Here is a 53,699-nt window from a genome sequence, read left to right on the forward strand (position 1 = left end):
TTGCGCACCGTGCGGATCAGTTCGGGGCGTTTGCTGTCCGGCTCGATCTTGCGCCGCAGGCGGCTGACCTGCACGTCGATGCTGCGGTCGAACGCCTCATGGCCCTGGCCGTGGGCCAGGTCGATCAACTGCTCGCGGGTGAGGATGCGCTGGGGGTGTTCGAGAAACACCACCAGCAAGTCGAACTCGCCACCGGACAAGGGCACCATCACGCCCTCGGAGGAGCGCAATTCGCGGCAGGTGATATCCAGGTGCCAACCTGCAAAGTGGATGACCGGCCGTGTCGGTTCGCCTGCCGGGAGGTTTGGCTGGCCGATGCGTCGCTGCAGCGCGCGAACCCGGGCGAGCAACTCGCGCGGTGCAAAGGGTTTGGTCAGGTAGTCGTCCGCACCGAGCTCCAGGCCCACGATGCGATCGCTCAGCTCGGCCATGGCGGTGAGCATGATGATCGGAATACCGGTCTGGGCATGGACCTTCTGGCACAGGCTCAGGCCGTTTTCCCCGGGCAGCATCAGGTCGAGGATCACGGTGTCGGGCCGCTGCGCCGCAATCGCCGCCCACATGGCCTCGCCGTCGGCTGCGACGTCCACCTCATAGGCGTGCTGAACGAAGAATTTCTTCAGCAGGGTCAGGATTTCCACGTCGTCGTCGACGATCAGCAATCGGCTCACGTTCACAGGGTCCAGGGCTAGAAAGGGCGGTATCTAAAACCATTCTGCTGCTTGGGTCATTTATTTCAATCGAGCAACATTCCTTCAGGCCTGACATCAAGCGGACATCCTCTGGCAAAACGCCTTGGGTACTTTGCACGCCTTCGTTTTTGGGGGCTTGCATGAAGGATTTGAGCAACAGGTACACCACCGATCAGGGCGCGGCTGCACGCCCGTTGATCCTGGCCCAACGCACCACCGCGCCAGGGCAGGATGCACCGATTCTGTTCCAGCAGTCCTGCCTGGGCGTGGCCGAGGATCAAGAGCGCATCGTCCTGCGTCGCTATTTCGAGCGCTACAGCCCGGACAGCGGACATTGGGTGCAATACGTCCACTCGATCCCCACGGCCGATTTCATCCACTGGATCATGACCCATGGCCAGTTGCACATCGAATGCTCGGACAACACCCCGGATACCCACGGCCACGCCTGAGCGGCGCCGGCCATCGAGCAGAACAAGGACCTTTGATTGATGAAAAAGCATCGCTCGCTGCCGCTGGTGCTGGCGGCCACCCTGAGCTTGTCGGCATGCAGCAGCAAGACCGTCAGCCCCAAGATGTACACAGGGTTTCTGAAGGACTACAGCCAGTTGGCGCCGCACCAATCACCCTCGGGCCAGCAGGTGTCGAGCTGGGTCAGCCCGGCGCTCAAGACCGGTCGCTACAAACAGGTGTACCTGGAACCGAGCCAGTTCTATCCGCGGCCTGAGCCGACCGAGCGGATCCCCCGCAGCACTTTGATCAACGTCACCGGCTACTACGATGCGGCGCTGAGGCTGGAGTTGGGAAAAGTCGTCCCCCTGGCCTCCAAGCCTGGCCCGGACACGTTGGTCGTCAGGCCCGCCATCACCCGGATCGCCACCTCCACCCAAGGCCTGCGCTTCTATGAGTGGCTGCCGGTCACGCTGGTGGCCGCTGGCGTGAGTGCGGCGACGGGGATACGCGACCAAGACAGCGAGATCGCCACCGAGGTGTCCTTCGAGGACGGCGAAACCGGCGCGGTCGTCGCCGAGCTGGTGCGCAAGGGCACGGGTGTACCGCTGGACAATGACAAGCAGGTCTTGACCGCGCACAACGTCAAGGCAGTGCTCGATGGCTGGGCGGGTGACCTGCGTACGGCCTATTCGGCGCGTCTTCAGTAGAAACTCTTGCGCGGGATGAACGAAAGGGCTGCGTAACAGCCCTTTGTTTTTGCATCGGTAGACGTTTGCCGTGGCTCAGTCCCAGATCGGCGCCAGGCCGTCAGGGCTGACCTCGCGTCCGTTGCGCTCGAGCTTGGCGATGCGCGCCATGTCCTCGTCGTCCAGGCGCAGGTCTCGGGCAAGCAGGTTGCTGGCCAGGTTCTCGGGCTTGGTGGAGGAGGGGATGACCGCATAGCCCAGCTGCATCGCCCAGGCCAGCGCGACTTGTGCGACGGTCGCCTTGTGCTTGGCGGCGATGTCGGCCAGCACAGGGTCCTTGAGCACCTTGCCGTAGGCCAGGGTCATGTAGGACGTGACGGTGATGCCTTGCTCCTTGAGGAATGCTGCGAGCTTGGTGTTCTGCAGGTACGGGCTGAGTTCGATCTGGTTGGTGGCGATCTCGCCCTTGCCGACCACCTCGATGGCCTGGCGGGTCAGTTCGATGTTGAAGTTGGAGACGCCGATCTGACGCGTCAGGCCTTGCTTCTTGGCGTCGGCCAGGGCGGTCATGTATTCGCGCAGTTCGACGCCGTTGCCGGGGGCTGGCCAGTGGATCAGCAGCAGGTCGACATGATCGGTGCGCAGCTTCGCCAGGCTCTCGCGCAGGCTCGGGATCAGCTTGTCGGCGGCATAGTTGTCGACCCAGATCTTGGTGGTGATGAACAGCTCGTCACGCGGTACGCCGCTCTCGAAGATCGCCTGGCCCACGTCGGCTTCGTTGCCGTAGATCTGCGCGGTATCGATGACGCGGTAGCCCAGCTCGAGGGCGGACTTGACCGAGTCGATGACGGCTTGACCGGTGAGGCGGAAGGTGCCGAGGCCGAAAGAGGGAATGCTCATTGATCTGCTCCTGGTAAGTGTGGCAAGGATCGAACCCAGAGATAGTGTGGCCCGGAATCGATCGAGTGAGACCAGTGTGCGGATTTACCGAAGATTGATTAAGACGCCGGTGAACCAAGGTCATTTGACTTCAAATCATCAATGGCCGGTGGCGCGTGCGTGAGGCAGGGGCAATGGGCGAAAACGACACGGCCCGCCAAAGGGCGGGCCGGTCGGTGCTGGCTGTGACGATCAACGGCGGCGGAACAGCGGCAGCGGCTCGTCGGTGGCGCCCTGGTAGGTCACCGAGAAGTCCTTCAGGCTCTGCAGCGCGTCTTCTGGGTCCTTGTCCGCGCGGATGGCGAAGGCGTCGAAACCGCAGCGGGCCATATAGAACAGCTGGTCGCGCAGCACGTCGCCAATGGCGCGCAGCTCGCCTTTGAACTTGTAGCGGTCCCGTAGCAGGCGCGCGTTGGAGTAGTTGCGCCCGTCGGTGAAGGCCGGGAAGTTCAAGGCGATGACCTGGAAGGCATCCACGTCTTCGCCGATCTCTTCGGCTTCTTCGTCGCTGTCCAGCCATACACCCAGGCCGCCGTCGCGTGCCTTGAGGGCATGGGCGTGGTCACGCCACATTTGCAGCGGGACGATGTAGTCGTCGCAGTTGGTCAGCTCGTCGAACGAGGTGCCTTTGGGCAGCAGGTGCCAGGTTTCGTCGACCAGTTGGTTGTTTTTAATGATTCGCTGCATAGACGCGTTCCTTGAAGGGGTCGATGCCAATACGCTGGTAGGTGTCGATGAAGCGCTCGTCTTCGGTACGCTGTTCCACGTACACGTCGATCAGCTTCTCGATCACATCGGCCATTTCGTCCTGGGCGAAGGAGGGACCGAGGATCTTGCCCAGGCTCGCATCGCGCGCGGCGTTGCCACCCAGGGAGACCTGGTAGAACTCTTCGCCTTTCTTGTCCACACCGAGGATGCCGATGTGGCCAACGTGGTGGTGACCACAGGCGTTCATGCAACCGGAGATGTTCAGGTCGATCTCGCCGATGTCGAACAGGTAGTCCAGGTCGTCGAAGCGGCGCTGGATGGATTCGGCGATCGGGATCGACTTGGCGTTGGCCAGCGAGCAGTAGTCGCCGCCCGGGCAGCAGATGATGTCGGTCAAAAGGCCGACGTTCGGCGTGGCGAAGCCCTGTTCGCGCAGCTCCAGCCAGAGGGCGTGCAGTTGGCGCTGCTCGACGTCGGCCAGGATGATGTTCTGCTCGTGGGAGGTGCGCAGGAAGCCGAAGCTGTAACGCTCGGCAAGGTCGGCCACGGCGTCGAGCTGCTTGTCGCTGATATCGCCCGGGGCAACGCCGGTGGGCTTGAGTGACAGGGTGACAGCGACATAGCCGGGCTTCTTGTGGGCGCGGGTGTTGCGTGAGCGCCAGCGGGCGAAGCCTGGGTATTGCTCGTCCAGCGAGGCGTAGTCGACGTTGTCCAGGGCCAGGTAGGCCGGGTCGACGAAGTGGCGCGACACGCGCTGCAACTCGGCTTCGGTCAGGGTGGTCGGGCCGCCACGCAGGTGGGCCATCTCGGCCTCGACCTTCTCGGCGAACACTTCCGGGGTCAGGGCCTTGACCAGGATCTTGATCCGCGCCTTGTACTTGTTGTCACGGCGGCCGTAACGGTTGTACACGCGCAGGATGGCGTCCAGGTAGCTGATCAGGTCTTGCCAGGGCAGGAATTCATTGATGAACGAGCCGACCACAGGAGTACGGCCCAGGCCGCCGCCGACCAGTACACGGAAGCCCAGCTCACCGGCCTCGTTGTACACCGGCTCCAGGCCGATATCGTGGACTTCGATGGCGGCGCGGTCTTCCTTCGAGCCGTTGATGGCGATCTTGAACTTGCGCGGCAGGTAGGCGAATTCCGGATGGAAGGTGGTCCACTGGCGTACGATTTCGCACCACGGGCGTGGGTCGATCACTTCATCGGCGGCGACGCCGGCGAATTGGTCGGTGGTGGTGTTGCGCAGGCAGTTGCCGCTGGTCTGGATCGCGTGCATCTGCACGGTGGCCAGCTCTGCCAGGATGTCCGGAATGTCCTCGAGTGCCGGCCAGTTGTACTGGACGTTCTGGCGGGTACTGATGTGGGCGTAGCCCTTGTCGTAGTCACGGGCGATCTTCGCCAGTACGCGGACTTGGCGTGCGTTCAGCTGGCCATAGGGCACTGCGACACGCAGCATGGGCGCAAAACGTTGGATATACAGGCCGTTCTGCAGGCGCAGAGGGCGGAATTCTTCTTCGCTCAGCTCACCGGCCAGGTAGCGGCGGGTCTGATCCCGGAACTGCTTGACGCGGTCCTCGATGATCCGCTGGTCGTACTCGTCGTATACGTACATATAAGTCCTGTCTCAGGCTGCAGGCAGCTATTCGCGCGCACGGCCGCGCACTCCGCTTCGGAGCCGGAGCACGATATCAGGTTGTGTTTATGCGCTAAAGTGATGTTTTTGCATATGAAAAGAACCAATAGGACTAAGTGAGATCCACTGGCATTTGCCCGCCTTCAGGCCCCGTCCGTTTATACTCGCGCGTTTGTTTCGCAACGGATGTCATCGAATGCTCAAGGCCTTGTGCCAGGCCCTGTCGCTGAGCTTGCTCCTGGCAGCAGCGAACGCGCAGGCCGCCTCCGTGGTGTTCCTCAACCCGGGCTTTTCCCATGAGGCTTTCTGGGTCGGCTACTCGCGCTTCATGCAGGCGGCCGCGCAGGAGCTGGGCATGGACTTGCGCATCGAATACAGCGAGCGGCGCACGGACCTGGCGCTGGCCCAGGCCCGCGCGGTGCTGACCGGGCCCCAGCGCCCGGACTACCTGGTCTTGGTCAACGAGCAATACCTGGCCCCGGAAATCATCCGCCTGGCACAGGGGCTTGGCGTCAAGTTGTTCCTGGTCAACAACGGCCTGACCGAAACCCAGGCGCGCAGCATTCAGGCTCAGCCGGACCGCTATGCGCAGGTGCTGGGCACCCTGACTGCCAACGACGAGCAGGCGGGCTACCAGATGCTGCGGCAGATGGTTGCCATGCTGCCGCCAGGTCCGGGACCGGTGGACCTGGTGGCGTTCGCCGGGGTCAAGACCACCCCGGCCTCCCAATTGCGCGAGCAAGGCATGCGCCAAGCCCTGGCGGACTTCCCCCAGGTGCGCCTGCGCCAGGTGGTCTATGGCGGCTGGAGTCGCAAGCGCGCCTATGAACAGGCCCAGTTGCTGGCAGAGCGCTATCCGGATACGCAGTTGGTGTGGTCTGCCAACGACGAGATGGCTTTCGGTGCCATGCAGGCATTTGAAGAGAAGGGACGCACGCCTGGGCGTGATGTGATCTTCGGCGCCATCAACAGCTCTCCCGAAGCGCTGCGCGCGCGAATCGATGGGCGTCTGAGTGTGCTGATGGGCGGGCATTTCACTTTGGGCGGCTGGGCCATGGTGATGTTGCATGACGATGCCTTGGGGCTGGCGATCAATCGTGATGGTCTGCAAGCGCACACGATGCCGGTGTTGCAGTCCTTCGACCAGGCCAAGGCCCGCCGCTGGCTCAAGTTGCTTGAAAGCTGCGACGACATGGGGGTGGATTTTCTGCGCTACAGCGCAGAAGGGCGACCGGAAGGTTTTCGTTATCCGTTTTTGGCCAAGCCTGTCGACTATTGAAAGACCTTGCTTGAGAGAAGGCCATTGCTGGGCTTAACTGCTGGTTGAAGTGCATTCCCATAACCACTACAAGAGGCAATGCAATGGGAAACTCGACCAAGTTGCGCAAAGCTGACAGCACTGTCGACGCCTGGGCGATCCTCTGCCTGATCGTCCTGGTCGTCGTGGCCGCCGTGTATTGGGTCAGCCACCAATAGCGCCGATCTTCAGACCTTGAGCAAACCGGAACCGCCCGCGGAAGGGATATCCGCGGGCGGCTTGCGTTCTAGCGGGCGGTCAGGTGCATGGCCAATTGCACCAGGCCGATCAGTGCGAGGATGAACACCAGGGTGAACAAGGTGCCCAGTGCGATGAAGTGACTGGCCTTGCCATGGGTGAAGTCGCGCGCGCGGTTCTTGCCGCTCTGCACGCCGAAGGCGGCGGCGAGGATGCTGTGAAGCATCTGCCAGAAGGTGGGCGGTTTGCCGGGGTCGTTGTCATCCATGAAGGGCTCCTGAAAACAGAGACAATCACACGACAGTGTAGACAGGCCTGTGGACGCTGCGCAGGTCTTCGCGGGTAAACCCGCTCCCACAAGGATCACTGTGAACCCTATGGGAGCGGGTTTACCCGCGAGAGTGCCGCAGCGCGGCCGCCTAGCAGATCAGCTCTCGTAACCGAGGTTCGGTGCCAACCAGCGCTCGCTGACGCTGATGTCCTGGCCCTTGCGCGCGCTGTAGCGCTCGATCTGGTCTTTGTCCACCTTGCCCACGGCGAAGTACTGCGCCTGCGGGTGAGCGAAGTACCAGCCGCTGACCGCCGCTGCCGGGAACATGGCGAAGTGTTCGGTAAGGAACACACCGCTCGGCCCGGTCTCGCCGATGGCTGTGCCGTCGAGCAGGCGGAACAGCGTGGCTTTCTCGGTGTGGTCCGGACAGGCCGGATAACCAGGAGCAGGGCGAATACCGCTGTACTGCTCCTTGATCAGCGCTTCGTTGTCCAGGTGTTCGTCCTTGGCATAACCCCAGTACTGCTTGCGGACCTGCTCGTGCAGCCACTCGGCGCAGGCTTCGGCCAGGCGATCGGCCAGGGCCTTGACCATGATCGAGTTGTAGTCGTCGCCTTTGTCCTGGTAGGCCTTGGCCACTTCCTCGGCACCGATACCGGCGGTGGTGATGAAACCGCCGACGTAATCGGTCACGCCACTGTCCTTGGGCGCGACGAAGTCGGCCAGGGAGAAGTTCGGCTTGCCGTCCGGCTTGATGGTCTGCTGACGCAGGTGGTGCAGGGTGGCGAGCTTCTCGCCGTTGTCGCCGTAGACCTCGATGTCGTCATGCTCGACCTGGTTGGCCGGCCAGAAGCCGAAGACCGCACGGGCACTGATGAGCTTTTCGTCGATCAGCTTGTCGAGCATCTCGCGGGCATCGTTGTACAGCGAGGTAGCGGCCTCGCCGACCACTTCGTCGGTGAGGATACGCGGGAATTTGCCGGCCAAGTCCCAGGAAATGAAGAACGGCGTCCAGTCGATGTATTCGGCCAGTACGCGCAGGTCGATGTCCTCGAGCACCTTGACGCCCGTGAAGGAGGGCACCGCTGGGGTGTAGCCGGCCCAGTCATACTGAGGCTTGGCGGCGATGGCCTGGTCGTAGCCCAGGCGCTCGGTGCGGGCGCTGCGGTTGGCGGTGCGCTCACGGACTTCCACGTATTCCTGGCGGGTCTTCTCGACGAAGGCCGGCTTGAGTTCCTTCGACAGTAGCTGAGTGGCCACGCCCACCGCACGCGAGGCGTCGGTGACGTAGACCACCGCGTCGTTGGAGTACTTGGGTTCGATCTTGACCGCCGTATGGGCCTTGGAGGTGGTGGCACCGCCGATCATCAGCGGCAGCTCGAAGCCTTGGCGCTGCATTTCGCGGGCGACGTGGACCATTTCGTCCAGCGACGGGGTGATCAGGCCGGAGAGGCCGATGATGTCGCATTTCTGCTCTCGGGCGGTCTGCAGGATCTTCTCCGCTGGCACCATCACGCCCAGGTCGACGATGTCATAACCGTTGCAGCCAAGCACGACGCCGACGATGTTCTTGCCGATGTCGTGCACGTCGCCCTTGACCGTGGCCATGAGGATCTTGCCCTTGGCCTCGGGGGTATCGCCTTTCTCGGCTTCGATGAACGGGATCAGGTGGGCCACGGCTTGCTTCATCACTCGGGCGGACTTGACCACCTGAGGCAGGAACATCTTGCCGGCACCGAACAGGTCGCCAACTACGTTCATGCCGCTCATCAGCGGCCCTTCGATGACCTCGATGGGGCGCGCGCACTGTTGGCGGCACTCCTCGGTATCCTCGACGATGAAGGCGGTGATGCCTTTGACTAGCGCATGCTCCAGGCGTTTTTCCACCGGCAGCGTGCGCCACTGTTCGTTTTCCACTTCCTTGGTCGCGCCGCCGCCCTTGTAGTCGTCGGCAATCGCCAGCAGTGCGTCGGTGCCGTGCGGGGTGCGGTTGAGCACCACGTCCTCGACCTTCTCGCGCAGCGCCGCCGGGATCTCGTCGTAGATTTCCAGTTGGCCGGCGTTGACGATGCCCATGGTCAGGCCGTTCTTGATGGCGTGGTAGAGGAATACCGAGTGGATCGCCTCGCGCACCGGGTTGTTGCCGCGGAAGGAGAACGACACGTTGGACACGCCGCCGCTCGACAGGGCGAATGGCAGATGGTCGCGGATGTAGGCGCAGGCTTCGATGAAGTCCACGGCATAGTTGTTGTGTTCCTCGATGCCGGTGGCCACGGCAAAGATGTTCGGGTCGAAGATGATGTCTTCCGGCGGGAAGCCCACTTCATTGACCAGGATGTCGTAGCTGCGCTGGCAGATTTCCTTCTTGCGCGCGGCGGTGTCGGCCTGGCCGACCTCGTCGAAGGCCATCACCACCACGGCGGCGCCGTAGCGCTTGCACAGGCGGGCATGGTGCTTGAACTGCTCGACGCCTTCTTTCATGGAGATCGAGTTGACGATGCCCTTGCCTTGGATGCACTTGAGGCCCGCTTCGATCACCTCCCATTTGGAGGAGTCGATCATGATCGGCACCCGGGAGATATCCGGCTCGCCCGCGATCAGGTTGAGGAAGCGGACCATGGCAGCCTTCGAATCGAGCATGCCTTCGTCCATGTTGATGTCGATCACCTGCGCGCCGGCCTCGACCTGCTGCAGGGCCACTTCCAGTGCTTCGGTGTAGTTCTCCTCGCGGATCAGGCGGGCGAACTTGGCGGAACCTGTGATGTTGGTGCGCTCGCCCACGTTGACGAACAGCGACTGGCGATCGATGGTGAACGGCTCCAAACCCGACAGGCGGCAGGCCTTGGGGATGTCCGGAATTTCGCGTGGTTTGTACTTGGCCACGGCCTCGGCGATGGCCTGGATGTGCGGCGGGGTGGTGCCGCAGCAACCGCCGATGATGTTGAGAAAACCACTGGCAGCGAATTCCTCGACCACCGCGGCCATTTCAGCCGGGGTTTCGTCGTACTCGCCGAAGGCGTTGGGCAGGCCGGCGTTGGGGTGGGCCGAGACGTGGGTGTCGGCCTTGGTGGCCAACTCTTCAAGGTAGGGGCGCAGGTCCTTGGCGCCCAGGGCGCAGTTCAGGCCTACGGAGATTGGCTTGGCGTGGCGCACCGAGTTCCAGAACGCCTCGGTGGTCTGGCCCGACAGGGTACGGCCGGAGGCGTCGGTGATGGTGCCGGAGATCATGATCGGCAATTCGACGCCGTCTTCCTCGAACACTTGCTGCACGGCGAAGATCGCCGCTTTGGCGTTGAGGGTGTCGAAGATGGTCTCGATCAGCAGCAGGTCGGCGCCGCCTTCGATCAGGCCGCGGGTGGCCTCGGTGTAGTTTTCGACCAGCTCGTCGAAGGTGACGTTGCGATAGCCCGGGTCGTTGACGTCCGGGGAGATCGAGCAGGTGCGGCTGGTAGGGCCGAGCACGCCAGCGACGAAGCGAGGCTTGTCCGGGGTTTCCAGTGTCTTGGCGTCGGCCACCTGGCGGGCGATGCGCGCGCCTTCGACGTTGAGCTCGTACACCAGCGCTTCCATGCCGTAGTCGGCCTGGGAAATCTGCGTGGCGTTGAAGGTGTTGGTCTCGAGGATGTCGGCGCCGGCGTCGAGGTAGGCTTTCTCGATCGAGGCGATGACATCGGGGCGGGTGAGCAGCAGTAAATCGTTGTTGCCCTTGACGTCGCTTGGCCAATCGGCGAAGCGCGTGCCACGATAGTCGTGTTCCTCGAGGCGGTAGCTTTGGATCATAGTACCCATGCCGCCGTCGAGGATCAGTATGCGCTCCTTGAGTGCTTGCTGGAGTGCTTGGAAACGAGCGCTGCGGTCGGACATAGGAACTACCTGGTCGGGCGAATTTCGGAAGGTGCTGAATAATAACAAAGCTGCACGGATTTTAGGCGTGCCGGCCATTTGCATGAATTTCCTTCATGTTGGTGAGCGCGCCAAAGCACCCAAGGACCGGTCAGGCAATCGTGATGGCTTTCAGGAATCAGGACATTCGGCACATGGTGCATCGTTTACTTGCTGGCGCTTTCGCCCTGCTCATCAGCGGCGTGGCGTTCGGGCAAGCCCCTCAATCGAGCCCGGCGATTTCGTACACCCGGGACATTCAACCGATCTTCACTGAGAAGTGCGTGGCCTGCCATGCATGCAACGACGCGGCCTGCCAGCTCAAGCTGGAAAGCCCAGAAGGTGCAGTGCGCGGTGCTTCCAAGACGCCGGTGTACCAGGGGGAGCGCAGCAAGGCGGTGCCCACCACGCGGCTGTTCTATGACGCCCACGACGAGCAGGCCTGGCGCAAGATGGGCTTTTATTCGGTGCTCGACAACCAGGGCAGCCAGGCCGCGTTGATGGCACGTATGCTCGAGCTGGGTCACAAAACGCCGCTGACGCCCAACGCCAAGCTGCCCGAGGAGATCGTCTTGGGGCTCAACCGTAACAACATGTGCCCATTGCCCCATGAGTTCGACGCCTACGCCGGTGCCCACCCCAAGGAGGGGATGCCGCTAGCTGTCACCGGGCTCACCGATGCCGAGTACCAGACCCTGCAGCGCTGGCTGGCGGCCGGTGCGCCGGTCGAATACCAGCCGATCCAGCCCAGCGCCATCGAGTCCCGGCAGATCGCCGAATGGGAAGAGCTGCTCAACCGTCCGGGTTCCACCGAGGCCCTGGTGGGCCGCTGGCTGTACGAGCATCTGTTCCTGGCGCATGTCTATTTCACCGGGGGCGAGCCGGGGCACTTCTTCCAGTGGGTGCGTTCGCGCACCCCAAGCGGCAAGCCGGTGGACATCATCGCCACCCGCAGGCCCAACGACCCGCCCGGCACTGACTTCTATTACCGCCTGATCCCGGTACAGGGTGTGATCGTGCACAAGACCCACATCACCTACCCGATGGGCCCGCAGAAGCTCAAGCGCGTCAAGCAACTGTTCTACAGCGGCGACTGGCACGCCACGTCACTGCCGGGGTACGGCCCGCGCCACCGCTCCAACCCGTTCGAGACCTTCGAGGCGATCCCGGCGGTGGCGCGCTACCAGTTCATGCTGGACAACGCCGAATACTTCGTGCGCACCTTCATCCGTGGCCCGGTGTGTCGTGGGCAGATCGCCACCGATGTGATTCGCGACAACTTCTGGGCGCTGTTCCAGGAGCCGGCCCATGACCGCTACATCACCGATGCCGAGTACCGCGGCAAGGCGACACCGCTGCTGGCGATGCCTGGGCAGATCGACGACGTGGGCAGTGTGCTGAGTCTGTGGCATGCCTATCGCGACAAGCGCAACGAGTACGAGAAGCTGCGTCGCGAAGCTTATGCCCAGATGCCTGCACCGAGCTGGTCGACCCTGTGGGCGGGCAATGACAATGCGCTGCTGACCATCTTCCGCCACTTCGACAGCGCGTCGGTGAGCAAGGGCCTGATCGGCGACGTGCCGCTGACCACCTGGTTGTTCGACTACCCGCTGTTCGAGCGCACCTACTATCAATTGGCGGTGAACTTCGATGTATTCGGCAACGTCTCGCACCAGTTGCAGACCCGCCTGTACTTCGACCTGATCCGCAATGGTGCCGAGATCAACTTCCTGCGCCTGATGCCGGCCGACCAGCGCGGCGCGATCCTGAGCGACTGGTACCAGAACAGCGGCAAGGTAAAGATGTGGCTCGACTACGAGGACATCGACACCAGTACACCAAGTGCGCTGAAGCTGGACGAGGCAAATCCCAAGCGTGATTTCGGCCTCAAATTGCTGCAACGCACTGGTAGCCTCAACGCGGCGCCCGATCCGATCAACCGCTGCACTGGTGCCCATTGCTCGCGTCCGCAGATGAGCGCCGAGTTCCAAGATGCCGAGCAGAGTCTTAGCCGCCTGGTCTCGCGCCCGGCTGCCGGGCTCAAGGTGATCAACCAGTTGCCCGAGGCGACCCTGCTGCGCATCGAAGGGCAGGGCGGCCAGCGCCAGGTCTACAGCCTGTTGCGCAACCGCGCCCACAGCAACGTCGCCTTCCTGCTCGGCGAGGCCTATCGCTACCAGCCAGGCCTGGACACGCTGACCCTGTACCCGGGCGTGCTCAGCAGCTACCCGAACTTCATCTTCAACATCCCGACCCAGGATGTACCGGAGTTCGTCGAGGACATGGAGGCTGCCCGCGACGATACGGCCAAGTTCGAGCGGATCGTCATGCGCTGGGGCGTGCGCCGCAGCCACCCTGAGTTCTGGCGCTACTTCCATGACCTGAACACGTTCATCAAGGAGACCGAGCCTGTGGAAGCGGGTGTGCTGGACATGAACCGCTACGAGAACCTTTGATCGGGTCGGGCTGACCTTTTCGGATACGTTGCGGTCGGACCTGCCGGGTGGTCCTGATCCATCGCGGGGGCTGCGTGGCAGCCCTTGGCGGGTAAACCCGCTCCCACGGTTTCGCCGCAAGCCGTGCGCAAGCGGGTTTAGCTTCGACGAGCGCGCAGTGCGCGCCGCTGCGTTCGATCGGGGCCTCAATGCACCGAAAACCGCAGGAACCGGCATGCTGTATTCGCTTCAGGCTCTCCGGGCATTCGCCGCCTGGGTGGTGGTCTGCCACCACTTCATGCAGATCTTCTTCGACTTCCACGCTACCGGGCCGATCGGCCGACTGCTCGCCGAACGAGGCGCCGTGGGCGTGGATATCTTCTTCGTCATCAGCGGGCTGGTGATATACCTCTCGACCCGCGACAAACCTATCGCGCCCGGGCAGTTCCTGCTCAATCGGGTGCTGCGCATCGTTCCTGCCTATTGGTTCTACACATTGCTGATGGCCTTGCTGTTGCTGGTGGCCAGTCGCTGGATGCCGCACCAAGTGTTCGACGGGCAGCATCTGCTGCTGTCACTGTTGTTCATCCCGGCGGAGAACCCCGGCGGCTACGGCTTGTATCCGACACTCAACGTCGGCTGGACGCTGAACTTCGAGATGTTCTTCTACCTGTTGTTCGGCCTGGCCTTCCTGGTGCGACGGCGACACCATCTGTTGCTGGTGAGCGCAGCTCTGTTGATGGTCAGTGAGGTGCTTGGACGCATGGGCGTACTGAGCCGCTTCTACAGCAACGGCATCATCTACGAGTTCTTGCTGGGCATCGGCATTGGCGTGCTGTACCGCCGCGGGCTGGTGCGCGAAGGGCTGTGGTTGCCGCTGATGGTACTGGGGTTGGCGGGGTATGCCTTGTATCAGCTGGATGCCTCCGTGCGCCTGCTGCACTGGGGCGTGCCGAGTGCGTTGGTAGTGTTGGCGTTTGTCGCACTGGAGCCGTATTTCCATGGCAACCGGGTGCTCAAGGCACTGGGCGACTGCTCCTATTCGGTGTACTTGATTCACGTGCTGGTGCTCTATGGCGGCTGGTTCGCCAGTCAGCGCCTGGGCTTGAATCCCTATGCGGTGTTTGCCGTCTGCGTGCTGTCCATTGGACTAATGTCGTGGCTCAGCTTCCACTGGCTGGAGCGCGGCCTGTACCGGCGTATGCAGGCCTGGTTGCGTGAAGACAGGGAGCCAGCCCAGGTGCTGGCGCTTTCCCGAGTCAAATACTAGGACTTTGTTCGGGGGCCAGGTTGGCGTACACTTGCCGACAAGTCTGTGAGGAACTTCCATGAGCGCTATAACCATTACCGACGCCGCCCATGATTACCTGGCCGATCTGCTGTCCAAGCAGAACACCCCGGGCATCGGCATCCGCATTTTCATCACCCAGCCGGGTACCCAGTACGCTGAAACCTGCATTGCCTACTGCAAACCAGGCGAGGAGAAGCCCGACGACACGGCCGTGGGCCTGAAGAGCTTCACCGCGTACATCGATGCGGTCAGCGAGCCGTTCCTGGAGGACGCGCTGGTCGACTACGCCACCGATCGCATGGGTGGTCAGCTCACCATCAAGGCACCCAACGCCAAGGTGCCGATGGTCAACGAGGACAGCCCGCTCAACGAGCGCATCAACTATTACCTGCAGACCGAGATCAACCCGGGACTGGCCAGCCACGGCGGCGCCGTGAGCCTGGTGGATGTGGTCGATGACGGCATCGCCGTGTTGCAGTTCGGCGGCGGCTGCCAAGGCTGCGGCCAGGCCGACGTCACCCTCAAGGACGGCATCGAGCGCACCCTGCTCGAGCGTATCCCGGAGCTCAAGGGTGTGCGTGACGTGACCGACCACAGCAACAAGGAAAACGCCTACTACTGATCCATGCTGCCTGGCGTGGGTTCATCCAGCGTTCTCTTTGCAAGATGTTGCACTTAGCAACAAAGTGTTACGGAATCAAGCCCTGCGACAACAGGCCGCAGCCCGGATTTCAAGGGCTGCAGGCCGATCCCTCCTTCGTCGGGTGGATGCCCCTGGGGTGTCATGCCAGAATGCCTCGGTTTTTTCGTCGGCCCATCCCAGGGGCCGGCACCTTCCCTATAAAGGATGGTTCCATGACTGATTTACTGACCCGGCGTGCTGTCGTCGCCGGGATGGGCGTTCTGGGGCTTGGCCTGCTGGCCGGTTGCAACCCGGCCCGGGGGCTCGAGTTCAAGTACGGCAAGAACATGAGCAACGAAATCCTCGGGCGCAAATTCCGCCTGAAGGACACCCAAGGGAACGAGCGCACCCTGTCGAGCTTCTATGGCTCCATGCCGATGATCTTCTTCGGCTTCACCCAGTGCCCGGCTGTCTGCCCGACCGCCATGGCGCGCGCGGCGCAAATCAGGAAGTTGCTCAGGGGCCGCGACCGCGACCTGTTCCAGGTGGTGCTCATCACCCTGGACCCGGAGCGTGATACCCCAGAAGTGCTCGATGCCTACGTCAAGGCCTTCGACCCGTCGTTCACCGCCCTGACCGGCACCCCCGAGGAAATCGCCGAGGTGGCCAAGGAATTCAAGGTGTTCTACGAGAAGGTCCCCGCCGGCGATACCTACACCGTCTCTCATTCGTCCACCAGCTACGTCTATGACACGCGTGGCACTCTGCGCTTGAGTCTTGGCCATTCCCTGACCGCCAAGGAATGCGCCGAAGACCTGGTCACCCTGATGGAGATTTGCTAATGGCTGTTTCACTGCAACCTGCCAAACGTGCGCTGGCCGTTCTGGCCATGATGGGCCTGGCCTTGCCGGCCCTGGCCCAGACCACCGTGAGTGATGCCTGGGTTCGCGCCAGCGTGCCGCACCAGCAGTCCACTGGCGCGTTCATGACGCTGACTGCCGACACCGACAGCAAGCTGCTCAGCGTGGCCTCGCCGGTCGCCAAGACCGTACAGATCCACGAGATGAGCATGAAGGGCGACGTGATGAGCATGGGGGAGGTCAAGGCCGTCGACCTGCCCGCCGGTAAAGCGGTCTCCCTCGATCCTAACGGCTACCACGTGATGCTCATGGGCCTGACCCAGCAGGTCAAGGAAGGCGAGCAGGTGCCGCTGACCCTGACCATCGAAGATGCCAAGGGAACAAAGCAGACCCTGGAAATCCAGGCACCGGTTCGCCCGCTGGGGGCTGAAGCCGGGCATGATCACGCGCACATGCACTGATCGGTGGCATGGGCTGCCGCGCAGCCCAACGCGACACAAGGCCGCTCCCACCGTGTGGGCGCGGCCTTGCTACATAAAAGGGGCGCCAAAGCGCCCCGATCGACATTACAAATACTGCTCAGCTACGAAACCTCGGCAACGGTCGCTCGATGGTCAGCGAGGTCAAGGTCTTGCGTACCTGGGCGTCTTCGGCCTCCAGTGCCTTGAGGCTGGCGCGGATCTTGCCAGCCGCGGGCACATCGCCCTGCCGGTCGATCCAGTCGGCAATCTCCTTGCAGGCACTGCTCAGACAGGCTTGGCGCTGGTTCATCAGCGTCAGGAGGGTGGTGAGCTCTCTATCGGACATGGCAGGTTCCTCCGTTCAGCCCTTTCAGTGTAGCAGGGGGTGGGGCTCCTGCCTGATGTGGGGGCTAGGTACTCACTGCGCATCACCCTCACGTCTCGCGCGATGCACAACGACTGCATTATCCATTGAATGGCATATATACACGGCTTGGGTAAGACGGTCTTCATCCTCTCTATATGGGTCTTGTTCGGAGTGCGAGGCGTCTGTAGGAAGTGGTGTGGGGCAGATGTTGTTTACAATGTTTTGAGCGCGTGGTTCTCCTCGGAGGCGGCGGTTGGCTACGTTTTCTCGCTGCTGGCCACGGGTACCGTGCTGGGCGGCCTGCTCTACACCAGGGTTCAATCGACACACCTCGGTGCGTCTTGTGTTGCGCTATTGGGGGGCGACGCAAGGCATTGACCCGCCTGCAATTGGAGCTGCCTTTTTGAACTGTGTGACCGGGTGCTAAACGAACCGACACGCCTGCCGATACGCCCCCGGCGTCACGCCATAGGCCTGCTTGAATTGCCTGCTGAGGTGGCTCTGGTCGGCAAAACCCAGGGCGAAGGCGACTTCTGAGGCGGGGAGGCCGCTCTTGAGCAGCTCTCGGGCGCGGGACAGGCGGCGCTGCTTGAGCCAAGCGTGGGGTGGCAGGCCGGTGGCCTGGCGGAACACCCGGGCGAAGTGGAAGGGGGAGAGGTTGACCGCTGCGGCCAAGGCTTCGAGCGACGGTGGGTCGGCCAGCTGGCTTTCGAGCAGTTCGCGGGCGCGGGCCACAGCGCGCGGTTCGTTGCCGGGGGCGGGCGCCTCGGCGCCGTGGCCATGGCGTTGTACCAGCGCCAGGACTGCCTGGCGCCAGGCGGTCTGTTGTTCCAAGGCGCTTGCGTCGGACTCCGACAGCCGATGCAACTCGCTGAACAGGGCGGCCAAGGCGGGGTCCTGGATCACGCTGTCCTTGAAGTGCGGCATGCCATGGCGACCCAGCTCCAGCTCGTCGAGCACGCCGGTGACCCGTTCGTGCTCGGGGTAGAAGCCACGATAGCGCCAGCCTGCCTCGTGTGCCGTGGCGCCGGTGTGCAACTCGTCCGGGTTGATCAGCACCATGCTGCCCACCGGTGCCAGGTGCTCGCTGCCACGATGCCAGAATCGTTGGGCGCCGGACTCGATCACAGTGAACACGTAGCCTTCATGCACATGGGGGGCGAAGCGTTGCTGGAAATACCGCGCGTGCAGCATTTCCACATCGCCCAGTGCCGGGGCTTGCCAGAGGTGGGTCTGTTCGCGCGGGGGCGTGTTCATGCCAGCCAGCTGCGCAGGAGGAAGAAGATCAACATGCTCACCAGCATGCTCAGCAACACACTGCGGGTCAACAGCACCAGGGCGATGGCCACCAGTGAGCCGAGCAGGTAGGGGTTGGTGAGGCTCAGGTCCAGTTGATGCCCAGGCAGGAAGATGATCGGCCCGCAGATGGCCGTCAGCATGCCAGGTACGGCGAAGCCCAAGAATTGCCGGGCATTGGAGCTCAGGCGCAGGGGCAGGCGCGGTTCCAGGAAAGCGTAGCGGTTAAGAAACACCACAAGGCCCATGGCGAAGATCAGCAGCCAGGTCATGAGCGGCCTCCGGTGAGTTTCTGGCAAGCGAAGCCGGCGCTCATGCCCAGCAGGCCGGCGGCGACCAGAGCGGTCTCCCAATGCCAGTGGCTGAACAGCACCGAACACAACAGCGACACCGCCACGCACACCACTGTCGGCAGGTTGCGCACCAGCGGTGCGATCAACGCGACGAACGTGGCGACGATGGAAAAGTCCAGGCCCAGCTGGTCCAGGTGTGGAATGTTCTGGCCTAGCAGGATGCCGGCCAGGGTGAACAGATTCCAGGCCACATAGAACGTCAGGCCGACGCCCAGGGCGTACCAGCGGTTGAACTGCTGTTGGTCGTAGCGGCTGGTCAGGGCAAAGAATTCATCGGTGAGCAGAAAGCCCAGCCCCAGGCGCCAGCGCAGCGGCTGGCCGGACAGCACCGGACGCATGCTCAGGCCGTAGAGCAAATGTTGGGAAGTCAGCAACAAGGTTGTGAGCAGGATCGAGAACAGGTTGGCACCGCCCTTGAGCATGCCGATCGCTACCAATTGCGCGGCCCCTGCGAAAACGATGGCCGACAGCCCTTGGCCCTCCCAGGCGCTGAGGTTGGCCTCGATGGCCATGGAACCGGCGAGCAGGCCCCAGGGGGCTACGGCCAGGGATAAGGGCATGATGGCGATGGCGCCATGGAGGAATGCTTGGCGGGCGACAGGTGGGCTGCAGGGCATGGTGGTGACTTGAATCGGCAAGGCAGTCCAGCATGCCAGAGCGGATGGGGCATGGCTTGAACATTCTTGCTGCCTGCCCCTTGCTAAGCGAGTCTAGCGTTTGCTGGTCAGGTGTCGTTGGGCTGCGGCGCAGCCATTGATGTCCACTGCCTTTTGCAGCAAGGTCTGGCGTTGTTGAGGATCGAGGTCGCCGAGCAGACGATACACCTCCGCCTGGTAGTCCCGCTGGCGCCCCCACTGCATTTCCAGGCCTTGGGGTTGACTGCGGTTGCAGGCCAGCCGTATCGCAGGCTGAGGGTAATAGGCGGCATAACGGGTGGCCATGCTGGGGATCGCTTCCAGCGCCTGACGGTAGGCGGGGCTTGCGTGGTAAGGCGGGCACCAGGTCGCGATCGCCGGGGCGGGTGGCGCGAATCCTTGTTGCAGGCTGGCTTCGAGCAGCGGGCAGGCCGCATCCGGAATTTGCGCCGTCGGCAGGTAGGTCATGTAGTACAGCGCCAGGCGGTACTGGGCGACCGGATGGTTGAGTGCCACCGATTTTTTCAGCAAGGCCACGGCGGTGGGTAGGGTTCGCGCCAGGGCCTGGCCTTGGCGGCTGAGTTCCGGGTCGCTGCCAATCGAGGTGCGCAGTGGGCTGGGGCTGTCGTCCTGGAGGTCGGCCTGCTCCAAGAGGGGCAGGGCCTGGCGGTAGAGCAGATCGGCATGGGGGTCGATCTGTACTTCCAGCGCTTGGGCGTCGAGCGCCAGCACGGCCATGAACAACGGCGACCAGAAGAAGGCGCGGTTCACAGGTAGGCCTCGCAGGCGGACTGGCCAGGGTGGGCCAGATACGGCAGGACGGCTTCGATCATCATGGCAGTTACGCATGTACCTCAAGCGAATCAAGAGCGACGACGCCGTATTCTAGCCACCCAACGCTGCCTGCCGAAAGGCCAATCCTGTTTTGTCAGACTAGCCTGACGGGCGGTGGTCGATAATTGGCGTGCTTTTCCTGGGCCAGCCCGAGCTTGGCGGTGATCACCTTGGCCAGTGCACTGTTGCCCAAGTCGTTGAAATGCAGGCGGTCGACGAACAACGGTTGGTCGAACATCGCGCAACTGCTGAGCATGCAGTTCATGTCATAGCAGGGCACCTGCGCGGCCTGTTGCTTGATGCGTCGAAAGAAGTCCGTGTGCAACTGGCTGTCGAAGACGTCGGCCAGCAGGCGGTCGAAGTTCGTCGGCTGGCGTTGCAGGTGCTGCAGCATGAGCTGCTCGCCCTGTGGAATGGCCTCCCGGCACCAGGGCAACAGGGGCTGAAGGATGAAGGTGAGGGTGGCATAGCCACCGCCCAGCAGGCGGTCCCACTGCTGCAGGCTGCGGCCGATGGTGTCGGCGGCGCGTGCCAGGCGTTTGTCGGGGGGCGACAGCTTCCAGGCGGGGGCCGGCGATTGTCTGCGAGGCGCCAGGGCTTGGCCCAGGCGGCGCCAGAGCGACTCGCCGGGTGGTGGATGGGCGGTGTGCACGCCTTCGTTGAAGCTGTTGAGCAGGTCCTGGTAAGCCAGGGCGTGCCCTTGTTCGTGATCGCCCGCCAGCACTTCGCCCAACGCCTCGTGTGCCAAGGTGTTCAGGCCGCTGAGTACGACTACGTGGCCGACCTCTGTGAAGCGATGTTGGTGGGTCAGGAACATCAGCAGTTCCTGAGTGGCATTGAGGCCGCAGCCGGCCAGGCTCAGCCAGACCTCGCCGGTCAGCGCCGACAGGTAGGAGGCGATCGTGTGTTTGTCGGAGCTGGCGCCGATGCCCAGGGTGGTCGAACCACCTACCAGCAGATTGACCCGCTTGACGCCGCTGTGCTCGGTCACCGAGCAGCGTCTGTCGGCACAATGGCTGTAGCGCATGCCATGGCTGTCGGTGTTGATGGTGCCGGAGCGATAGCCTCGTTCATGCATGTAAAGGGTATGCGGTGCGCGACGGCTGCCCAGTAGCAGGAAGCGCTGATAGTCCTGCTGCAGGGGAAGAGGGCTGCCCTGGACGTTCGTGTCATGGTCGATCGGTCTCATGGGCGCTCCTTTGGCACGCGAGGTCGAGGGTGGCGCGGTTCAGCCGGCCAGCTCCTTGATGTTGTAGGCCAGTCCGGCAAGGGCGATCAGCAACAGGGCAATGCCCGAGGCAAGTGTGATGATGCGGTTGCTGCGTTGCGAGGCGATCTTGCCGATGGCGAATATGTACAGGCTGAGCACGGCGAAATCGATGGCAATCCACAATAGCGACAGCACCACCATGCTCTTGCCGAACGATTCGGTGATCTGGATGAACTGCGGGAAGAAGGAAATGAAAAAGATGATGTCCTTGGGGTTGGAGATGCCCACCATGAACCCCTGGAGCAGCCCGCCGCGTCCAGGCTGTTCAGGGGCCTGCGCTGGCACGTCGAGGGCTGGCGCTTGCAGCGCTTCCCGAAGGGTAGTGATGGCGATGTAGGCGATGAACAGGCAGCCCAGCAGGCTCATGCCGCTGAGCCAGGTCTTGTCGACCGCAGCGCTGGTCATGATGATCCAGGCAGCGGCGGCGATCAGGACAAGCGAAGCCCAATTGGTGCCGATGGCGGTCGACAGCGCCTTGCGCGAGCCTGAGGTAGCCGCGGTATTGACGATCAGTGCCACCACTGGGCCAGGGGTGGCGATCAGCAGCAGCACGGTGAGGGCATAGGTGGCGGTGAGTGCGGTGTTCACGGTCAGTTCTCGATCAGGGTTTCAGGTGTTGCATGCGCATGGAATGGGCAGCGCGAAGGGTTGAGCGAGCCCGGTTCCTGGAGTTGATACTGGCGCCATTCGAAATTGTCCTCCTGGCCGAAGAAGCCCAGGGTATCGGGTACGACGCCATCGTTGTAATGGCGTACCCGCTCGCGAATGCGTGCACGGATGCGACGGCCGCTTTCGGTGGCGGCGCTGGCGACCTCGTCGAAGCTCTCCCGCGGGTTGATGACGAAGGCGATGTGCGCGCCCAGGTTGCGGCTTTTCATTTGCCGGTGGGCCGGGAAATTCATGTTGATGAACAGCGCCATGCCAGCGAAGCAGAACGACCAGCCGCTGTCATGAGGGTCTGTGGGTAGCGTCCGAGGCCAGGGTTGCGGGTCCAGTTCATGGACTTGTTGCAGCACCGACCAGGCCAGCGCCTGCTGTTCGGCCAGCGTGCTGTCTGGCTCGGTTTCGAGAAACACCAGTAAGGGGTTGCCGATGCGCTGCCTGAGCGGGATGGGTTCGAGGATGCTCACGTAATCGGCGAGCCCTCGGGCAATGTCTGTCGCCAGTTGCGTCGCGCGCGCGAAGACAAGATGGCAGGTGCCGGCGGCGACCGCCTTGCGGCCGAACAGGCAGGGAAAGTCGGGATGGCCGAGCAAAGTACGAAACTGTGCGAGGGTTTGATACGCCCAATGTTGGCATTTTTGGATATGTTCAGCGGCCAGCTCTAGCGCATCCAGGCGATAGCAATTTCCATAACCCGTAAACATGGTGTCCCCAGAGATTCAGTGACATCTAAGCAAGATGTATGCGGTTTCCATTGTAAATTTGTGATTTAACAGCATTTTCTGAGAACCCTCCGACGTTGTAAAACGTGTGGAACTATGACCTACTATTAGTCTCACTCATGCTTTGGGCAGGACCATGTCAGAACGGATTCAAGCACTCCACGCCTTACGCGCCTTCGAAGTGGCCTCGCGCTACGGCTCCTTCACCCGAGCAGCCCAGGAGTTGGCCTTGACCCAGGGAGCGGTAAGCCATCACGTCAAGACCCTAGAGGCCATGTTCGGCTGCGACCTGTTCGAGCGGCGCGGACCCAAGCTGCGCCTGACCGAGCATGGCCGGTTGCTGGCCCAGGAGCTCAAGGTGGGTTTCAAGATCATCGAAAACGCCTGCGCCTTACTGCGTCAGGACCGCTACGGCCTTCGTCTGAAGGCGCCTTCGACGCTCACTGTGCGCTGGTTGCTCAAGGCGCTGGATGGCTTCAAGAAAATCGACAATAGCTGCACTGTGCAGTTGTCGAGCGTCTGGATGGACATCGACACGGTGGACTTCTATTCCGAGCCCTACGACTGCGCCATCCTGTTGGGCAATGGACGCTTCGCCGCGGATGTCGAGAGCCTGAAACTGTTCGACGAGTGGCTGATCCCGGTGTGCCATCCTGAGTATCTTCAAGGCGCTGAGCCGGGGCTATCTGCGCTGCAGCATTGCGACCTGTTGCACCCCTCGCCGGATCGGCGCGACTGGCGGCGCTGGCTGGCGCGGATGGACGCCCAGGACATCAGCATCGACCAGGGGCAGGTTTTCGACACTCTCGACCAAGGTATTTCGGCGGCCCAGCAGGGCCTGGGCATCTCGGTGGTCGACCTGGTGCTGGTCAGCGCCGACCTGGCCGCGGGCCGTCTGGTGACGCCGTTCAAGCACGCGGTGGCCACAGGTGATGGCTATTACATGACGTGGCTCAAGTCCAGCCCCAAGGCGCGCCACATGCAGCGCCTGCGGGACTACTTGCTCAGCCAGGTGCCGCCACTGGCTCACAAGGACATCGATTACCTCTACGGCTGATGACAAGCCCAGCGCACGGATCGGGCGCGCCCTGGATTGAATGGCCCCATGCAATCAAGACAGTCGCTCCCGTCCCGGCGCGGTAGAATGACGCTTTGCCAACGAACATGATCGAGGTCGACGCGGTGCAGTTGCAGCAGGGCTTTGTCCTCACCCGCCATTGGCATGACACGCCCGAGGGCACCTGCGTGGAGTTCTGGCTGGCCACCGACCAGGGCCCACGGCAGTTGCGTCTGGCGCCGCAGGTGTCGGTGGCGTTCATCGCAGCCGGGCAAGGCGAGCACGCGCGGCTGTTGCTGGGGAACGAGCAAGGGGTCGAGCTGCGCCCGCTTGGCTTGCGCGACTTCGAACAGCGTCCGGTATTGGGCCTGTATTGCCGGCAGCACCGTCAATTGATGCAACTTGAGCAGCGCCTGCGCAGCGCCGGCATCGAGGTTTTCGAGGCTGACATCCGCCCACCGGAGCGCTACCTGATGGAGCGTTTCATCACCGCGCCGGTGCTGTTCAGCGGTCAAGCCGATGCCCAGGGCGTGATCTGCGATGCCCATCTCAAACCAAACCCTGACTACCGCCCTGCGTTGCGCCTGGTGTCGTTGGACATCGAGACCAGCGAGCGCGGCGAACTCTACAGTATCGCCCTGGAAGGCTGCGGCCAGCGGCAGGTCTATATGCTGGGGCCGGCCAACGGCGATACCCGCGAAGTGGATTTCGACCTCGAATACTGCGAGGACCGCGCCCAGTTGCTTGAGCGCCTCAACCAGTGGTTCGCACGCCATGACCCGGACGCGATCATCGGGTGGAGCCTGGTGCAATTCGACCTACGCCTGCTGCATGAGCATGCCGCGCGTCTGCAGGTGCCACTGACCCTGGGACGCAACGGTGCGCCGCTGACTTTGCGCGCCCATGGCAGCCGCAACCACGTGTTCGCCGATGCCCCAGGCCGGCTGTTGATCGACGGCATCGAATCACTGCGCTCGGCCACCTGGAGCTTTCCGTCGTTCAGTCTCGAGAGTGTCGCCCAGACCCTGCTGGGCGAGGGCAAGGCCATCGACTCGCCCTACCAGCGCATGGACGAAATCAACCGCATGTTCGCCGAGGACAAGCCTGCGCTGGCGCGCTACAACCTCAAGGACTGCGAACTGGTCACGCGCATTTTCGCCCATACCCGTCTGCTGGAGTTTCTCCTGGAACGCGCCACAGTCACGGGCCTGCCGGTCGATCGCAGCGGTGGTTCGGTGGCAGCGTTCTGTCATTTGTACATCCCGCCCATGCACCGGCTGGGGTATGTCGCGCCGAACCTGGGCAGCCGCCCGGACGAAGCCAGCCCCGGCGGCTTTGTCATGGATTCGCGCCCTGGGTTGTACGATTCGGTGCTGGTGCTCGATTACAAGAGTCTGTATCCCTCGATCATTCGTACCTTCCTGATCGATCCGGTGGGGCTGGTCGAAGGCCTGGCCCAGCCGGACGATGCGCATTCGGTGGAGGGATTTCGCGGGGCCCGGTTCTCCCGTACCCGGCACAGCCTGCCGGCGATCGTCGAGCGGGTCTGGCAGGGCAGGGAGGCGGCCAAGCGCGCAGGCAATGCGCCGTTGTCCCAAGCACTGAAGATCATCATGAACGCCTTCTATGGCGTGCTGGGTTCCAGTGGCTGCCGGTTCTTCGACCCCCGGTTGGCATCGTCGATCACCATGCGCGGTCATCAGATCATGCGTCAGACCCGGGCGCTGATCGAAGCCCGTGGCTTCGATGTGATCTATGGCGACACCGACTCCACATTCGTCTGGCTCAAAGGGGCGCACAGCGAAGAGGCCGCCGCGCGTATTGGCCGTGAGCTGGTAAACGAGGTCAACCAGTGGTGGCGCCAGCACCTTGAGACAACCATGGGCCTGGACAGCGCCTTGGAGCTGCAGTTCGAAACCCACTATCGACGCTTTCTCATGCCGACCATCCGCGGTACCGACGAGGGCAGCAAGAAGCGCTACGCCGGCCTGGTCCGCCGCGCCGAGGGCCAGGAGGAGATGGTCTACAAGGGGCTGGAGTCGGTGCGCACCGACTGGTCACCGCTGGCCCGGCAGTTCCAGCAGGAGCTGTATGGACGTATTTTCCGCGGCCAGCCCTATCGGGACTATGTGTGCGATTTCGTGCGACGCACTTTGGCCGGTGAGCAGGATGACTTGTTGGTCTATCGCAAGCGCCTGAGGCGTCCTCTGGCCGACTACCAACGCAACGTGCCCCCGCATGTGCGCGCCGCGCGCTTGGCCGATGAGTACAACAGCCGCCTGGGGCGAGCGCAGCAGTACCAGAACGGCGGCTGGATCAGCTACGTCATCACCACGGCCGGTCCCGAGCCGTTGGAAAACCAGCAGTCTCCGATCGATCACGAGCATTACCTGTCGCGTCAGTTGCAGCCAGTGGCCGACGCGATCCTGCCTTTCGTCGGTGATGACTTCGGCACATTGACCGGTCGGCAACTGCAGTTGTTTTGAGGTGGTAGCTATCTAGCGTTCCTTCGCCAAGCCAGGCGCCTAGCCTCGTCGCTCCAGTCAACCAGGAGATGGACATGGGCGGCGAGCGCAATGAACCGCAAGTGAACGAAGCAACGCAGCTGGCAGCGGAGCGTGCCTATCAGGATGGCTTCATCGCCGAACGCCTGCCGCTGTGGATGAAGTCGGCGACGCCGCAGCAACGGGCTCGGTTTGCAGATGCGATGGACGAAAGCGTGGTGCTGCGTTCGCATCTCAAACACGTGCTGGGGCGCATCGAGGCGCTGGACGGCTTTATCAAATCCAAGCTGCAGGCTGCATTGCGAGCGCGCTATTCGGCTCAGTTCAATCTTCATCAGTGGAGCTTTATCGGCGGGTACCCGGAGCCTGTGATCAATGCCCAGCCCGTTGGCGTCCACCTGACCAAGCAGCAGTACGACCAGCGTTCGCTTCTGGAGGTGGCAGTACGCAACTTCACCGCTGAGGAAGCCGTAGCGGGCGGGCAACCGCGCGGCAATCGCTTGTCCAGCGCCAGGCAGGGCAGGATCAAGGCGCCGTCTGCAACCGAGTTTGCCAAGCTGTGTCGTGAACTCGATCTTGGCAGCGCGTACCAAGCGCATCTGGCCGAGGTTTTGAGCGGACCTGTGACAGACGACAAACCGGCATGGACCGTCCCATGCTTGCTGGCTGACTGGAGCCGCCATGCCATGCTGTTTGATGCCTACCAGGCCCGTGACCGCGCTGGACTGAGCGAGCGTGAGCTCGAGACGATTGCCGAACTCTGCGCGAAAGAGGGCGCGCAAAACAAGGCTTCGACCGTGACAGCGCAACGTCTGCGTCTGCTGGACTGCGACCTGCAGCAGATCGTAGTCATCGATGAGTCGCACAACGACGGAAGGTTGCTGCTCTATGTGCCTGGCGATCCAAACGGGGCCTGGAGCGCGTTCTCCAGCCTTCGCAAGCTCGCCAACGAACTGGGTAGGCGCCTACGCAGCCAGGCGTACCAGACATTCTTTCGCCGCTTCGTGCGCAGACGCGACAGTCATGCGTTCTATTCAATCGTGATCCCCGCGTACAAAGACTTGGTCATCTGGGCCAACATCAGCCTGGATGAAAGCCTCATGCCCTATGGCACGCCGTTTTTTCAACGCCTGGCCCATGCGCGTATCGAGCAGATAAAAGATGACGCGAAGGTGCTCGTGGCGCCGGTTGAAGAACTGGACCGCACCCTGCAGCGCGAATACGACGAGCGCCTCGCTGCCGATGGCCAGGCATTGTTGTCCGCCGCAGGCCTATTTGTGCCGGTGCTTGGCGAGGTGCTTTTGGCCGTCAGCGCCTGGGAAACGCTCACTGAGGTCTACCACGGCATCGAGGCCTGGCAAGACAACCACACCCGCCAGGCATGCAAGCACCTACTCAATGTCGTTACCGCGGTGTCGGTGGCCGGCGCCACCACCGCGGCGGTCGCTGGGGTAGAGGCCCTCTCGGCGCGCTCGAGCATCATGGACAACCTGCTGCCGGCCTATCTGGAAGACGGTTCGGCAAAGCTGTGGGCTGCGGACGTCAAGGCCTTTCGCAGTGACGTGCCACCGTCTGGCGCGACGAGCGATACAGCCGGGGTCTTCCGGTTGGGGGAGCAGGCCTGGATCGAGATGGACGGACACTACTACCGCGTGCGTCAGCGAACCCAGGACGGGCAATGGCAACTGCTGCCGCAGGCTGGGCATGGGCCGTTGTTGAGACACAACGGTGCGGGTGCCTGGCGGTTGTGGTTCGAGCAGCCGGCCCAGTGGGAAGACGTCCATTACTTGTTCCGTCGATTGGGTGGGCACTTTCGCGAGCTGGATGACGAGCGGATCGATCTGGTCCTGAGTTTCCACGGGCTAAAGGCGGATGATCTGCGGGGGTTGCACGTGTATGGTCGCGCGCCGGCTTCCGGGTTGCTGGACAGCACGGTCCGTGCCCACCTGGACTTGCGCATCCGCGACATGGTCGAGCGCTTGCGCTCGGGCAAACAGGTGGAGGATGCCTTCGCATTGCAAGGCGCCCAACGTCTTCCCGGAGCTGGCGGGCTGCCTGACCAGGCATTGGCCGAGGTGGCATGGAAGGCTCGGCGCGAGTTGCTGCAGGATCTCTACGAACACATGCCCAACGGCGAGAACCTCGCCAGCACGATGTTGCGTCGGGTGTTTCCCAGTCTGCATTGGCGTGCTGCGCAGGGGTTGGTGGACGCGGCGACGACTACGGACCGGCAACGCTTACTCGACAGTGGACGGGTGCCGCTGCAATTGGCGGAATCGTCCAGAGCGTATGTACAAAACATGCGTGTGACACGCGTGTATGAAGCGCTGCACCTGGACACGCCGCAAAACGCTGATGTGGCCCGGGTCGCCATCGGCATGCTGCGCTATTTGCCCGGTGCTGCCACGGGTATCCGCTGGCGTTTGTTCGAGGGCAGTGCGAGCGGCCTCTTGCTCGTTGCGAGCGAGCAGGGGGCCACCGCCTGCGATCTGATACACGTCGAGGGTAAGTTCCTGGTCGTCGATCCCAAAACGAACCTGTTAAGTGAGCCGCATGAGTTGTTCGACGCGATGGCCACCGCCTATAAAGGCCAGCAAGCGGCCATGGGCATTGCCGATCCCTTTGCCCACAACCTGCGCGTGCTGCTGGCCCGCCAGGCGATCGAACGCCCCAGCGAGGTCGGGGAGCTGTTGAACAAAGGGCAAGGCAAGGACCGCTGGCTGGCCCCGCTGCGCCAGGACGATGGCCGGCTCGGTTATCCCTTGAGTGGGCGCCTGTCCGGTAGCAGCCGGAGCCGAGGAGGGCCCTGGATGATCCAGGCGGAACTGCGGCGGATCTATCCCACTTACTCCGACGCCCAGGTCAGCGCCTGGCAAGTGAAAATGCAGCGTACCGGCAGGGACATGGCGCAGGAACTGCGTCAGCTTCGTCACGAACTCAAGACCCTGGAACAATCGCTCAATACTTGGCTCACAGCCACCACTGCGCTGTTGGAAAGGTCAGACCGCAGGCGGGTCACGGGACAATTGCTGGCGTGCTGGCAGCGAGTCATCGACGAGCCTTCGCAGCTCAATTCGTTGGCGATCGACTATCGCTTGGAACTTAACGGCCTGAGACCAGGATTCTTGCCCCCTCTGCCTACCCGCAGCTTCTCCCATGTTTCTGAGCTGGCGATTCTGGATATGGACTTGGCGCATGTGCCGGACTATTTCCTGCAGGCGTTTCCCAACCTCCGGACGCTGCGGGTCAGCGGCAACCGACTGTCTCGACTGCCGGCACGCCTGCATCAACTGCCGCGCCTGCGTGAACTGAACCTGTACGACAACCAAATCGTCCTGGATGACAGCCAAGCCTCTGAGCTGACTCGCTGCTCACGCCTGGAATACATCAATCTTTCGCACAACCCTCTGGGGCTGGTGTTTTCCGTCAGCGGATTTTCCAGGCTCAGGCGACTGCTGCTGCGCAACACTTTCATCGATGTGCTGCCTCCGGGATTGCTAGAGTGCACGGAGCTGGACTATGCGGACCTGAGCGACAATCGAATCACCCGGATACCGCCGATGTTCCATCAGGCCCCCTTGTGGCTCAGGCATCGCGTGCTGTTGATGGGCAATCCGCTGGCCGAGGACGATGTACAGGCCTTGCGCGTGGCGTTCCAGTCCGTCAGGGGAGCCAATACCCATGCCATAGCCTGGAGCAATGCCGTTGCGAGCGCTGACCGGGACCGGCTGCTCGAACTGTGGCACTCGATCGAGGCGGTCGAGGGCTCGGCTGGGCTCATGACACTTCTGCGCAGGTTGCTCGATACCGCGGATTTCCAGAAACAACCGCAGATATTGGCCCAGCGTGTGCTGACCATGCTGAAAAACATGCACGAGCAGACTGATTTGCTTACAGAGTTGTTTACCCATGCTGACGATGACCTGACTTGCCAGGACAGTGTGGCGTTGCGGTTTCACAATCTGGAGGTGCGGATGTTGGCGGTCCAGGCCAAGGCCCAGGCCGGCACTGAGCAGGGCGCTACGACGCAGGCATTGCTTAGGCTCGGACGGCGCCTGTGGCGCCTGGCGCAGGTCCAGGATCATATCTTGAGCTTCCTACGTGCCCAGGCTGAAGCCGGCACCCCCCTAGATGAGGTCGAGGTAATGCTGGGCTATCAGCTGGCATTGCGTGGATCACTCGATTTACCCATCGAGGCGGGCGAAATGGCGTTTCCCGAGTATGCCCATCTGGATCCGGCCCGGGTCGACCGGATCCGTACACAGGTTCGCGCCGCAGAACAGCATGAAGCGCTGGCCAGCTGGATGGTGGATCAGGATTTCTGGCGTGAGCATCTGTTGGCGGAAAACCCAGGACACTTCGACCAAGGCAACGCACGGCATCACCGACAGCTTGAGCAATTGACGGCGCAGCGGGATGCGTTGACGCAGGGCGACACCCAGGCGCAGGCCTTATCGGCCCAGGTTCTGCAACAGGTGGAAAACATCGAAGATCAGATGAAACAAATCCAGAAGCTGCAAAAAGCTGATGAGCGATACGAGATGCGTGTATTGACCAACCGGGTGCTGGGGACGGCCCCGGCCGGTGCCGGCATCGATGTCCGTTGATGCAAGTATTGCCTGCAGGTGCCGCGCTGGCTGGAGGGCTTTGGACTATGCTCAGTTCGGGGGCCCGCGGTTTCTGCAGAGGTCGCAAGCCTGGTTCGACGCGCTGCTGGTAATGGCCAGTTACCTTTCGCCTTATCACCTGACTTGTCAGGTGGTTTAGGCTCGCACGTCGGATCTTTCTCAATGATCTGTAGTCTTTGAGTTATCGAGAAATAAGGAGATGCGCATGCTCGTCCGGTCACTGACCCTCGCCACTCTGCTTGCCCTCGCAAGCCCTGTGTTCGCTGCGGACAGCGATGCTCCGCTGGCCAAAGAACTGGGCAAGGCAAGGCCCTTGGTCATCATCGCACCCAGCAGCGCCGACCCGACCTTGCGCGGGTTGAACGAGGCACTCCAGGACCCCGCTACCCAAGCCGCCTTCAAAGAGCGCAGCCTGGTGCTGTACAGCGTTGCCAACATGATGGGCAAGCGCGAGGACAAGAACCTCGAACAGCAGACCACCATGGCGTTGATTCGCGAACTCAAGCTCGGCGCCAGCAAGGGCACCAAGGTGATCCTGGTGGGCAAGGATGGCGAGCGGCATGTGCTCAAGGACGACGACAGCGGCGAGAAGATCGATCCGCAGGTGATCATCAAGGCCGTGGACGAACTACCTGCCAGCGAGAAGGCTGTGAGCGCGCCGGAGCCGGTGGCGGCTTCCGCGCCTGCTGAGCCCAAGTCCAAGGGCAAGGACAGCAAGCCTGCCAAGCCGGCAAAACCGGCGGCACCGCCAAAGCCGCTCGAGGACTGATCGATACAAGCGAGGCGCCGGTTGGCCTGGCGCCTTGCCTGCGTGAGCAGATGCCCCTACGCTTCGGCTTGCTTGGGCTGCGTCGAAGCTTGCTGTTTCTTCGCAGGCTTCAGGCGTGTCACGCCGTACAACACCAGCGCCAGACCCGCCAACTGATACCCCGAGATCTGCTCGCTGAGGATCGCCCACGACGCGAGCATCGTCAGCACCGGACCCAGATTGCCCACCGCTGCGGTATGGGTGGGGCCCAGGCGCTGGATCGCCAGGGCCACCCAGTAGATCGGCAACACCGTGGAAAACACCGCCATCAGCCCCGCATGTATCCAGATCGCCAGTGGCTGCTGCCACAGCTGGCCGATGTCCGCCACCAGCAGGTAGTGCGCCAGCACCATCAATGACGAGGCGATGCCGCAGAGCCCAGCCAGACGCATCGAGCTCATGCGCTTGAGCATGATGCCGGTACCCGAGTAATAGAGCGCGTAGCTCACCGCACTGGCCACCACCCACAACGATCCCAGCACCACTTGCTCGCCGACCCCGGCCACACTGACATCGTGTACGAAGGCGATGCCCAGGCCCAGGTAACACAGGCCCATGGCCGTCAGGGTCCGCAGGGTAGGGCGCTCGCGCAGGGCGATGGCCTGGAACACCAGCACGAGCGTGGGATAAGTGAACAGGATCAGCCGCTCGAGGCCGGCGCTGATGTACTGCAGACCATAGAAGTCGAACAGGCTCGCCAGGTAGTAGCCCAGCAACCCGAGCCCGGCCACGCGCAGGCCGTCCCCAAGCCCCAGCTTCGCAGCGGACTGGCCACGGCTGAGCCAGGTCAGCCAGGCGAACAGCGGCAGTGCCAACCCCATGCGCATGGCCAACAGGGTGATGGCGTCCACCGGACCTGCGGCATAGGCCAGCTTGACGAAGATGGCCTTGAAGCTGAATCCCAAGGCCGCCAGCACGGCATATCCACCGCCGTTGTGGATCGCAGTCTGAAGGCGAAGGTGCAAACGCGTCATGGCAAAGTCCAGGCAATTGAAGGCAGGACTTATTCTGTACAGAACGGGTTGTGGCTAGAATCGCTTTTTCTCGAACATGGCTTTCGCTTTTGGAGAACGCACAAGGATGCACTTCGACTTGCCCGATCTGCGCCTGTTTGCCGCCATTGCCGTTACCGGCAGCCTGAGCAAGGCGGCGGCGACCATTCCGGTGGCGGTGTCCGCCGCCAGCACCCGCCTGCGCCTGTTCGAGTCTCGCTGTGGCTTTGCCCTGTTCGTTCGCAAGGCTGATGGCATGCAACTGACCCCCGCTGGCCGGCTGGTACTGGAGGCGGCCCGTGGTGTGCTGGGGGAGGCGCAAAAGCTGCAGGACACCTTGAAGGAGTTGGCAGGGCAGCGGCGCATCACGCTGCACCTGGCGGCTTCCACCGTCAGCAACAGCACGCTGTTGCCGGCGGTGCTCGGACCGTTTCTGGCCGACTACCCTGAGGTCGACCTGCAACTGGTCGAGCACAAGAGCATCGATGTATTGCGCGTGGTGCTGGCCGGTGAATGCGAGTTAGGGGTGTATGACGGCAACCTGATCGACGAAGGCATCGTCTCGCTGCCGTTTCGCAACGAGCGCCTGGTAATGCTGGTACCAGTGGATCATCCCTTGGCCGGTCGCGAACAATTGCGCTTGGTTGATGCCCTGGGTTACCCGTTTGTGTGTCTGCCGGCAGAGCGGGCGATGCAGCGCTTCGTCGAGGAGCTGGCGATGAATCTGGCCATGCCGTTGAAGGTGCGTGTGCGTGCGCCGAGCTTCGAGGCCATCGCTCAATTGGTGGCCCAGCGCGCGGGTATCGCCATGCTGCCGGAAACCGCCGCTGTGCGCGCCGAGCAGGAGCTGGCGGTTCGCAGGGTGATGCTGGAGGAGCGCTGGGCCACCCTGGAGCTGCGTATCTGTTTTCGTGACTGGGAGCGCCTGAGTTCTCATGGTCGGCAATTGGTCAGCTATCTCTCGACGGCGTGAGCCCACCGGATCGGCGACTGACATGTTGATGTTTCGCCGCCCGCGAGGCGCTTTTGAAAAGACCCTCCAGTCGGTAGCGACCTGCTAAAAGTGCATCCGAACGCTTACAATCCACGCCCTTCAATACGATCGCTCAGGCCTGTCCGCTCATGGCTCTAGACCCCCTCACGATGTTGACCATCAGCATTGCCCTCGCGGCTGCGGCTGCTTTGTACCTGGCGGTCGAGTGGCGCACCGTGCGTGCCACCTCGCTGCTGTTCTGGGCCGCTGGGTTCGCCACCATCAGTGTGGGGTCGACCTTGGCATTGTTGCGCGTCAGTGGGCTGATGCTCGTCGGGGTGTGGTTCGCCAATGGCTTGCTGGTGTTGGCGCATTGGTTCTTTCTCGTGGGTGTGGCGCGGTTTACCGAGATGCGGCTTTCCCGTGGCTGGTACCTGTTGCCCGTTGTCTGGCTGATGCTGTTGCTGCTGCCTGAAAGCCCGCAGTGGTCGAAGGTGATGTTGCTGGCCAACTCGCTGCTGGTGGCCTTGCCCACCCTGTGGGCCTGCGTGCTGCTGCGGCCCCATGGCAAGTCGTTGCGCGTGGGGGCGGTGCAGCTGCGTTATGTGCTGCTGGCCCACGGCATCTTCTACCTGGCCAAGATGATTCCGCCGTTGGTGCCTGGGACGCTGATCGATCTGGCGGCCTTGCGTGGCGCGATCATCCAGGTGTCGCTGGTCGAGGGCACGATGGCGATCATGCTCATCGCCTTGTCCATGACTGGCACCGAGCGCCACCGACGCGAACGGCAGATCGCCCGGCTGGCGGCGCGCGATCCCTTGACCGCCCTGTATAACCGGCGCGCCTTGGAGGCACGCGCCCCGCGTCTGCTGGATGACGTGGCAACGGACCGCCCCGGTGCGCTTTTGCTGATCGACATCGACAACTTCAAGATGGTCAACGACCTGCATGGCCATACTGCCGGTGATCGCCTGCTGGTTGCATTGGGCGAGATGATTCGCGCCTCGACCCCCGCCAGTGGCTTGGCCGCCCGGTTGGGCGGCGATGAGTTCGTCATCCTGCTGGGTAACGCGACCCGTGAAAAAGTCGAAGGGTTGGGGAGCGCTTTGCGCGAGCAGTTCCATCGGATGACCGCGCAGACGTTCCCTACGCCTGCGGCGGTCACCCTCAGCATCGGCGTCAACCTGTTCGATCGGGCGCCTGCCAGCCTGGCGGCACTGATCGAACAGGGTGACGTTGCACTCTACGAATCCAAGCGAGGCGGGCGTGACAGCATCCGCCTGGTCGATCGCACCCAGCCTAAGGCATAGCGAAGGGTCGTCTTGGCATCGGAACCGCATCGGCCCGGCGTTTTTCTTCTTCAGCCCACCCGCAACCAGAGCGCCGATGCGTCGTCGCTCATTTTGAACCGTGGATAACGAACGCAGGCGGCATCGTCGCGCTCGATCTGCCGTAGTCGCAGCGCAAGTTCTGCCAGGCCCTGCTCGCGCAGCTGGGTCATGAAGGTGTGGGGCGTGCAGGCCCGGTAGGTATCGAACAGGGCCGCGAAACCATCGCTCATCAGCACCAGGTCGTCGCCGCGCCTTACCGGTGCGCGGGTGTATACGGTACCAGCCCTGGCCACTTCGGCATCGACGCTGAGCACGGCCTTGGGACGCTCCCGGGCGATGCGCCGATCTGCCTGCACGGCAGGGGTGCGCACGCCATGGGCGCCGGTGCCAGGGCCCAGGGCGAGCGCCTCGGCGCGCTCGGTTTCGCGGTCCGGCTCAGGTGTCAGGAAGGCCATGCCGTGCTCGCTGCGGTGAAGTACGACGCAGTCCGCCAGATGGGCGCAGACTACTTCGTCATCTTCCAGCGCCACCGCCGCAAAGGCCGCGCGGGGCAGCTCCCAGCCGGCGACCGGCTCACGTCGGCGGTCTCGTTCGTAGGCTGCGGCCACGGTAGCGAACACCTGTTCGCACAGGCTCTGCAACGGCCCGCTTGCGCTGACAAAGGCAGCCTGCGCTGCCGCTGCCAACCAGGCCGCGCCCCCTTGTTCACCCAGCAGACCAGGCGGGCCCAGATCGGTTGCGCCGTCGATGACCCAAGCATGACGGCTTGCACAGCCAATACGGTCGTCATTGGGAACATCGGCCTTGCCGGCCAGGTTGAGACTTTGGATCAGGTCGAAATGCATGGTGTGTCGTCTATCTCGTGAATAAAGAAGCTTCGACAAGCGCGGCTACCTTGAGTTGTGCTGCGCCGGCTCGTTGTGCAGCCGATGCTGGTGAAGCAGCGCCAAGCGCTCGAGACTAGGCCAAATACCGTTTCAATTATGTAGGAAACCACCGTGAACCACGCTCTGACTGCGCGACTATCGCCTGGCCCATCCGCAAGCGTCTGCAACCGACGAAGCGCTTGCCCAGGCCATCGCCTGCCAGGGGTGAAGGTCTAGACTCTAACCTTTGCGATGTGATCGTGGAGACTCCAATGCCCAGCAAAAACACCATCTGCCTCTGGTTCGACGAGGATGCCCTGGAGGCGGCGACTTTTTACGCCAAGACCTTCCCCGACAGCGCAGTAGGGGCAGTGCATCACGCACCGGGCGACTACCCGTCGGGCAGGGCCGGCGATGTCATCACTGTCGAGTTCACCGTGGCCGGTATTCCCTGCGTCGGCCTGAACGGGGGGACCGCGTTCAAGCACAGCGAGGCATTTTCGTTCCAGATCTGCACGCAGGATCAGGCCGAGACCGACCGTCTGTGGCAGGCCATCGTCGGCAACGGCGGCCAGGAAAGCGTCTGCGGCTGGTGCAAGGACAAGTGGGGCATCTCGTGGCAGATCTCGCCCCGGGTGCTGCTCGAGGCCATGGACAACCCAGACCGGGCCGCCGCCAAGCGCGCATTCGACGCCATGATGCGGATGGGCAAGATCGACATCGCCGGGATCGAGGCGGCGCTCAAAGGTTAGCGGCATCATGCTTTGCCGTGCCCTGGCAATAGCCCGCTGATCAGCTGGCGCGCGGTTTGGCGCAGGATGCCGGCTTGGTCCGGGTCGCCTTGCAGCAGGGCGCCGGCGAACTTCTTCGCCTGCTCCAGGGTGATGTGCGGCGGCAGCGGCGGGACATCGGGGTCGGTACGAAAATCGATGACCACGGGCACCTCGCTGGCCAAGGCCTGCTCCCAGGCGTCGGCCACGTCCTGCTCGCGTTCGACATACAGGCCCTTCAGACCGATCGAGAGGGCGAACAGGTGGTAGGGCACGTCAGGAATGTCCTGGCTGGCGGCAAACTTGGGGTCTCCCTCCATCACCCGCTGCTCCCAGGTGACCTGGTTGAGATCCTGATTGTTGAACACCGCACAAATCCAACGTCCGTTGCCCCATTGTCGCCAGTACTTGGCCACGGTGATCAGTTCGGCCATGTTGTTCATCTGCATGGCACCGTCGCCTACCAGGGCCACCACGCAGCGCTCGGGGTGAGCGAACTTGGCTGCGATGGCGTAGGGCACTGCCGCGCCCATCGAAGCCAAGCCCCCGGACAACGAACATTCCATACCCGGGCGGATCCGCAGGTCGCGGGCGAACCAGTTGGCGCAGGAGCCCGAGTCGCACGTGATGATGGCGGCGTCCGGCAGGCGAGGCGAGAGTTCATGGACGACCCGCTGCGGATTGATCGGCGCAGCCTTGCTCAGGGCGCGTTGCGTCAGCTTCTTGTCCCACGCCTTGCGCCAACCTTCGACCTTGGTTCGCCAACTGCGGCGGGTCTTATGCTCGATCAGCGGTAGCAGGGCGTCCAGCGTCTGTGCGGCATCGCCCATCAAGTTCACTTCCATGGGATAGCGCAGGCCGAGCATGTCGGCAGCGATGTCGATCTGTACGCCGCGGGCCTGACCTTCCTCTGGTAGGAACTCGGCGTAGGGGAAGCCTGAACCGATTATCAGCAGCGTGTCGCATTCGTTCATCAGCTTCAGGCTGGGTTCGGTACCCAACAGACCGATGCAACCGGTGACCCAAGGCAGGTCATCGGGCAATACGGCCTTGCCCAGCAGGGCCTTGGCGACGCCTGCACCGAGCTTTTCGGCGATTGCGCTCACCTGCTCACGGGCCTGCAGCGCGCCGGCCCCCACCAGGATCGCGACTTTCTTGCCGGCGTTGAGTATCTGCGCAGCCTGCTGCAATGCGTCGGGGTGGGGCACGATCCTCGGTGGGTTGAAGCCTGTGCCCGAATGCAAGGTGCCATGGGCCCGTGCAGGCGACTCGTAGGGCATTTCCTGCAGATCGTTGGGCAGCACCAATGCGGTGACCCGGCGTTCGCCCTGCGCCGTGCGTACGGCGCGATCCAGCAAATGGCGCACTTGGGCCGGGGCCGTGGCCTGCTGGACGAATGCACCGGCCACGTCCTTGAACATCGAGACCAGATCCAGCTCCTGCTGGTAATGCCCACCCAGCGCGGTGCGGGCCTGCTGGCCGACGATGGCCAACACCGGCATGTGGTCCAGGCGGGCGTCATACAGGCCTGTCAGCAAGTGCGAAGCGCCAGGCCCGGACGTTGCGATGCACACGCCAAGCTCACCTGTGAACTTGGCATGGGCGCTGGCCATGAATGCCGCCATTTCTTCATGGCGGCACTGCACGAATTCGATCGTACCGGCCCGACGCAGTGCACCGAACACGCCATTGATGCCATCGCCCGGATAGCCGAATACCCGCTTCACGCCCCATTGGCTCAAACGCTCAACCAGAAAATCGCCTACGGTGCTCGCCATCGTTCCTACCTCCATGCAAACCGTCACAGCAGTGAAACTTCCGACGACCCCCAGGGCCGGATGTTCAGATTCATTTGACAGGCTGAATGAATCCAACTGGTGGCTTGGGGAAAGTTGCGCTAACTATCTAGAGGGCTGACTTCGCTTGCGAGGCCGATCAGGCGCAGGGGCGGCAGACAGATACGCCGCACGAGCCTTGCGCACGACAGGGAGTACACAACGAGGCATCACGTCTCGCAGGAGGAAACATGAACACCACGAAGACGTTGCGATGGGCCTTGGTAGGCCTCACGTGCGGCATGCTCAGTGCCCAGGCCGCCGAGACCAAACGGGTCGACGTACTGCTGGTCGGGGGCGGGATCATGAGTTCGACCCTGGCGGTCTGGCTGAATGAGCTGGAGCCGGGTTGGTCGATGGAAATGGTCGAACGCCTGGACAAAGTCGCCGAGGAAAGCTCCAACGGCTGGAACAACGCAGGCACCGGGCACTCGGCGCTGGCAGAGCTCAACTACACACCGGAGAAGAACGGCAAGATCGACATCGCCAAGGCCATCGAGATCAACGAGTCGTTCCAGATCACCCGGCAGTTCCTCGCCTGGCAGGTCAAGCAGGGCGTGCTCAAGGACCCGCATTCGTTCATCAACACCACACCGCACATGAGTTTCGTGTGGGGTGACGACAACATTCGGTTTCTGAAAAAACGCTACGAGGCCCTGCAGGCCAGCCCCCTGTTCAAGCCCATGCAGTATTCGGAGGACCCGGAACAGATCAAGCAGTGGGTGCCGTTGATGATGGAGGGCCGTGACCCCGCGCAGAAGCTCGCGGTGACCTGGACCCCCATCGGCACCGACGTCAATTTTGGTGAGATCACCCGCCAGTACGTGGGCTACCTGCAAGGCCGACCGAACTTCGACCTGAAGCTCTCGAGCGAAGTCCAGGACATCACCCGCAACGATGACGGCTCCTGGCACGTCGAATACAAGAACCTCAAGGACGGTACCACGTCCGCCACCGACGCCAAGTTCCTGTTCATCGGCGCCGGCGGCGCCGCCTTGCCGCTGCTGCAAAAGTCGGGCATCCCTGAAGCCAAGGACTATGCGGGCTTCCCGGTGGGCGGCTCGTTCCTGGTGACCGACAACCCGGCCATCGCCCAGCGGCACATGGCCAAGGCCTACGGCATCGCCGCGACCGGCGCGCCGCCCATGTCGGTACCCCATCTGGATACCCGCGTGCTCGATGGCAAGCGCATGATCCTGTTCGGCCCATTCGCCACCTTCTCCACGCGTTTTCTAAAAGAGGGCTCGCTGCTGGACCTGTTCGCCAGCATGTCCGTGCACAACACCTGGCCCATGGTGCGCGTCGGGGTACGTGAATTCGACCTGGTGCAGTACCTGATCGGGCAATTGATGCAATCCGACGATGACCGCTTCGAGGCGCTGCAGACCTACTTCCCCCACGCCAAGAAAGAGGACTGGCGCCTGTGGCAGGCGGGGCAGCGGGTGCAGATCATCAAGAAGGACCCGGAGCTGGGCGGGGTCCTCAAGCTCGGCACCGAAGTGGTGATGGCCAAGGACGGCAGCATCGCTGGCTTGCTGGGCGCATCGCCGGGGGCCTCGACCGCGCCGCCGATCATGCTCGACCTGCTGCACAAGGTGTTCAAGGACAAGGCAGCCTCTGTGCCCTGGCAGGAGAAGTTCCGGCAGATCATTCCGTCCTACGGGATTCGCCTGAACGATCATCCTGACAAGCTCGAACAGGAGTGGGCCTACACCAACGAGTTGCTCCAGTTGGCGCCGCCGTCGAGCCACGCAGGGCAGACCGAAATCGCAGCGCCGTAGTGTGCACGATGCCCCGGGTGGCCTTGCGCCTCCCGGCGGCTTCTACTCCACGTGATTGGCCACCTCCCAGACTTTTTGGCGAAACCACCTGCGCAATGGATCGGCGTGCGTGCGCTCGTGCCAGATCTGCATCAATTCGACCCTCGGTAGCGCCAGGGGCAGCGGGTATACCGCAAGCTCCGGGTCCCGTGCCGCCGCATCTTCGGCCAGCGAACGCAGGCAGGTGAGCAGCAGGTCGGTGCCACTGACCAGGCGGGCTGGGGCAAGAAAGCTCGACAACCCCGCAATCACACGTCGTCGATGGCCTTGGGCGCGCAGCGCGCGGTCCACTAGCCCATCGAGGTCACCGGTGAGGGTGGTCAGCACATGCTCGCAGGCCAGAAACGCCTCCAGGTCCAGGCCGTCGGTCAGGTGTGGGTTGCTCCTTGCGGCCAGCACCACCAACTCTTCGCCGAGCAGACGCTGCTGGTGGAAGGTGTCCGGCAGGTCGGTGAAGAATCCGGCGATGGCCAAGTCGCACGTGCCTTTCTCCAGGGCTTCGCGCGGCAACTGGCCACGGGTGTTGTGGGTGACCAGCACCAGGTTGGGGGCCTGGCTGCGCAGTATCGGCAGCAGACGGGGCAGCAGGGTTTGCTCCAGATAGTCGGTGCTATACAGGTGCAGGCGGGCAGGGCGGGTGAGCATGTCCGCGCCGTCGCAACGTTCGTAGAACAGCTCCAGTTGCTCCACCAAGTGCTGAACCTGAGGCGCCAGCTCATGGGCGCGAGGTGTCGGTGTCAGCCCGCGAGGCGCCCGGACGAACAGCGGGTCGCCGAATTGATGGCGCAGCTTGTTCAGCTTGTGGCTCAGCGCCGGCTGGCTGAGCGCCATGCGCTCGGCGGCCAGGGACGCGTTACGTTCCTGATAGAGCATCTGGAAGACCAGCAACAGGTTCAGGTCCTTGTTTGCGATATTCATATTTTGGATCGCTGAAATTAGATCTTTAGAATTATCGAATCATAGCGCAGTCGATAGCATGGCCTCACTGACCGATACCGACCTTGGAGTCCAGTCATGCCTATCAGCATCTTCGCCACTATTTTCCCCAAGCCCGAACACCGCGACGCGGTGGAACAGGCCCTGCGGGTGATGGTGGAGCACTCGCGCGCCGAGCCCGGCAACCTGCGCTATGACCTGTTCGTTCGTGAAGCAGACGAACTGGCCTTCGACCTGTTCGAGCTGTATGTCGACTCGGCGGCCATTGATGCACACCGCAACAGTGCTCATTACCAGGCCTATCGCGCTGCCACCGCTGACTGGGTGGCTGCACCGACCCAGGTCCGCGTTGCCCACCCACTCGACATTGTCCCCTTCGCCTGAACAGGAACCTGACCATGAACAAAATTTCCACCCTGGCGCTCACGGTGGCTGGCGCATTGCTGGCCGGCCAGGCCACTGCCGCGTCCAAAGGCGAGGTGCTGGTCTTGCTGTCGAGCGAGCATCAACTGCAGCTCAAGGACGGCAAACCGTACCCGACCGGCTATTACCTCAACGAGTTCGGCGTGCCGGCCGACCAACTGCTCAAGGCCGGCTACACGCTCGTGCTGGTGACGCCCAAGGGCAATGCGCCGAGCGTCGATGAGCGTTCGGTCGACCCGCAGTATTTCGGTGGCGATGCGGCCGAGATGCAGCGTATTCACAAGGTTGTGCAGAGTCTGCCGGGCATCGACGACACCTTGTCGGTCAAGGAGGTGTTGGCGGGTGACCTGGACCGTTACGCCGGCCTGTTCATCCCCGGTGGCCATGCGCCGCTGATCGATCTTGCCAACAACCCTGACGTCGGGGCATTGCTGCGCCACTTCCATCAGGCAGGCAAACCGACCGCCGCGATCTGCCATGGCCCGATCACCCTGCTGTCGGCCCAGCAGGACCCGGTTGCCTACCGCGCGGCCTTGGCACGCGGCGAGACGCCGGCCGCCAGTGACTGGGTGTACCAGGGCTATCGCATGACGATCTTCTCGGATCCGGAAGAACAAGTGTTCGAAAGTTCGCTCAAAGATCAACGCCTGCAGTTCTACCCGGCCAAGGCCATGGCTGCGGCGGGCGGCGACATGAGCTACGCGAAGGCCTGGGCGCCCCATGTGGTCATCGACCGTGAGCTGATCACCGGACAGAACCCGTTCTCCGACAAGGCGCTGGCCAAGGCATTAGTGGAGAAACTGGACGGTGCCAGGCAGTAAGGGCAAGCCTTCGGTGCCGGCGGTGGCACTTGCCATGCTCGTCTAGACTTAAAGCCCGGGCCTGTTTCGCGCAGGCCCGGCAATCATCCATCCGACCACCGCCTCCCGGCCCGGACGTCGCCGACGGTGGCCTTCTTGCAGAGGAGGGCAGGTCATGGACGAGGCAAGACTTCACGAGTTCATGGGCAAGCTGGTGGGCGACATGGGCGCGGCGGCGACACTGGCCAACGTGATCCTGGGCGATGAGCTGGGGCTGTATCGGGCCATGGCCGATAGCCAACCCGTGACCCCCGAGGTGCTGGCTCAGCGAACCGGCTGTCATCCACGGCTGCTGCGAGAATGGCTCAGCGCCCAGGTAGCAGCCGGCTACATGGTTCACCACGACGGTACGTTCAGTCTTCCCGAAGAGCAGGCTCTGGCCCTGGCCATCGAGGAGTCGCCAGCCTACATGGCCGGCGGCGCGTCGGTGGTAGCGGCACTGTTTCATGACAAAGACAAGCTGATCGCCGCCATGCGTGGCGATGGAGGGCTGCCTTGGGGTGACCATCATCCGTGCATGTTCAGCGGCACCGAGCGTTTCTTCAGGCCCGGTTACCGTACCTTCCTGGTGGCTGAGTGGCTACCGGCGCTGGAGGGGGTGACCGCCAAGCTGCAGGCCGGAGCCAAGGTGGCCGATGTGGGATGCGGCCACGGCGCCTCGACCATCGTCATGGCCCAGGCTTTTCCCGCGTCTCGCTTTATCGGCTACGACTACCATGGGCCCTCGATCACGACCGCCACTGCGCGTGCCGAGGAGGCGGGCGTAGCCGGGCAGGTCAGCTTTGCCCAGGCCTCGGCCAAGGACTATCCGGGGCATGATCATGACCTGGTGTGCTTTTTCGATTGCCTGCACGACATGGGGGATCCGGTCGGTGCGGCCAGGCATGCCTACCACGCGCTCAAGGACGACGGCACGGTGATGCTGGTCGAGCCCTATGCGGAGGATTCGCTGGAAGGCAACCTGAACCCGGTGGGGCGGTTGTTCTACGCGGCCTCGACATTCATTTGCACCCCCAACTCGCTGTCTCAGGAGGTAGGGTTGGGGCTGGGGGCCCAGGCCGGCGAGGCGCGGCTGCGGGCGGTGTTCGAGGAGGCGGGGTTCACGCGGTTCCGGCGGGCGACGCAGACACCATTCAACCTGATCCTGGAGGCGCGCAAGTAGCGGGCGAGCCTGTGAGAGCGTTGCGACTTCAAAAGGAGCACCGTGCGCAGTGGGGCGTCTGTGGGCACTGGCCACACGCAGAAGGGGCGCCATCTGGCGCCCCTTCTGTTTGCTGCTTAGGCTTCAGCGTCCCAAGGACGATCGCCTTTTTCGTCTTTGATGCGGGTCGGCAGGCCCATCACGTCCAGCGCCTTGAGGAACGGCTCGGCCGGCAGCTCCTCGACGTTGACCATGCGCTTGGCATCCCATTCGCCACGGGCGACCAGCAGGGCCGCGGCCACTGGCGGCACACCAGCGGTATAGGAAATACCCTGACTGTCGGTCTCGGCGAACGCCTCTTCGTGGTCGGCCACGTTGTAGATGAACACTTCACGCGGCTGGCCATCCTTGGTGCCCTTGACCAGGTCACCGATGCAGGTCTTGCCGGTGTAGCCCGGAGCCAGCGAGGACGGGTCAGGCAGCACGGCCTTGACCACTTTGAGTGGCACCACTTCCAGGCCTTCGGCGGTCTTGACCGGCTGCTCGGAGAGCAGGCCCAGGTTCTTCAGGACGGTGAACACATTGATGTAATGCTCGCCGAAGCTCATCCAGAAGCGGATGTTCGGCACGTCGAGGTTCTTCGACAGCGAGTGGACTTCATCGTGGCCGGTCAGGTAGAGGTTCTGCGAGCCCACCACCGGCAGGTCGTCGGTGCGCTTGACCTCGAACATTTTGTTGCTGGTCCATTGGCTGTTCTGCCAGCTCCAGACTTGACCTGTGAATTCGCGGAAGTTGATTTCCGGGTCGAAGTTGGTGGCGAAGTACTTGCCATGGGAGCCGGCATTGACGTCGAGAATGTCGATCGAGTCAATGCGGTCGAAATACTGTTGCTGCGCAAGTTTGGCGTAGCTGTTCACCACACCCGGGTCGAAGCCGACGCCGAGAATGGCGGTGATGTTCTTTGCTTGGCACTCTTCGAGGTGTTTCCACTCGTAGTTGCCGTACCAAGGCGGCGTTTCGCAGATCTTGCCCGGCTCTTCGTGGATCGCGGTGTCCAGGTAGGCGGCGCCGGTATCGATGCAGGCACGCAGCACCGACATGTTGAGGAAGGCGGACCCGACGTTGATCACGATCTGCGATTCGGTCTCGCGGATCAGCGCCTTGGTTGCCTCGACATCGAGGGCATTGAGCGAGAAGGCCTGGATGTCGGCGGGTACCTTGAGGCTACCCTTGGCCTTGACGCTGTCGATGATGGCCTGGCATTTGGAGATGTTCCGTGACGCAATCGCAATACGACCGAGCTCGTCGTTATGCTGTGCGCACTTGTGGGCCACCACCTTGGCGACACCTCCTGCACCAATGATAAGAACGTTCTTCTTCAATTTACCTTTTGCTCCTTACTGAAAGGGCCTGCCTCAGGACAGGCTGGAAACGTAGTCTTCGAAACCGAACTCGCGCACCACCTCGACGCTGCCGTCGAGCTGCTTGACCACGATGGCCGGCATTTTCAGACCGTTGAACCAGTTTTTCTTGACCATGGTGTAACCGGCGGCATCGACGAACGACAGGCGGTCACCGATAGCCAGAGGCTTGTCGAACTGATACTCGCCGAAGATATCGCCGGCCAGGCACGACTTGCCGCAGACCATGTAGGTGTGCTCGCCGTTGTTGGGGGCCATCTTGGCGTTGAGGCGATAGATCAACAGGTCGAGCATGTGCGCTTCGATGGAGCTGTCGACCACGGCCAGGTGCTTGCCGTTGTACAGGGTGTCGAGAACGGTGACTTCCAGCGAGGCGCTCTGGGTGATGGCTGCTTCGCCGGGCTCCAGGTAGACCTGCACGCCGTACTTCTCGGAGAAGGCCTTCAGGCGCGCGCAGAATGCGTCCAGGGCATAGCCTTCGCCGGTGAAGTGGATCCCGCCACCGAGGCTGACCCACTGGACCTTGTGCAGCAGGTGACCGAAGCGCTCCTCGATGTGCGAGAGCATCTTGTCGAAGAGGCCGAAATCGCCGTTCTCGCAGTTGTTGTGGAACATGAAGCCGGAGATCTGTTCGATCACCTTCTCGATCTTCTCAGGGTCCCATTCGCCCAGACGGCTGAACGGGCGTGCCGGGTCGGCCAGCAGGTAGTCGGAGCTGCTCACCTGCGGGTTGACGCGCAGACCGCGCACCTTGCCCTGGGACTGTTCGGCATAGCGTTGCAGCTGGCCGATGGAGTTGAAGATGATCTTGTCGCAGTTCTCGAGCATCTCCTCGATCTCGTCGTCGGCCCAGGCCACGCTGTAGGCGTGGGTTTCGCCGGCAAACTTCTGGCGACCTAGCTTGAGCTCGTAGAGCGACGAAGAAGTGGTGCCATCCATGTACTGCTGCATCAGGTCGAACACCGACCAGGTGGCGAAGCACTTGAGTGCCAGCAGGGCCTTGGCCCCGGAGTGTTCGCGCACGTAGGCAATCTTTTCCATGTTGCCCAGCAGCTTTTGTTTATCGATGAGGTAGTACGGCGTCTTGATCATTTAAAGGCCCCCGGCCAGGCCGGCCAAAAAAAGGACACGCATTGTGCCTTCACTTGCCCCGGACCGAAAGGGTCGAAGGCGCATTTCGTCCGAGTTGCACGTGTATTTGTTGTCCCTTTGCCATCAAGGCATCGGTCGCTTCGGTCAGAGGAGCCTCATCAGGGTATCTGCAGCCTCGTGGCAGACCCAGTTGAGCAGATGAATGTGACCGTTGCGGTCACAGGGTTTGCGCCGCCATCTGTCGGAAGGAGGGAGCAGGGCATGTGCCGTGGGGCTCGAACCTTCAGAACTGATCCATGAGGAGAACCCCATGACCAAGCATCACGAAAGCTCCCACGGTTTTGCCGACGACCCACAGAAAGTCCACGATGCCGGCCGCAAGGGCGGCACCAACCAGGATGTGAAGACCGACCGGGCAGAAAAGGCCCGGGTCGGTGGCCAGCACAGCCATGGCGGTACCCCGCGGCGCAGCGATCGCTGAGCGCCGTTCAGCCCTGGGCCGCCAGCCACGCCTGGATCTGCTCCAGCGTGGCGGTGGCCCCGCCGCAGACGATCACCAGGACATTGCGGTACGCCGCCAGGGCCTCGGGTTGGTAGGCCAAGGCCAGTGCCGCGCCGCAGGCCGGCTCGACCAGTACGCGGTGATCCAGTAAAAAACGCTCGCAGGCCTGCAGCGCGGCGCGGTCGCTGACCAGGCAACTTTCGACTGGGTGACGCTGTGCACAGGCCAGCGCCTGTTCTGCGACGCGCTTGGCGCCCAGGGAGGTGGCCACCGAAGTGATGCGTGGCAGTTCCACGGTCTGTCCGGCTTCAAGGGCTGCATGCAACGAGGCCGCACCGTCGGTTTCCACCGCCAGCACCGGCACGTCGTGCCAACCGTTGCGTTCGAGTCCTTCGACCACGCCACTGAGCAGGCCGCCGCCACCCACCGAGAGCACCACGGCATCGGGCTTCATGCCGGCGCGGGCGACTTCGTCGATCATGCTGGCATGACCGGCCCACAACAGTGGATCGTCGAACGGGTGGATGAAGGCATCGTCTGGCCCGACCAATGTCTGCGCCAGTTCGTTGGCCTCCTGCCAGGAGCTGCCGTGCACCACGACCTTGGCGTCTTCCAGGCGCAGCAGCGCCTTGGCGCGTTCGGTGGTGGTTTCTGGCACCACCACGGTCACCGGCACGCCGAGCTTGCGCCCGGCATAGGCCACAGCCAACCCCGCGTTGCCACCGGAGGACGAGACGAAGTGGCGCGCACCGCGGGCATGATGGACCTGGCAGGCATGGCCAACGCCACGCAGCTTGAATGAGCCGCACGGCTGCAGGGCTTCGAGCTTGAGCCAGACCGAGCGGCCGGCGATCAGCGAGAGAGGACGGGATTCGATCAGGGGCGTCTGGATGTGCAGGGACATGTGGGCTCTCCAAAGGGATGCTTCATTGTTCCGGCAGACGCAATCGCGGGGCAAGGGCGTTTTTTCAGGTGTATCGGGCTGTGCCCGTTTGCGCGTTGGCGATGATCGTAGTGGGAGCGGGTTTATCCGCGAAGCAACCGATTCAGTGCTTGCGGATAAACCTGTTTCCAGCCAGGCGTTGGATCAGCCCAGTGGCGGGGTGCGCGGCGGAATCATGCGACGCGAGCCGGTGGCCTCGAAGGCGGCACCGAAGCTCAGCAGTGCATTGTCGCTGTAGGCACGGCCTGCGAAGGTCAGACCGACCGGCATACCGATGTCGGCCATCACGCCCATGGGTACGGTGACAGTGGGCACACCCAGGTGACGGATGGCCAGGTTGCCGTTGGCGACCCAGACGCCGTTGCTCCAGGCGATATCTGCCGATACGGGGTTGACGTCGGCATCGGCCGGGCCCACGTCGGCCACGGTCGGGAACAGCACCGCGTCCAGGCCCAGGTTGTCCATCCAGTCTTCCAGGTCCATCTTGCGGGTCTTTTCCAGCCCACGCAGGCCGTCCGGCAGGGTCTCGATCTGATCCCAGGTCTTCAGGCCGCGCTTGGCCATGTTGACGTACTCATCCATGCCGGCCGCCAGGTCGTCCTCACGGTTGGGCAGGGTGCCCGGGTCGTGGGGGAAGATCTGCGGGCCGTCGACGTCGGCCAGGCGGTTGAGCTTCGGATCATTGTTGGCGCGCAGGAAGTCATCGAAGGCCCAGCCGGACAGTTCCCACAGTTCATCGTGCAGGAATTCCTTGGAGACGATGCCGCGGTTGTACACCGTCGGAGCGCCCGGGCGGTCGCCTTCGCAGTTGGACACCAGCGGGAAGTCCACTTCGATCACTTCGGCACCGGCCGCTTCCAGGGCTTGACGCGCCTGCTTCCACAGGTCGATGACGCTGGCGCGGGTATTGATGCGTTGGCCGGTCGGGCCACCGATGCCAGGTTTTTCCGAGGTGCCGGCGTCAGGGTCGGCATTGATGTACATCTTCGGCACGCCAAAACGCTTGCCCTTGAGGGCGCTGGCGTCGACGGCCAGATCCAGGTAGGAAGCCGGGCGTACCGAGGACGCAGCCGGGATCGGCACCCATGGCTGTAGACGCCACAGGTCGCCACGCTTGTCGGCGTCATCGGCAACGACGACATCGAGGATTTCCAGCAGATCGGCCATGGTGCGGGCGTAGGGCACCACGACGTCCATGGTCGGCGTCAGCGGCCAGTTGCCGCGCACCGAGATGACCCCGCGCGAGGGGGTATAGGCGCACAGACCGTTGTTCGAGGCAGGGCCACGGCCGCTGGACCAGGTTTCTTCTGCCAGGCCGAAAGCCGAATAGCTGGCAGCGGTGGCGGTCCCGGCACCGTTGGACGAGCCGGAGGCGAACGGCGCGGTCAGGTAGGCGGCGTTGTACGGGCTTTCGGCGCGGCCATAGACGCCACGCTGCATGCCGCCGTTGGCCATCGGTGGCATGTTGGTCTTGCCCAGGCAGATGGCACCGGCGGCGCGCAGGCGCTCGATGGTGAAGGCGTCGCGCTGGGCCACCAGGTCCTTGAAAGCCGGGCTGCCGGAAGCGGCGGTCAGGCCTTTGACCAGGTAGCTGTCCTTGGCGGTGTAAGGGATGCCATCGAGCGGGCTCAACGTCTGGCCCTTGGCTCGGCGAGCGTCGGAGGCCTCGGCCTCCTTGAGCGCTTCAGGATTGCGTACCACCACAGCGTTCAGGGCAGTGGCGGTGTCGGCTCCGTCATAGGCGTCGATGCGGGCCAGGTAGGCCTTGACCAGCTCAACCGCCGTCGTGCGGCCGGACTCGAGCGCGTCGCGCAGCTCGGCAATGGAAACCTCAGTTACCTCGATCATGCTGTCACCAGTTATGCAGGTGGAAACTCGTGGCGCGAGTGTAGCAAGAAGCCCTTGCCCGGCGCAGGCATGCAGCGTGGCAATGGTCATTTGCACGGCGGCAGTCTCGTGCGCTGCATGCGTGCGTCAGTGCATGTGTCGAGGTCGAGGCTCAGACCGCCTCGAATGGCGTTTTTTCTGGTTTGCGAAGGCCACTACGCGCCCCGTCCGCAGGCTTCGTCAGCGTCTACAGGTTCCGTAGGCGCTTGCTCGGTGGAAGCTGGCAAGCCTGCGATGGGCTGCAAGGCAGCCCAGGCATTTCACACCAAGTCTGCCGCCGAATGCCGCTCCGGCACCTGGCTTTGCTCATCCCCCCAGGTCCGGTTCACCCGGGTACCTCGCTGCACAGCCGGCCGTTGGGCGATGGCCTCGGCCCAGCGCTGCACATGGGGGTATTCATGCACAGCAAGAAACTCTGCCGCGCCATACAGGTTGCCGCGCACCAACTGGCCATACCAGGGCCATACGGCGATGTCGGCAATGCTGTATTGCTCGCCGCCGAGGTAGTCGCTTTCGGCCAGACGTCGGTCGAGCACATCCAGTTGGCGCTTGGCCTCCATGGTGAAGCGATTGATGGCGTATTCGAACTTCTCGGGTGCATAGACATAGAAGTGACCAAAACCACCGCCCAGGTAAGGCGCCGAGCCCATCTGCCAGAACAGCCAGTTCAGGCACTCGGTCCGGGCAGCTGGGGCCTTGGGCAGGAAAGCGTCGAACTTCTCGGCCAGGTACAACAAGATCGAACCGGACTCGAACACCCGCACGGGCGGCTCGACGCTGCGATCGAGCAGGGCGGGGATCTTCGAGTTGGGGTTGACCTGCACGAACCCGCTGGAAAACTGGTCGCCTTCGCCGATGCGGATCAGCCAGGCGTCGTACTCGGCGCCGGCATGGCCGAGAGCCAACAGCTCCTCCAGCAAGATGGTCACCTTGACCCCGTTGGGCGTGGCCAGTGAGTACAACTGCAGCGGGTGCTTGCCCACCGGCAGCGCCCGCTCGTGGGTGGGGCCGGCGACAGGCCGGTTGATGTTGGCGAACTGACCGCCGGACGGCGCCTCGTGGGTCCAGACCTTGGGCGGGACGTAGGGTTTGCTCATGGGCGAAGTCTCCTGAAGGCTCGAGGTAGGCACATCGTAAGGTGGACCTGCATCTATGCCATGGGTTCGCCGCCGGGGGCAAATGCATTGTGGGGGGGCGTTGGGGGCATCACGCCATGCGCTGAAGGCGTGGCGGTATGGGTGCGGGCCCTCGCTTACAGTGGGCGGTGACGCTGTAAGCGAGGGAATGGGCTAATAGAAAGCGGCGCTCACCACGGCGCGATTACTTTATTGGCTGGCGACAGATGGTGCCTCGGAACCAATGATCAGGCCGCGTCTGGGTCCCCCCGACTGGAAACCCGGCATATTGTGGCGTCAGCATCCAACGCATGCCTGGCCCCGCTGCATCAGGTAGCCAGACCTCATATGTTAGCCAGTTGATTTGCATATAGCCCCATTCTGAGGTCGGGGTGCCCAGGGCGCGAACATTATCGCCTTTTGTCGCTTCGGCTTTTGATACTTGTATAAGTCCCAGGGAACTACAGATTTTCATCGCGTCCTTCCAAGGTTCCATATAGTCGTGCGCCATATGGAACCAGTTACTTACCTTGAAGGTATAACGGTGTGTCACTGCGCTGCCCTTGCGAGCGCCGGTAATCGTTATCGTGCCCGAGTCGGTATCACTGGGTTGCGCAGTGAACTCGAAGTATCCATTGCTTGAGGGCGTTAGCCAACTTGCCGTTGAAGTCCATGTGTAATCCACTGGGTCGGCGCCGTTTGCCAATTCCACCACAAAACTGGCTTCCAAATGAGCGGTAGTCGGGAACCCGGTACTTACAGGAAATCGATGCCGGGGCCGGCCGGCATTCAGCGCTACGATCTCGGTACTCATCAGCTCGATGGGGCGCTTCAATGAGTTCATGTTGATGCCATCCAGGCGTGGGACAACTTCATAACGGCCTACCTTCGGCCCTTGCAGTTGCACCTGATAGCCCTTGGCCGTTGATGTGACTGCGCTTAGCGTGACATCGGACGTGGGCTTTCCAGCGCTGTCCGTCACGAGGAACGAGACCCGATCGAGCAGGTCGGCTATCGATTGATCGAGCTCGTTGCGCACGTCAAATGTAATGGCGGCTTGGTGCACGTCATCGGCGAATATTTTGGAGTTCGACAGCGTGATCGTGGAGTGCGCCTCTGATGGCAGCAACGTCAATACGGTCAACTCCGCTGTCAGGCTATCCATCGAGTCGTTTTCAACGCGAGGAGTGATGGTCAGGTCGCCCGGTATCTTCGTTTTAAGCGTGGTGCGGTAGTTGCCCTCCACGGTTTCCTGCACAGGGTCCAACTTGAAGCCCTCAGGTGGCAGTGGTTGGTTGCTGGCGTCCCGGACGATGAATGTCAGTGCATCGGCCAACCCACTCACCGGCTTGTCGTTGATGTCCTTGGCGGTGAAGTTCAGGGTGGAGAACTCCTTCAAATTGGCCTTGATCGTGTCCGGCTTGATCTGAAACTTCGAGTGGCTTGCAGCTGGCGGCAGAGGCAGCAGCTCGACGTCGGCTTTCAGCGTGCCGAACGGGGCGCCGTTGTAGTGCGGTATGAAGGTGTAGTGGCCTGGGATAGTGCCCTGGAGCGTTGCACGGTACTCACCGGTCTTGGCTTCTGAAATGTCGCCGAGCGTAATGCCCGGGGCCGGGCCGTTGGCCAGTTCGAACTTCAGCTGATCGGCGAGACCTCCCACGGGCTTGTCGTTTGCGTCCCTGGCGGTGAAAGTCAGCGTCGATGGGGCGGTGCCACTTGCCGGGATCTTGGGCGGTGCGGCCTCGAACGTCGAGCGGCCCAGTGCAGGCGGCAAGGCCTTCAGTTGCACGGTGGCACTCAAGCCATTGACCGGCTGGCGCCCGATGGTCGGGACAAAGGTGTAAGTGTCTGCTTGCAGGCCGCGCACTGTGGTGACGTAGATGCCGGTATTGCCGCTCTCCTGGATCGGCTCGAGGGTGAGCTCGTCAGGTGCCGGTGGCAGGCCGCTGCTATTGGTGGCATTCACTGCCAGCCGGTTGCCCAGGCCGGTGACGGGATTACCGTTGATGTCCTTGGCCACGAAGGTCAGTGTCGAGGGATCGGAGCCGTTGGCCGGGATGATGTCTGGCTTGGCCTCCAATTTCGAAGTGGACGGCACGGGCCGCAACGCCTGCAGCTCAACCTCGGCGTTGAGGCGGCCGATGGGCTTACCGCCCAGCTGGGGGGTGACGGTGTAACGGCCGACCAATTTGCCCTTGAACGTCGCGGTGTAGCGGCCTTGGGCGCTTTCCACGATGGGGCTCACCGTCACATCCGGAGGCGACGCGCTGCCCTTGTCGCTGTGCACCGCGAACTTCAGATGCTTGGCGATGCCCTCCACCGGTGCGCCATTGGCGTCCTGAGCGGTGAAGGTGAGTACAGCATGGGTTTTGTCGTCCGCCGGGAGTGAGCTGCGGTCTGCGGCGAAGGCGGATTTGCCGTCGTCCGGCACAGAGCTGACCGTGCTGACCTGCGCTTGCGACAGCGCAGTCCCTTGAACGGACGGGGTCAAGGTAATCGATTGCGGCGCGCTGCCCGCGGTCACCCGTACTTCATAGTCGCCCGCCGAAACACGCTCAGGCTTCGAAACCACGATGCCGCCGGCGCGCGTTTGCGTCTCGGCGACAGCGATCTGAATATCCGCCAAGGCGATGTCCACCGGCTGCTGCTGCTCGTCGCGGATGGCGAGGGTCAGGGTTTGCTGAGTCTTGCCATCGGCCGGCAGCACGGTATGGGCAGGGGTGAAGGTCGAGTGGCGCGCGCTGACCGCGGGAGCGTTGACGGTCACGCGGGTCTCGCTGCGCCCGGAGCGGTTGCCTTTGCTGTCCACGGCCACGCCGTGGAGGGTGTAGACGTTGGTTTGCTGGGTTTGGTAGTCGGGCAGCAGCACGCTGTAGTGGGGGCCGCCGTCGTGCACGAGCCGGCCGCCGGCCTGCAGCAGCGCCGGGGCTGTCCAGTCGATGTGCGACAGCGGGTACTTGCTGTTGACCCACACGCTCAGGGATTTGGTCTCGCCGCCCTGGCCGCTGACGTGGGCGGCGGCGGCCATTTGGATGACCTGCTTCTTGCGGTACTCGAGGACGATGTGGTTGTTGCGTTCGACCAGGTCGTAACGGCTGCCAGCCAGGGTGCGCAGGGCGCCGACGCCGGCGGGGTCGACCTGCTTGGCCCAGGGCTCGCCGATCTGGTAGCTGAACTCGGCACCGACGGTGGTCTCGTTGCCGCCGTTGCCCTTGCGTTGGTCG

Annotated in this window: 44 protein-coding genes and 1 pseudogene (1 of these 45 only partly in view); 21 read left to right on the forward strand and 24 right to left on the reverse strand. The window is 62.8% G+C overall.

Going from position 1 to position 53,699, the window contains the following annotated elements:
* Nucleotides 1-686: the 5' portion of a response regulator gene (locus BLS27_RS11365; RefSeq protein ID WP_043206941.1), read on the reverse strand. The gene continues 40 nt to the left of window position 1, outside the view; the window shows 686 of its 726 coding nt (coding positions 1-686); it begins with the start codon at nucleotides 684-686; its stop codon lies beyond the left edge, outside the window.
* Between the two features lie 146 nt (nucleotides 687-832).
* Here BLS27_RS11365 and BLS27_RS11370 point away from each other — a divergent pair, with 146 nt between their 5' ends.
* A complete protein-coding gene (locus BLS27_RS11370; protein ID WP_090344813.1) occupies nucleotides 833-1,144 on the forward strand; it encodes a hypothetical protein in 312 nt (103 codons plus the stop codon).
* Nucleotides 1,145-1,183: 39 nt separating this feature from the next.
* A complete protein-coding gene (locus BLS27_RS11375) occupies nucleotides 1,184-1,852 on the forward strand; it encodes a DUF3313 domain-containing protein (RefSeq protein WP_043206936.1) in 669 nt (222 codons plus the stop codon).
* A gap of 75 nt (nucleotides 1,853-1,927) precedes the next feature.
* On the opposite strand, the gene dkgB is transcribed toward BLS27_RS11375, so the two are convergent.
* The 3 genes from dkgB to BLS27_RS11390 all read right to left on the reverse strand — a co-directional run bounded on the left by dkgB (nucleotide 1,928) and on the right by BLS27_RS11390 (nucleotide 5,093).
* Entirely contained in the window at nucleotides 1,928-2,731 is an 804-nt protein-coding gene (gene dkgB, locus BLS27_RS11380) for a 2,5-didehydrogluconate reductase DkgB (protein ID WP_043206934.1), read from the reverse strand.
* Between the two features lie 231 nt (nucleotides 2,732-2,962).
* On the reverse strand, nucleotides 2,963-3,457 hold the full coding sequence (locus BLS27_RS11385) for a DUF934 domain-containing protein (protein ID WP_070571600.1): 495 nt from the start codon (nucleotides 3,455-3,457) through the stop codon (nucleotides 2,963-2,965).
* On the reverse strand, nucleotides 3,441-5,093 hold the full coding sequence (locus tag BLS27_RS11390; RefSeq protein ID WP_043206929.1) for a nitrite/sulfite reductase: 1,653 nt from the start codon (nucleotides 5,091-5,093) through the stop codon (nucleotides 3,441-3,443). Before BLS27_RS11390 ends, BLS27_RS11385 begins: the two co-directional genes overlap by 17 nt.
* A 217-nt stretch (nucleotides 5,094-5,310) precedes the next feature.
* Here BLS27_RS11390 and BLS27_RS11395 point away from each other — a divergent pair, with 217 nt between their 5' ends.
* Nucleotides 5,311-6,393: an ABC transporter substrate-binding protein gene (locus BLS27_RS11395; protein WP_043206926.1), complete on the forward strand. Its 1,083-nt coding sequence runs from the start codon at nucleotides 5,311-5,313 to the stop codon at nucleotides 6,391-6,393.
* A gap of 265 nt (nucleotides 6,394-6,658) precedes the next feature.
* Here BLS27_RS11395 and BLS27_RS11400 read toward each other — a convergent pair whose 3' ends face one another.
* The gene (locus BLS27_RS11400) at nucleotides 6,659-6,877 is read right to left on the reverse strand and encodes a DUF2970 domain-containing protein (RefSeq protein WP_043206924.1); all 219 of its coding nucleotides are present in this window, start codon (nucleotides 6,875-6,877) and stop codon (nucleotides 6,659-6,661) included.
* A gap of 159 nt (nucleotides 6,878-7,036) precedes the next feature.
* Nucleotides 7,037-10,744 (reverse strand): methionine synthase, encoded by a 3,708-nt coding sequence (gene metH / locus BLS27_RS11405; protein ID WP_090344815.1) that lies wholly within the window; start codon nucleotides 10,742-10,744, stop codon nucleotides 7,037-7,039.
* 173 nt (nucleotides 10,745-10,917) lie between these two features.
* On the opposite strand from metH, the gene BLS27_RS11410 reads away from it, so the two are divergent.
* The 5 genes from BLS27_RS11410 to BLS27_RS11430 all read left to right on the forward strand — a co-directional run bounded on the left by BLS27_RS11410 (nucleotide 10,918) and on the right by BLS27_RS11430 (nucleotide 16,431).
* Nucleotides 10,918-13,218, forward strand: coding sequence for a fatty acid cis/trans isomerase (locus BLS27_RS11410; RefSeq protein WP_043206919.1), 2,301 nt, complete (start codon nucleotides 10,918-10,920; stop codon nucleotides 13,216-13,218).
* A 214-nt stretch (nucleotides 13,219-13,432) separates the two neighbouring features.
* A complete protein-coding gene (locus BLS27_RS11415; RefSeq protein ID WP_090344817.1) occupies nucleotides 13,433-14,467 on the forward strand; it encodes an acyltransferase family protein in 1,035 nt (344 codons plus the stop codon).
* 58 nt (nucleotides 14,468-14,525) lie between these two features.
* Nucleotides 14,526-15,110, forward strand: a complete 585-nt coding sequence (gene nfuA / locus BLS27_RS11420) for a Fe-S biogenesis protein NfuA (RefSeq protein WP_043206916.1) — start codon at nucleotides 14,526-14,528, stop codon at nucleotides 15,108-15,110.
* A gap of 233 nt (nucleotides 15,111-15,343) precedes the next feature.
* Complete coding sequence (locus tag BLS27_RS11425; RefSeq protein WP_043206915.1) at nucleotides 15,344-15,952, forward strand: SCO family protein; 609 nt, start codon at nucleotides 15,344-15,346, stop codon at nucleotides 15,950-15,952.
* Nucleotides 15,952-16,431, forward strand: coding sequence for a copper chaperone PCu(A)C (locus tag BLS27_RS11430; RefSeq protein ID WP_070571594.1), 480 nt, complete (start codon nucleotides 15,952-15,954; stop codon nucleotides 16,429-16,431). Before BLS27_RS11425 ends, BLS27_RS11430 begins: the two co-directional genes overlap by 1 nt.
* Nucleotides 16,432-16,549: 118 nt before the next feature.
* Here the strand turns inward: BLS27_RS11430 and BLS27_RS11435 are convergent, their stop codons facing one another.
* On the reverse strand, nucleotides 16,550-16,777 hold the full coding sequence (locus BLS27_RS11435; RefSeq protein WP_043206911.1) for a hypothetical protein: 228 nt from the start codon (nucleotides 16,775-16,777) through the stop codon (nucleotides 16,550-16,552).
* 255 nt (nucleotides 16,778-17,032) lie between these two features.
* Here BLS27_RS11435 and BLS27_RS23990 point away from each other — a divergent pair.
* Nucleotides 17,033-17,156, forward strand: a pseudogene (locus BLS27_RS23990) (MFS transporter); the annotation flags it as partial.
* Nucleotides 17,157-17,221: 65 nt separating this feature from the next.
* Here the strand turns inward: BLS27_RS23990 and BLS27_RS11440 are convergent.
* The 7 genes from BLS27_RS11440 to BLS27_RS11470 form a co-directional block, all read right to left on the reverse strand.
* A complete protein-coding gene (locus BLS27_RS11440; protein ID WP_043206909.1) occupies nucleotides 17,222-18,055 on the reverse strand; it encodes an AraC family transcriptional regulator in 834 nt (277 codons plus the stop codon).
* Entirely contained in the window at nucleotides 18,052-18,366 is a 315-nt protein-coding gene (locus BLS27_RS11445; RefSeq protein WP_043206906.1) for an AzlD domain-containing protein, read from the reverse strand. Before BLS27_RS11445 ends, BLS27_RS11440 begins: the two co-directional genes overlap by 4 nt.
* Nucleotides 18,363-19,064 (reverse strand): AzlC family ABC transporter permease, encoded by a 702-nt coding sequence (locus BLS27_RS11450; protein WP_043207072.1) that lies wholly within the window; start codon nucleotides 19,062-19,064, stop codon nucleotides 18,363-18,365. The genes BLS27_RS11445 and BLS27_RS11450 overlap by 4 nt, the downstream gene beginning before the upstream one ends.
* Nucleotides 19,065-19,157: 93 nt before the next feature.
* Nucleotides 19,158-19,820 (reverse strand): hypothetical protein, encoded by a 663-nt coding sequence (locus BLS27_RS11455; RefSeq protein ID WP_090344871.1) that lies wholly within the window; start codon nucleotides 19,818-19,820, stop codon nucleotides 19,158-19,160.
* 190 nt (nucleotides 19,821-20,010) lie between these two features.
* Nucleotides 20,011-21,105, reverse strand: coding sequence for a hypothetical protein (locus tag BLS27_RS11460; RefSeq protein WP_090344819.1), 1,095 nt, complete (start codon nucleotides 21,103-21,105; stop codon nucleotides 20,011-20,013).
* Between the two features lie 39 nt (nucleotides 21,106-21,144).
* On the reverse strand, nucleotides 21,145-21,774 hold the full coding sequence (locus tag BLS27_RS11465; protein ID WP_043206902.1) for a LysE family translocator: 630 nt from the start codon (nucleotides 21,772-21,774) through the stop codon (nucleotides 21,145-21,147).
* 2 nt (nucleotides 21,775-21,776) lie between these two features.
* On the reverse strand, nucleotides 21,777-22,553 hold the full coding sequence (locus tag BLS27_RS11470; protein ID WP_043206900.1) for a YqcI/YcgG family protein: 777 nt from the start codon (nucleotides 22,551-22,553) through the stop codon (nucleotides 21,777-21,779).
* A gap of 154 nt (nucleotides 22,554-22,707) precedes the next feature.
* Between BLS27_RS11470 and BLS27_RS11475 the strand changes: the two genes are divergently transcribed.
* The 4 genes from BLS27_RS11475 to BLS27_RS11490 all read left to right on the forward strand — a co-directional run bounded on the left by BLS27_RS11475 (nucleotide 22,708) and on the right by BLS27_RS11490 (nucleotide 31,529).
* Nucleotides 22,708-23,628 (forward strand): LysR substrate-binding domain-containing protein, encoded by a 921-nt coding sequence (locus BLS27_RS11475; RefSeq protein ID WP_070571588.1) that lies wholly within the window; start codon nucleotides 22,708-22,710, stop codon nucleotides 23,626-23,628.
* Between the two features lie 125 nt (nucleotides 23,629-23,753).
* Nucleotides 23,754-26,114 carry a DNA polymerase II gene (locus BLS27_RS11480; protein WP_090344873.1) on the forward strand — a complete coding sequence of 787 codons (2,361 nt, stop codon included), beginning with the start codon at nucleotides 23,754-23,756 and terminating at the stop codon, nucleotides 26,112-26,114.
* Between the two features lie 101 nt (nucleotides 26,115-26,215).
* Entirely contained in the window at nucleotides 26,216-30,739 is a 4,524-nt protein-coding gene (locus BLS27_RS11485; RefSeq protein WP_167358092.1) for an NEL-type E3 ubiquitin ligase domain-containing protein, read from the forward strand.
* 226 nt (nucleotides 30,740-30,965) lie between these two features.
* Nucleotides 30,966-31,529, forward strand: a complete 564-nt coding sequence (locus BLS27_RS11490; protein ID WP_043206895.1) for a DUF4174 domain-containing protein — start codon at nucleotides 30,966-30,968, stop codon at nucleotides 31,527-31,529.
* Nucleotides 31,530-31,585: 56 nt separating this feature from the next.
* On the opposite strand, the gene BLS27_RS11495 is transcribed toward BLS27_RS11490, so the two are convergent.
* On the reverse strand, nucleotides 31,586-32,542 hold the full coding sequence (locus tag BLS27_RS11495; protein ID WP_090344823.1) for a DMT family transporter: 957 nt from the start codon (nucleotides 32,540-32,542) through the stop codon (nucleotides 31,586-31,588).
* 118 nt (nucleotides 32,543-32,660) lie between these two features.
* Between BLS27_RS11495 and BLS27_RS11500 the strand changes: the two genes are divergently transcribed.
* Together BLS27_RS11500 and BLS27_RS11505 are read left to right on the forward strand one after the other, a co-directional pair.
* Entirely contained in the window at nucleotides 32,661-33,533 is an 873-nt protein-coding gene (locus BLS27_RS11500) for a LysR family transcriptional regulator (RefSeq protein ID WP_241523685.1), read from the forward strand.
* Nucleotides 33,534-33,682: 149 nt separating this feature from the next.
* A complete protein-coding gene (locus BLS27_RS11505; protein WP_090344828.1) occupies nucleotides 33,683-34,843 on the forward strand; it encodes a GGDEF domain-containing protein in 1,161 nt (386 codons plus the stop codon).
* Between the two features lie 50 nt (nucleotides 34,844-34,893).
* On the opposite strand, the gene BLS27_RS11510 is transcribed toward BLS27_RS11505, so the two are convergent.
* Nucleotides 34,894-35,709 (reverse strand): protein phosphatase 2C domain-containing protein, encoded by an 816-nt coding sequence (locus BLS27_RS11510; protein WP_090344830.1) that lies wholly within the window; start codon nucleotides 35,707-35,709, stop codon nucleotides 34,894-34,896.
* 293 nt (nucleotides 35,710-36,002) lie between these two features.
* On the opposite strand from BLS27_RS11510, the gene BLS27_RS11515 reads away from it, so the two are divergent.
* Nucleotides 36,003-36,482, forward strand: a complete 480-nt coding sequence (locus BLS27_RS11515) for a VOC family protein (RefSeq protein WP_090344833.1) — start codon at nucleotides 36,003-36,005, stop codon at nucleotides 36,480-36,482.
* A gap of 5 nt (nucleotides 36,483-36,487) precedes the next feature.
* Here the strand turns inward: BLS27_RS11515 and BLS27_RS11520 are convergent, their stop codons facing one another.
* Complete coding sequence (locus BLS27_RS11520) at nucleotides 36,488-38,278, reverse strand: thiamine pyrophosphate-requiring protein (RefSeq protein WP_090344835.1); 1,791 nt, start codon at nucleotides 38,276-38,278, stop codon at nucleotides 36,488-36,490.
* Nucleotides 38,279-38,526: 248 nt separating this feature from the next.
* Here BLS27_RS11520 and mqo point away from each other — a divergent pair, with 248 nt between their 5' ends.
* Complete coding sequence (mqo, locus tag BLS27_RS11525) at nucleotides 38,527-40,116, forward strand: malate dehydrogenase (quinone) (protein WP_090344836.1); 1,590 nt, start codon at nucleotides 38,527-38,529, stop codon at nucleotides 40,114-40,116.
* Between the two features lie 42 nt (nucleotides 40,117-40,158).
* Here mqo and BLS27_RS11530 read toward each other — a convergent pair whose 3' ends face one another.
* Entirely contained in the window at nucleotides 40,159-41,073 is a 915-nt protein-coding gene (locus tag BLS27_RS11530) for a LysR family transcriptional regulator (protein WP_070571579.1), read from the reverse strand.
* A gap of 96 nt (nucleotides 41,074-41,169) precedes the next feature.
* On the opposite strand from BLS27_RS11530, the gene BLS27_RS11535 reads away from it, so the two are divergent.
* From BLS27_RS11535 to BLS27_RS11545, 3 genes are all read left to right on the forward strand, one after another.
* On the forward strand, nucleotides 41,170-41,475 hold the full coding sequence (locus BLS27_RS11535) for a putative quinol monooxygenase (protein WP_090344839.1): 306 nt from the start codon (nucleotides 41,170-41,172) through the stop codon (nucleotides 41,473-41,475).
* 14 nt (nucleotides 41,476-41,489) lie between these two features.
* The gene (locus BLS27_RS11540) at nucleotides 41,490-42,335 is read left to right on the forward strand and encodes a type 1 glutamine amidotransferase domain-containing protein (RefSeq protein WP_043206876.1); all 846 of its coding nucleotides are present in this window, start codon (nucleotides 41,490-41,492) and stop codon (nucleotides 42,333-42,335) included.
* A 154-nt stretch (nucleotides 42,336-42,489) separates the two neighbouring features.
* A complete protein-coding gene (locus tag BLS27_RS11545) occupies nucleotides 42,490-43,536 on the forward strand; it encodes a class I SAM-dependent methyltransferase (RefSeq protein ID WP_090344841.1) in 1,047 nt (348 codons plus the stop codon).
* 116 nt (nucleotides 43,537-43,652) lie between these two features.
* Here BLS27_RS11545 and BLS27_RS11550 read toward each other — a convergent pair whose 3' ends face one another.
* On the reverse strand, nucleotides 43,653-44,897 hold the full coding sequence (locus BLS27_RS11550) for a saccharopine dehydrogenase family protein (RefSeq protein ID WP_043206871.1): 1,245 nt from the start codon (nucleotides 44,895-44,897) through the stop codon (nucleotides 43,653-43,655).
* 33 nt (nucleotides 44,898-44,930) lie between these two features.
* Entirely contained in the window at nucleotides 44,931-46,028 is a 1,098-nt protein-coding gene (gene nspC / locus BLS27_RS11555; protein ID WP_090344843.1) for a carboxynorspermidine decarboxylase, read from the reverse strand.
* Nucleotides 46,029-46,338: 310 nt separating this feature from the next.
* On the opposite strand from nspC, the gene BLS27_RS11560 reads away from it, so the two are divergent.
* Nucleotides 46,339-46,509 (forward strand): KGG domain-containing protein, encoded by a 171-nt coding sequence (locus BLS27_RS11560; RefSeq protein WP_070571654.1) that lies wholly within the window; start codon nucleotides 46,339-46,341, stop codon nucleotides 46,507-46,509.
* A 7-nt stretch (nucleotides 46,510-46,516) separates the two neighbouring features.
* Here BLS27_RS11560 and BLS27_RS11565 read toward each other — a convergent pair whose 3' ends face one another.
* From BLS27_RS11565 to BLS27_RS11580, 4 genes are all read right to left on the reverse strand, one after another.
* On the reverse strand, nucleotides 46,517-47,434 hold the full coding sequence (locus BLS27_RS11565) for a pyridoxal-phosphate dependent enzyme (RefSeq protein WP_090344845.1): 918 nt from the start codon (nucleotides 47,432-47,434) through the stop codon (nucleotides 46,517-46,519).
* Between the two features lie 183 nt (nucleotides 47,435-47,617).
* Nucleotides 47,618-49,321, reverse strand: coding sequence for an amidase (locus BLS27_RS11570; protein ID WP_043215839.1), 1,704 nt, complete (start codon nucleotides 49,319-49,321; stop codon nucleotides 47,618-47,620).
* A 299-nt stretch (nucleotides 49,322-49,620) separates the two neighbouring features.
* Complete coding sequence (gene yghU / locus BLS27_RS11575) at nucleotides 49,621-50,457, reverse strand: glutathione-dependent disulfide-bond oxidoreductase (RefSeq protein ID WP_090344847.1); 837 nt, start codon at nucleotides 50,455-50,457, stop codon at nucleotides 49,621-49,623.
* Nucleotides 50,458-50,680: 223 nt separating this feature from the next.
* The coding region (locus tag BLS27_RS11580; protein WP_208599409.1) for an invasin domain 3-containing protein at nucleotides 50,681-53,699 on the reverse strand (3,019 nt) is incomplete at its 5' end.

Source organism: Pseudomonas guariconensis (genome assembly GCF_900102675.1).
Lineage (GTDB): Bacteria > Pseudomonadota > Gammaproteobacteria > Pseudomonadales > Pseudomonadaceae > Aquipseudomonas > Aquipseudomonas guariconensis.

Bases quoted from the DNA above. Each gene is read 5' to 3' on its own strand.
- BLS27_RS11370 (WP_090344813.1), top strand. From the start codon at position 833: ATGAAGGATTTGAGCAACAGGTACACCACCGATCAGGGCGCGGCTGCA.
- BLS27_RS11375 (WP_043206936.1), top strand. From the start codon at position 1,184: ATGAAAAAGCATCGCTCGCTGCCGCTGGTGCTGGCGGCCACCCTGAGC.
- dkgB (WP_043206934.1), bottom strand. From the start codon at position 2,731: ATGAGCATTCCCTCTTTCGGCCTCGGCACCTTCCGCCTCACCGGTCAA.
- BLS27_RS11385 (WP_070571600.1), bottom strand. From the start codon at position 3,457: ATGCAGCGAATCATTAAAAACAACCAACTGGTCGACGAAACCTGGCAC.
- BLS27_RS11390 (WP_043206929.1), bottom strand. From the start codon at position 5,093: ATGTACGTATACGACGAGTACGACCAGCGGATCATCGAGGACCGCGTC.
- BLS27_RS11395 (WP_043206926.1), top strand. From the start codon at position 5,311: ATGCTCAAGGCCTTGTGCCAGGCCCTGTCGCTGAGCTTGCTCCTGGCA.
- BLS27_RS11400 (WP_043206924.1), bottom strand. From the start codon at position 6,877: ATGGATGACAACGACCCCGGCAAACCGCCCACCTTCTGGCAGATGCTT.
- metH (WP_090344815.1), bottom strand. From the start codon at position 10,744: ATGTCCGACCGCAGCGCTCGTTTCCAAGCACTCCAGCAAGCACTCAAG.
- BLS27_RS11410 (WP_043206919.1), top strand. From the start codon at position 10,918: ATGGTGCATCGTTTACTTGCTGGCGCTTTCGCCCTGCTCATCAGCGGC.
- BLS27_RS11415 (WP_090344817.1), top strand. From the start codon at position 13,433: ATGCTGTATTCGCTTCAGGCTCTCCGGGCATTCGCCGCCTGGGTGGTG.
- nfuA (WP_043206916.1), top strand. From the start codon at position 14,526: ATGAGCGCTATAACCATTACCGACGCCGCCCATGATTACCTGGCCGAT.
- BLS27_RS11425 (WP_043206915.1), top strand. From the start codon at position 15,344: ATGACTGATTTACTGACCCGGCGTGCTGTCGTCGCCGGGATGGGCGTT.
- BLS27_RS11430 (WP_070571594.1), top strand. From the start codon at position 15,952: ATGGCTGTTTCACTGCAACCTGCCAAACGTGCGCTGGCCGTTCTGGCC.
- BLS27_RS11435 (WP_043206911.1), bottom strand. From the start codon at position 16,777: ATGTCCGATAGAGAGCTCACCACCCTCCTGACGCTGATGAACCAGCGC.
- BLS27_RS11440 (WP_043206909.1), bottom strand. From the start codon at position 18,055: ATGAACACGCCCCCGCGCGAACAGACCCACCTCTGGCAAGCCCCGGCA.
- BLS27_RS11445 (WP_043206906.1), bottom strand. From the start codon at position 18,366: ATGACCTGGCTGCTGATCTTCGCCATGGGCCTTGTGGTGTTTCTTAAC.
- BLS27_RS11450 (WP_043207072.1), bottom strand. From the start codon at position 19,064: ATGCCCTGCAGCCCACCTGTCGCCCGCCAAGCATTCCTCCATGGCGCC.
- BLS27_RS11455 (WP_090344871.1), bottom strand. From the start codon at position 19,820: ATGGCCGTGCTGGCGCTCGACGCCCAAGCGCTGGAAGTACAGATCGAC.
- BLS27_RS11460 (WP_090344819.1), bottom strand. From the start codon at position 21,105: ATGAGACCGATCGACCATGACACGAACGTCCAGGGCAGCCCTCTTCCC.
- BLS27_RS11470 (WP_043206900.1), bottom strand. From the start codon at position 22,553: ATGTTTACGGGTTATGGAAATTGCTATCGCCTGGATGCGCTAGAGCTG.
- BLS27_RS11475 (WP_070571588.1), top strand. From the start codon at position 22,708: ATGTCAGAACGGATTCAAGCACTCCACGCCTTACGCGCCTTCGAAGTG.
- BLS27_RS11490 (WP_043206895.1), top strand. From the start codon at position 30,966: ATGCTCGTCCGGTCACTGACCCTCGCCACTCTGCTTGCCCTCGCAAGC.
- BLS27_RS11495 (WP_090344823.1), bottom strand. From the start codon at position 32,542: ATGACGCGTTTGCACCTTCGCCTTCAGACTGCGATCCACAACGGCGGT.
- BLS27_RS11505 (WP_090344828.1), top strand. From the start codon at position 33,683: ATGGCTCTAGACCCCCTCACGATGTTGACCATCAGCATTGCCCTCGCG.
- BLS27_RS11510 (WP_090344830.1), bottom strand. From the start codon at position 35,709: ATGCATTTCGACCTGATCCAAAGTCTCAACCTGGCCGGCAAGGCCGAT.
- BLS27_RS11515 (WP_090344833.1), top strand. From the start codon at position 36,003: ATGCCCAGCAAAAACACCATCTGCCTCTGGTTCGACGAGGATGCCCTG.
- BLS27_RS11520 (WP_090344835.1), bottom strand. From the start codon at position 38,278: ATGGCGAGCACCGTAGGCGATTTTCTGGTTGAGCGTTTGAGCCAATGG.
- mqo (WP_090344836.1), top strand. From the start codon at position 38,527: ATGAACACCACGAAGACGTTGCGATGGGCCTTGGTAGGCCTCACGTGC.
- BLS27_RS11530 (WP_070571579.1), bottom strand. From the start codon at position 41,073: ATGAATATCGCAAACAAGGACCTGAACCTGTTGCTGGTCTTCCAGATG.
- BLS27_RS11535 (WP_090344839.1), top strand. From the start codon at position 41,170: ATGCCTATCAGCATCTTCGCCACTATTTTCCCCAAGCCCGAACACCGC.
- BLS27_RS11540 (WP_043206876.1), top strand. From the start codon at position 41,490: ATGAACAAAATTTCCACCCTGGCGCTCACGGTGGCTGGCGCATTGCTG.
- BLS27_RS11545 (WP_090344841.1), top strand. From the start codon at position 42,490: ATGGACGAGGCAAGACTTCACGAGTTCATGGGCAAGCTGGTGGGCGAC.
- nspC (WP_090344843.1), bottom strand. From the start codon at position 46,028: ATGATCAAGACGCCGTACTACCTCATCGATAAACAAAAGCTGCTGGGC.
- BLS27_RS11560 (WP_070571654.1), top strand. From the start codon at position 46,339: ATGACCAAGCATCACGAAAGCTCCCACGGTTTTGCCGACGACCCACAG.
- BLS27_RS11565 (WP_090344845.1), bottom strand. From the start codon at position 47,434: ATGTCCCTGCACATCCAGACGCCCCTGATCGAATCCCGTCCTCTCTCG.
- BLS27_RS11570 (WP_043215839.1), bottom strand. From the start codon at position 49,321: ATGATCGAGGTAACTGAGGTTTCCATTGCCGAGCTGCGCGACGCGCTC.
- yghU (WP_090344847.1), bottom strand. From the start codon at position 50,457: ATGAGCAAACCCTACGTCCCGCCCAAGGTCTGGACCCACGAGGCGCCG.